This is a genomic window from Micromonospora sp. PTRAS2 (assembly GCF_054052245.1).
On record NZ_JBSWBU010000016.1, the window covers coordinates 55,404 to 107,794 of the forward strand.

32 protein-coding genes are annotated in these 52,391 nt (G+C 73.0%); 16 read left to right on the forward strand and 16 right to left on the reverse strand.

What is annotated here, in order from left to right; translation table 11 throughout:
- The first annotated feature begins 190 nt into the window (after positions 1 to 190).
- The 4 genes from ACVMYR_RS29910 (at position 191) to ACVMYR_RS29925 (ending at position 3,957) form a co-directional block, all read left to right on the forward strand.
- Positions 191 to 1,312: an acyl-CoA dehydrogenase family protein gene (locus ACVMYR_RS29910; RefSeq protein ID WP_144082645.1), complete on the forward strand. Its 1,122-nt coding sequence runs from the start codon at positions 191 to 193 to the stop codon at positions 1,310 to 1,312.
- A gap of 20 nt (positions 1,313 to 1,332) precedes the next feature.
- Positions 1,333 to 2,478 (forward strand): acyl-CoA dehydrogenase family protein, encoded by a 1,146-nt coding sequence (locus ACVMYR_RS29915; RefSeq protein ID WP_077937657.1) that lies wholly within the window; start codon positions 1,333 to 1,335, stop codon positions 2,476 to 2,478.
- A gap of 93 nt (positions 2,479 to 2,571) precedes the next feature.
- Positions 2,572 to 2,958, forward strand: coding sequence for a MerR family transcriptional regulator (locus ACVMYR_RS29920; protein WP_077937656.1), 387 nt, complete (start codon positions 2,572 to 2,574; stop codon positions 2,956 to 2,958).
- A gap of 24 nt (positions 2,959 to 2,982) precedes the next feature.
- Positions 2,983 to 3,957 (forward strand): NADPH:quinone oxidoreductase family protein, encoded by a 975-nt coding sequence (locus tag ACVMYR_RS29925; RefSeq protein WP_077937655.1) that lies wholly within the window; start codon positions 2,983 to 2,985, stop codon positions 3,955 to 3,957.
- Between the two features lie 69 nt (positions 3,958 to 4,026).
- Here ACVMYR_RS29925 and ACVMYR_RS29930 read toward each other — a convergent pair whose 3' ends face one another.
- From ACVMYR_RS29930 to araB, 9 genes are all read right to left on the reverse strand, one after another.
- Positions 4,027 to 8,832 carry a family 43 glycosylhydrolase gene (locus ACVMYR_RS29930; protein WP_457123390.1) on the reverse strand — a complete coding sequence of 1,602 codons (4,806 nt, stop codon included), beginning with the start codon at positions 8,830 to 8,832 and terminating at the stop codon, positions 4,027 to 4,029.
- Between the two features lie 232 nt (positions 8,833 to 9,064).
- Positions 9,065 to 10,093: a LacI family DNA-binding transcriptional regulator gene (locus tag ACVMYR_RS29935; protein ID WP_043963296.1), complete on the reverse strand. Its 1,029-nt coding sequence runs from the start codon at positions 10,091 to 10,093 to the stop codon at positions 9,065 to 9,067.
- Positions 10,094 to 10,234: 141 nt separating this feature from the next.
- Positions 10,235 to 11,740 carry an L-arabinose isomerase gene (gene araA / locus ACVMYR_RS29940; protein WP_077937653.1) on the reverse strand — a complete coding sequence of 502 codons (1,506 nt, stop codon included), beginning with the start codon at positions 11,738 to 11,740 and terminating at the stop codon, positions 10,235 to 10,237.
- Positions 11,741 to 11,768: 28 nt separating this feature from the next.
- Positions 11,769 to 12,761: a galactofuranose ABC transporter, permease protein YjfF gene (gene yjfF, locus ACVMYR_RS29945; protein ID WP_077937652.1), complete on the reverse strand. Its 993-nt coding sequence runs from the start codon at positions 12,759 to 12,761 to the stop codon at positions 11,769 to 11,771.
- Positions 12,758 to 13,828, reverse strand: coding sequence for an ABC transporter permease (locus ACVMYR_RS29950; RefSeq protein WP_077937651.1), 1,071 nt, complete (start codon positions 13,826 to 13,828; stop codon positions 12,758 to 12,760). Before ACVMYR_RS29950 ends, yjfF begins: the two co-directional genes overlap by 4 nt.
- Complete coding sequence (locus ACVMYR_RS29955; RefSeq protein ID WP_457123391.1) at positions 13,825 to 15,369, reverse strand: sugar ABC transporter ATP-binding protein; 1,545 nt, start codon at positions 15,367 to 15,369, stop codon at positions 13,825 to 13,827. The genes ACVMYR_RS29950 and ACVMYR_RS29955 overlap by 4 nt, the downstream gene beginning before the upstream one ends.
- Positions 15,370 to 15,441: 72 nt before the next feature.
- Complete coding sequence (locus tag ACVMYR_RS29960) at positions 15,442 to 16,452, reverse strand: ABC transporter substrate-binding protein (RefSeq protein ID WP_077937649.1); 1,011 nt, start codon at positions 16,450 to 16,452, stop codon at positions 15,442 to 15,444.
- Between the two features lie 156 nt (positions 16,453 to 16,608).
- Positions 16,609 to 17,301, reverse strand: a complete 693-nt coding sequence (locus tag ACVMYR_RS29965) for an L-ribulose-5-phosphate 4-epimerase (protein WP_198956557.1) — start codon at positions 17,299 to 17,301, stop codon at positions 16,609 to 16,611.
- Complete coding sequence (gene araB / locus ACVMYR_RS29970) at positions 17,298 to 18,995, reverse strand: ribulokinase (RefSeq protein WP_457123392.1); 1,698 nt, start codon at positions 18,993 to 18,995, stop codon at positions 17,298 to 17,300. Before araB ends, ACVMYR_RS29965 begins: the two co-directional genes overlap by 4 nt.
- A gap of 879 nt (positions 18,996 to 19,874) precedes the next feature.
- On the opposite strand from araB, the gene ACVMYR_RS29975 reads away from it, so the two are divergent.
- On the forward strand, positions 19,875 to 20,888 hold the full coding sequence (locus ACVMYR_RS29975) for a LacI family DNA-binding transcriptional regulator (RefSeq protein WP_077937647.1): 1,014 nt from the start codon (positions 19,875 to 19,877) through the stop codon (positions 20,886 to 20,888).
- Between the two features lie 159 nt (positions 20,889 to 21,047).
- Complete coding sequence (locus ACVMYR_RS29980; RefSeq protein ID WP_077937646.1) at positions 21,048 to 22,499, forward strand: cellulase family glycosylhydrolase; 1,452 nt, start codon at positions 21,048 to 21,050, stop codon at positions 22,497 to 22,499.
- Positions 22,500 to 22,551: 52 nt separating this feature from the next.
- Here ACVMYR_RS29980 and ACVMYR_RS29985 read toward each other — a convergent pair whose 3' ends face one another.
- Genes ACVMYR_RS29985 through ACVMYR_RS30005 form a run of 5 tightly spaced genes read right to left on the reverse strand, consistent with a single transcriptional unit; the run spans position 22,552 to position 28,028 of the window.
- Positions 22,552 to 23,589: an ABC transporter ATP-binding protein gene (locus ACVMYR_RS29985; protein WP_457123393.1), complete on the reverse strand. Its 1,038-nt coding sequence runs from the start codon at positions 23,587 to 23,589 to the stop codon at positions 22,552 to 22,554.
- Positions 23,586 to 24,623 (reverse strand): ABC transporter ATP-binding protein, encoded by a 1,038-nt coding sequence (locus ACVMYR_RS29990; RefSeq protein WP_457123394.1) that lies wholly within the window; start codon positions 24,621 to 24,623, stop codon positions 23,586 to 23,588. The genes ACVMYR_RS29985 and ACVMYR_RS29990 overlap by 4 nt, the downstream gene beginning before the upstream one ends.
- Positions 24,620 to 25,501, reverse strand: a complete 882-nt coding sequence (locus ACVMYR_RS29995; protein ID WP_043963285.1) for an ABC transporter permease — start codon at positions 25,499 to 25,501, stop codon at positions 24,620 to 24,622. The genes ACVMYR_RS29990 and ACVMYR_RS29995 overlap by 4 nt, the downstream gene beginning before the upstream one ends.
- A gap of 23 nt (positions 25,502 to 25,524) precedes the next feature.
- Complete coding sequence (locus ACVMYR_RS30000) at positions 25,525 to 26,469, reverse strand: ABC transporter permease (protein WP_457123395.1); 945 nt, start codon at positions 26,467 to 26,469, stop codon at positions 25,525 to 25,527.
- 17 nt (positions 26,470 to 26,486) lie between these two features.
- The gene (locus ACVMYR_RS30005; RefSeq protein WP_457123396.1) at positions 26,487 to 28,028 is read right to left on the reverse strand and encodes an ABC transporter substrate-binding protein; all 1,542 of its coding nucleotides are present in this window, start codon (positions 28,026 to 28,028) and stop codon (positions 26,487 to 26,489) included.
- A gap of 237 nt (positions 28,029 to 28,265) precedes the next feature.
- Between ACVMYR_RS30005 and ACVMYR_RS30010 the strand changes: the two genes are divergently transcribed.
- The gene (locus ACVMYR_RS30010) at positions 28,266 to 28,814 is read left to right on the forward strand and encodes an STAS domain-containing protein (protein WP_077937641.1); all 549 of its coding nucleotides are present in this window, start codon (positions 28,266 to 28,268) and stop codon (positions 28,812 to 28,814) included.
- A gap of 22 nt (positions 28,815 to 28,836) precedes the next feature.
- Here ACVMYR_RS30010 and nhaA read toward each other — a convergent pair whose 3' ends face one another.
- Positions 28,837 to 30,150: a Na+/H+ antiporter NhaA gene (gene nhaA, locus ACVMYR_RS30015; protein WP_077937640.1), complete on the reverse strand. Its 1,314-nt coding sequence runs from the start codon at positions 30,148 to 30,150 to the stop codon at positions 28,837 to 28,839.
- Positions 30,151 to 30,374: 224 nt separating this feature from the next.
- Here nhaA and ACVMYR_RS30020 point away from each other — a divergent pair, with 224 nt between their 5' ends.
- Complete coding sequence (locus tag ACVMYR_RS30020; protein WP_457123397.1) at positions 30,375 to 31,730, forward strand: extracellular catalytic domain type 1 short-chain-length polyhydroxyalkanoate depolymerase; 1,356 nt, start codon at positions 30,375 to 30,377, stop codon at positions 31,728 to 31,730.
- A gap of 178 nt (positions 31,731 to 31,908) precedes the next feature.
- On the opposite strand, the gene ACVMYR_RS30025 is transcribed toward ACVMYR_RS30020, so the two are convergent.
- Positions 31,909 to 32,832, reverse strand: coding sequence for a sulfite exporter TauE/SafE family protein (locus ACVMYR_RS30025; RefSeq protein WP_077937639.1), 924 nt, complete (start codon positions 32,830 to 32,832; stop codon positions 31,909 to 31,911).
- 846 nt (positions 32,833 to 33,678) lie between these two features.
- Here ACVMYR_RS30025 and ACVMYR_RS30030 point away from each other — a divergent pair.
- From ACVMYR_RS30030 to ACVMYR_RS30065, 8 genes are all read left to right on the forward strand, one after another.
- Complete coding sequence (locus ACVMYR_RS30030; protein ID WP_457123398.1) at positions 33,679 to 41,133, forward strand: SDR family NAD(P)-dependent oxidoreductase; 7,455 nt, start codon at positions 33,679 to 33,681, stop codon at positions 41,131 to 41,133.
- A 52-nt stretch (positions 41,134 to 41,185) separates the two neighbouring features.
- Complete coding sequence (locus tag ACVMYR_RS30035; RefSeq protein WP_457123399.1) at positions 41,186 to 46,147, forward strand: beta-ketoacyl synthase N-terminal-like domain-containing protein; 4,962 nt, start codon at positions 41,186 to 41,188, stop codon at positions 46,145 to 46,147.
- Positions 46,148 to 46,227: 80 nt separating this feature from the next.
- Complete coding sequence (locus tag ACVMYR_RS30040) at positions 46,228 to 46,533, forward strand: acyl carrier protein (RefSeq protein WP_043963276.1); 306 nt, start codon at positions 46,228 to 46,230, stop codon at positions 46,531 to 46,533.
- Positions 46,534 to 46,535: 2 nt separating this feature from the next.
- The gene (locus tag ACVMYR_RS30045) at positions 46,536 to 47,360 is read left to right on the forward strand and encodes an alpha/beta fold hydrolase (protein WP_228987118.1); all 825 of its coding nucleotides are present in this window, start codon (positions 46,536 to 46,538) and stop codon (positions 47,358 to 47,360) included.
- Positions 47,361 to 47,386: 26 nt separating this feature from the next.
- Positions 47,387 to 48,349 carry a sulfotransferase domain-containing protein gene (locus ACVMYR_RS30050; RefSeq protein WP_077937635.1) on the forward strand — a complete coding sequence of 321 codons (963 nt, stop codon included), beginning with the start codon at positions 47,387 to 47,389 and terminating at the stop codon, positions 48,347 to 48,349.
- Between the two features lie 105 nt (positions 48,350 to 48,454).
- Positions 48,455 to 50,281 (forward strand): hypothetical protein, encoded by a 1,827-nt coding sequence (locus ACVMYR_RS30055; protein WP_457123404.1) that lies wholly within the window; start codon positions 48,455 to 48,457, stop codon positions 50,279 to 50,281.
- Between the two features lie 118 nt (positions 50,282 to 50,399).
- The gene (locus ACVMYR_RS30060; RefSeq protein WP_457123400.1) at positions 50,400 to 51,467 is read left to right on the forward strand and encodes an extracellular catalytic domain type 1 short-chain-length polyhydroxyalkanoate depolymerase; all 1,068 of its coding nucleotides are present in this window, start codon (positions 50,400 to 50,402) and stop codon (positions 51,465 to 51,467) included.
- Between the two features lie 83 nt (positions 51,468 to 51,550).
- A partial coding sequence (locus ACVMYR_RS30065) for an ABC transporter ATP-binding protein (protein ID WP_457123401.1) occupies positions 51,551 to 52,391 on the forward strand: 841 nt, incomplete at its 3' end.

Consider the following 52,391-nt stretch of genomic DNA (forward strand, 5'->3'; position numbering starts at 1 on the left):
GGCACCGGGGATGCGGCAAGAGATCTCGTGTGAAGAACCGTAAAGCATTGTCGAGACCGGTGGATGCCCGTATCGAATCTTGCCGACCAGATGGCCTTGTGTCACGTATCCGAATTGCGGCCGGATCCGCGGGATACCGTTGCCGGATTCCGCACCGATCGGTGCGGAAGGCACGGAAAGGGGAGCAGTCGTGTTTCCGAAAGCCTCCGGGGAAGGCGACGACGGGGTCTCGGCGCTGACCGAGCGGGTCCGTTATCTCGCCGGTCACCTCGCCCGCCCCACCGCCACCGAGCGTGACCGTCGTCGCAGCTGGGACGACAACCTCTTCAAGGCCCTGACCGCGGTCTTCGGCGACGGGTTGACCGGCGTGCAGACCGCCGCCGCCCTCGCCGCGCTGGGCGAAGGCTCCCGAGATCCAGGTCTCGCCCTGGCCGTCACCACGCACGCCGTTCTGACCACCGTGCCGCTGCGGGCGTTCGGGACCAGCGCCCAGCACGAGCGTTACCTGCCCCGCATCGCCGCGGGCGAGTGGCTCGGTGCGTTGTCGCTGCGGCAGACCCGGGCCGGGGCCTTCGCGTCCACCGTGGCTGCCCGGCCCGCCCGTGACGGCGCGAGCGGCTGGGTGCTGTCCGGCAGCCTCGAACAGGTCGTCCTCGGCGCCCAGGCGCACCACTTCCTGGTCGTCGCCGAGCACCGCGACGGGTCACGCACCGCCTTCCTGCTCGACCGCGACACCCCCGGCCTGCGGGTCGAGCAGGCCGGCCCCGCGGCCATGTCCAGCTGCTGCTGGGGGAAGCTGGTCCTCGACGAGTGCCGCGCACCGGCGGATGCGGTCGTCGGCGCCGTCGGTGCGGCCGCCGCCCAGACCGAGCCGCTGCTCGCCGGTCTCGACTGGGTCTTCACCAGCGCCACCTGGCTCGGCATCATGCGGGCGCTGACCGACGAGTCGCTGGCCGCCGCCCGCGACCACGACCTGTTCGGCGCCCCGCTCGCGCACTCGCAGTCGGTCCGGTTCCTGCTGGCCGACATCGCCATCCAGAACGAACTCGCGGCCGGCCTGCTGCACCGTGCCGCCGAGCGGTTCGACGGCACCGCCACCCCCTCCCCGCAGGAGGCCGCCACCGTCCGGCTGTTCACCTCCTCGGCGGTCCGCACGGTGGCCGCCGGTGCCGCCCAGTTGTCCGGGGCCGGGTCAGCCGCCGACGGGTTCGTCGAGCGTGCGCACCGCGATGCCCTGTTCTTCGCCTCGACCGCCGGCGGCACGGAAGTGCTGCGTCCGGTGATCGCGGCTTCCCTGCTCGGGCTCGGCTGATCGTGAGGACCATCACCGACATGTACTTCGACGTCGACACCTTCGCTGCCATCGCCGCGCGCGCCACCCAGACCGATGCCAGCGGCACCATCCCGGCCGAGAGCTGGCAGGAACTCGTCGAGACCGGCTATCTGGGCCTGTTCCACCCCCGGCACCTGGGCGGCAGCGGCGCCGATGCCGCCACTCAGGTGCGGGCCATGGAGGCCCTCGCCCGCGCCTGCTCCGGGACCTACTGGGCCGCCACCGTCTCCTCGCTGCTGTGTGGCAATCTGCTCGCCACCTACGGCGACGAACGGCACCACGAGCTGATCCGGTCATTGGCCACCGGGAAGCGGCTTGCGGCCTTCGCCATCGTCGAGACGGCCGCCGGCAGCGACGCCGCAACGTACCGCACCCTGGTCCGGCGGGCCGGCAGCGACTACACCATCAACGGCGAGAAGTCCCGGATCACCAACGCTCCACGCGCCGACCTGGCCGTCACCCTGGCCCGCCGGGACCGGCCGGCCGGCGACGACGGCCCGGAGTGGTGCCTGGCCTTCGTCGATCTCGACCAGCCCGGGGTGCACCGCTACGACATCCCCCACATGGGCCTGCGCGGCATGCCGTGGGGCGGCATCGTCTACACCGACGCCCACGTCGACGAGGCGAACGTCGTCCCGGTCCCCTTCACCGAACTGGCCGAGGGCATGACCTGGGGCTGGCTGCTGGTCTCGGTCGCGGCCGTGGCGACGGCCGAAGCCGCGCTGAGCGCCTCGGTACGGCACGCGCGGCAACGGGTCTCCTTCGGCCGGCCGCTTGCGCACATGGAAGGGGTCCACGCGCAGGTCGCCGACGCTCACGCCAGGATCGACGCGGCCCGCCTGCTCGCCCGGCGCGGCGCCGCCCAGCGGGTCGCCGGGTACTCCGCCCGCCAGCTGATCGGGATGCTCAAGGTCTATGCCACCGAGATGGCGGTCGAGGTCACCCAGTGCGCCGTCCAGATCCACGGCGCCGCCGGCGTCACCGAGGGCCACGAGGTGGAGCGCCACTACCGCGACGCCCAGATGAACGTCGTCGGGGCCTTCGCGACCAACCGCCTGCGCGAGCAGATCGCCGAGGGGCTCGGTCTCGGACCGGCCGTCTACCGCCCCTTCGACTGGCTGACCCCCACGGGGCTCGCCGGCTGAGAGGCACCCGACCGCACGGGCCGTCGGCCGGCACCGGCCGACGGCCCGTACCTCGGCGGCGTCACCGTGAGCGACGCACCTCGTTGGTGTTCCGTGAGGATCGGCGAGCTGTCCCGGCGGACGGGCGCGAGCGTGCGCGCGCTGCGTCACTACGAGAACGAAGGTCTGCTGCGTCCCGGTCGCTGCAGCAACGGCTACCGGGTGTACGAGGACGACGCGGTGGACCTGGTCCGGCAGATCCGGACGATGATCGACAGCGGCCTGCCCATCCGGATCATCCGCGACGTGTTGCCCTACCTCGACGGGCCCACCCAACTGATGCCGCAGGTGCCGTGCGCCCACCTCATGGAGCAGGTCGCTGCACAGTTGGCCCACCTGGAGCAGAGCATCCACAGCCTGACCCGCAACCGGGACGCCATCGGCGCCTACTTGACAGCGGCACGCACGGCCGCCGCGGCCCAGCAGTTGACTCTGACGTAGGCGTCAGGGTCATAGCGTCCCCGCATGAGCATTCCCACGACCATGCGCGCCCTGCGCCAGGCGACCCTCGACGGCCCACACGACCTGCGCCTGACCGACGACGCGCCGGTGCCGGTCCCGGGCCCCGGCGAGGTGCTGATCCGGGTGGGTGCTGCCGGCGTCAACTTCGCCGACGTCATGCAGACCCACGGGACCTACCAGGGCGGGCCGCCGGCGCCCTACGTGGCCGGCTTCGAGGCCGCCGGTGCGATCGTCGCGCTCGGCACCGGCGTGACCGGCCTGGCGGTGGGCGATCGGGTGATCGGCACCGGGCCGGGTGCCTTCGCCGAATACATGGTGATGCCCGCGCACGTGGTGGCACCCGTACCGGCGGGCTGGGCCGACGAGGAGGCGCTCGGCCTGGTGCTGAACTGGGCGACCGCGCTGGCCGCGCTCAAGCCGCTGGGCCGCCTCGCCGCCGGGGAGACCGTGCTGGTGCATGCCGCCGCCGGCGGGGTCGGACAGGCCGCGGTGACGATGGCCAAGCACTTCGGGGCGTCGGTGGTCGCCACCGCCTCACCCGGCAAGCACGACACGGTACGGGCGCTGGGCGCCGACCACGTCCTCGACAACCGCACCACCGAGTTGCGACGGTTGACCGGCGGTGCCGACCTGGTCCTCGAGTCGGTCGGCGGTGCATGCTTCCACGCCAGCCTGGCCGCGGCCCGGCGGGTCACCGGGCGGGTGGTCGTCTACGGTCACGCCGGCGGCGAGGCGACCCTGACCAATCGGGACCTGGTGTTCGAACACCAGGTACAGGTGATCGGCCTGCACATCGGGGTGCTCGGTGCGACCGCGCCGCAGTTGTTCGCCGAGCTGATGGCGGACCTGGCCACACTCATCGCCGCCGGGGTGTACCGGCCCGGCCGGCCCACGGTGTGGGACCTTGCCGACGGACCGGGCGTGCTGGCGCAGATGCAGGCCGGCAGCACGGTCGGCAAGCTGGCGCTGCGCCCGTGACGACCGCCGAAGGCCACCTCCCGTCCCGGGGGAGGTGGCCTTCGGCCGTGCGCGATGGAACCCGGTTGCCTACTTGACGACCTTCGCGGTCTCCTTCGACGTGGCCGTGCCGGGCTGCAGGTCCGAACGGGTGGCCGTCACCCGCACGGAGAGCCGGTACCCGACGTCGGCGGCCTTGGGCACGTACGACTTGCCGGTGGCCCCGGCGATGACCTTGCCGCCACGCAGCCACTGGTAGGAGAAGGTGAGCTTCTTCTCGTCCCACTTGCCCGGGTCGGCGGTGAGGGTCTTGCCGACCTTGGCCGTCCCGCTGACCGACGGGAGCTTGGTGGCCTCGGCGGGGTCGCCCAGCGCGGGCACGTTGAGGGCCCGCTCACGGCTGACGTTGCCGGCCACGTCGTACGCCCGGTAGCGGATCACGTGGGCGCAGCTGTCGATCCGGGCCGGGGCCAGGTACGGCTGCCAGGCACCCTTGTCGATCCGGTACTCGATGCGGGCCACGCCGGAGTCGACGTCGCTGGCGTTGACCACGAACTTGCGCTCCACCAGGTACGCCTGCACGGTCGGGGCGGTCTCGTCCACCTTGACCTGCAGCGACCACACGTCGCTCCAGAAGAGGTTGACGCCCTGGGCCCGGTAGTCGACGCGGTGGCTGCCCGCCGGCAGGTCCACCGGCTCGCGGTACGGGAACCAGCCGCCGCCGTCGATCTGGTACTCGACCAGCTTCACCTTGTCACCGGCGGTGATGGTCAGGGCGGCGTCCGCGCCGTACCATCCGTCGGCCCCCGCGTCGGAGACCGTCGCCTTCGGCTGCCCGCCCTCGTAGCGCAGCGGGTCGACGCTGCCCAGCGTCGGGACGACCTTCCTGATGGCGCCGTCCGCGTCGAAGTACAGCCGGTCGATCGTGGTCTCCCGGTGCGTGCCGTCGCCGCCGGGGATGCCGAACCGGTGGTACGCGATGTACCAGTCGTCGGTGCCCGGCACCTGCAGGATCGAGTGGTGCCCGGTGCCGAGGATGCCCTGGCTCGGATCCTTGGTGAGGATCTCCCCCTTGGCGGTGAACGGCCCCAACGGGCTGGTGCCGGTGCCGTAGCCGACGCGGTAGTTCTCGCTGCCCGTGTCGTCGATCGACCAGGACAGGTAGTAGGTCCCGGCGCGCTTGTGCATGAACAGGCCCTCGCGGAAGTCCGTGAGGCCGGTCAGCCGCACCCGCTTGGCGACGTCGTAGGAGACCATGTCGTCGTTGAGCGGGACCACGTACGGGGTGCCGTTGCCCCAGTAGAGGTAGCTCTGCCCGTCGTCGTCGGTGAAGACCGCCGGGTCGATCTGCTGGGCGTTGTCGTAGTCGGCCTTGCTCACCAGCGGCTTGCCGATGGGGTCGACGAACGGCCCGAGCGGCGAGTCGGCGACGGCGACGCCGATGTTCTGCTGCGCCGAGAAGTAGAAGTAGTACTTGCCGTTCTTCTCGATCGCGGCGGGCGCCCACGCGTTGCTGTCGGCCCAGGTGATGTCCGGCCCGAGGTCCAGGATCGTGTCGTGGCCGGTCCAGTCGACCAGGTTGCGGCTCGACCAGACGGTGAACTTCGAGCTGCCCCAGCCGGGGAACCCGTCGGTGGTGGCGTAGATGTAGTAGGTGTCGCCGAACCGGACGATGTTCGGGTCGGCGTTGAAGCCGGGCAGCACCGGCGAGCGCATCTGCACCGCCCGCACGGTCCACTCGCGGGTCGCCCCGGCCGCGCTGGTCACGGTCAGCGTCACCGGCTGCGAGTAGTCCCGCGCGCCGCCGGGCGCGACGGTCGAGGTCGGCGCGACCACGTACGTCGGGGCGAGGGCGGTCACGTCGGTGCCCGGCTTGACCGGCAGCGTGATGGTGCTGCTGGCGGCGTCGATGATCGCGGGGACCTTGAGGCTGTCGAGTTCGACCGCCACGACGCTGGTGCCGTTGGAGCCCAGCGCGGCGACCTCGCCGTCGGTGAGCGCCCGGTTGTAGAGGGAGAAGTCGCGCACCCGGCCCTTGAGGTACTTGTCGGCGGCGTACTGGGAGCGGCCGATGTAGTTGGCCGTGGTGCGGCCGCCGCCGATGTCGCCGGGGCGGTGGGTCAGCCCGGTCTTCTCGGCGACCCGCACCCCGTCGAGGTAGATCCGGGCGGTGCCGGCCGAGTTCAGGGTGTACGTGAGGGTCTTCCACACGCCCCGGGGGACGGCGCTGCCGCCGTTGACGGTCTGCTCGCCGGTCCAGTTGCCGAGGCTGATCGAGGTCCGGTAGTTGTTGCCGGTGGTGAACAGGTAGCCGTTGCCGACGCCGTCGGAGTCGGTGTTGCCCAGGCCCCAGATGAAGTACGGGGTGGCCTGGTCGGTGGCCATCTTCACGTCCATCGACACGGTGATCTCGTCGAGGCCGGCCATGATGTTGTCGGGCAGGGCCACGTGGCCGTTGGTCCCGCCGAGGGCGAGGCTGCCGTCGCCCCAGGTCGCGTCGCCGGTCAGCTTCGCGTCGTAGCCGTTGCCGGAGTCGTCGGTGGCGGTGGTGCCGCTGGCCTGGTCGAGCGCGTAGTGGGCGACGACGCCGTCGGCGTTGGCGCGCACCGGCGGCGGCGCGTCGTTGAGCGCGTCGAGTTCGGCCTTGGTGACCGGGATGACGGTGCCGTGCCGGGGGCTGGCGGGCAGGTCGTAGGAGGCCGGCACCTTCCAGTTCGGGTTCTCCAGGTCGTCGGTGCCCAGCGGGATGTAGCCCCGGCCGCCGTACTCGTCGACGAACAGGTAGTACTTCGAGCCGGAGGTGTCGCCCGGGTTGGCCTTGAAGACCGTGGGGCCCTCGACGGCGGAGGTGCCGGCGTCGCGGCCGATGCAGGAGTCGAGCACCGTCCAGGAGGGCTTGCCGGGCAGGTCGACGGCGGTCAACGAGGGCGACTTCTCCTGGATGATGTCGGAGCAGCCGGTGCCGCCGCCGCCCTCGTCCTTGGTGAACCGGTGGTAGGTGTCGCCCTCCCGGATCACGGTGGAGTCGATGCGCGAGTCGCCCGGATCCTGCCAGATCGTCGGCTGGCTGAACGTGACGAAGTCACGGGTCGTCGCGGCGAGCATCCGGTTGTACGTGTTGCCGGTGTGGTTCGGGTCGTTCTCCGCGTAGAGCTTCGAGGCCCAGAAGACGAGGTACTCGCCCCGGGCGGCGTCCCAGTACGCCTCCGGCGCCCAGGTGTTGCCGGCGGTGGGCGGGGAGATCAGGATGTGCCGCTGCTCCGACCAGTTCACCAGGTCGGTGGACTCCCAGACCTCCAGGTACCGGCTGCCCTGGCGCTGCGCGACGTCCCAGTTGCCGTTGCGGCCGATGGACAGGTCGGTGGCGATGAGGAAGAACCGGTCCCCCTCGGGGCTGCGGATCAGGAACGGGTCCCGCAGGCCCAGGGTGCCGAACGTCGACTCCAGCTTCGGCTGGCCCCCGTTGAGCTCCGTCCACCGCAGGGCGTTGTTGCCCTGGCTGGCCGCGAAGTAGATCTTCTCCCCGGCGATGGAGTTGCCGGTGAAGTAGCTGAAGGCGTAGCCGGCGTAGGGGGCGGCCTCGGGCAGCTCGCGGACGGTCAGTTCGATGGCCCGCTCGGCGGTGGCCGTGCCGACGGTGACGGTCGCGGTCACGGTGACCTTGACGTCGCCCGCCCCGTGCGCGGGGCGCTTGACGATGCCGTCGGGGCTGACGACGTCCGGGCTGGCGGAGCGCCAGGCGACGGTCGCGCCGTTGCTCCCGGTGCTCGGCATGGTGAGGTTGCCGCGCACGTCGCCGGCGTTCACGAGCGAGAGGGCGGCGGCGGCCGCGTCGGCCCGCGTCTGGTCGGTCTCGTTGGGCACGACGGTGGCGGTGAACGCCTTGGTGTCGCTGCTGCCGCCCCGGCTGACGGTCGCGGTGAGGGTGACCGTGGCGGGCCCGTCGGCGGGGGCGGGACGGGTCACCTCGCCGGTCGCGCTGATGGTGCCGGGGGCGCTGGAGGACCAGGCGATCGCCGACCCGTACGTGCCGGTGGTGGGCAGGGTGAGCTTCCCGGTCACGGCCGAGAGGTCGCCCAGGTCGAGGGCGGCGGTGTCGCCGGCGACGCGGGTGGCGTCGGGCAGCGCGATGGCGGCCACCTCGTCGGCGGGCAGCGCGCGGTCGTAGATGCGGAAGTTGGCCACCCGGCCCTTGAGGTAGCGGTCCGCGGCGTAGTTGGACCGGCCGAGGTTGTTGTTGGTCGTCGTGCCGTTGCCGACGGCGCTGGGCAGCACGGTGACGCCGGTGTTCTGCGCGACCTGCACGCCGTCCTCGTAGAGGGTGCCGGTGGTGCCGGTCTGCGTGTAGGTGACGGACTTCCACACGCCCCGGGTGAGGTTCGCGCCCTTGCCGGTCACCTTCTCGCCGGACCAGTTGGTGGTGGTGATGGCGGTGCGGAAGGCGTCGCCGCTGGTGAACAGGTAGCCGGTGCCGGAGTTCGAGGTCGCCGGGTTGCCGAGGCCCCAGATGAAGTACGGGGTCTGCTGCGTGGGGTCGACGAGCACGTCGACGGCGACGGTGATCGACGACAGCCCGGCCATGATGTTGTCGGGCAGCTTGACGTGGTCGTCGACGCCGTCGAGGACGAGACCGCCCTGGCCGGTCCAGGTGCCGCCGCCGGTGAGCGTGCCGTCGTTGCCCCGGCCGGAGCTGTCGGTGACGGTCGTGCCGGTGGTCTGCGTCAGGTCGTAGCGCACCAGCAGGCCGTCGGTCACGTCGGCGGCGGCGGCCGGCGCGGCGGTGGCGGGCAGCAGACCGGCGACCAGGGCGAGGAGCGTCCCGGCGACGAGGGGCCGGGCCCGGCGCCGGGTGCGGGACGGGAAGGAGGATCGCGGTTCCGGGGGAGCTTCGCGCATGGGGTTCCCTCGTGGTGGCGGGGGTGTGAGCGTTAACAAGCCCGAATTCTCGGCGCTACAAAACCCCGGAGTCAAGGGTCCTACCAGGCACAACGCTGGGTATGTGCGCGCTAACAGGGATCACTACGACCCGGGCCGGGGCAGCAACGGCCGCAGCGGGCGGACCCTCACGGTCGGCCGGCACGGCGAAGACCGGCGCGGCCCTCGCGGCGCACCGGAACCCGACGTGCGGTCAGCCCTTCCGGCCGCCGCTGCTCGCGCGCACGACGAGCTGCGGCTCGACCTGCGGATGCGGGAAGCGCCCCGCCGGGCCGTCGGCGTCGAACAGCTCCAGCAGGGCCGCCACGCACCGGCGGCCCACCTCGTCGAAGTCCTGCCGCACCGTGGTCAGCGGCGGCGAGAGGTATTCGGCCTCGGGGATGTCGTCGAACCCGACCACGCTGACGTCCTCCGGAACCCGCACGCCGCGCTGGTGCAGCGCCCGCAGCAGGCCGAGCGCCTGGTGGTCGTTGGCGCAGAACACGGCCGTCACGTCGGGGCGGTCGACCAGCGACTGCCCGATCTCGTAGCCCGCGCGGGGGCTCCAGTCGCCGACGAGGACCGGCGGGACGGACCGCCCGGCCTGCTCCAGCGCCAACCGCCACCCGTCGACGCGGTCGCGGGCCTCCAGCCAGTCCCGGGGGCCGGCGATGTGCCACACCGTCTCGTGCCCGAGGGACAGCAGGTGCTCCACGGCCAGCCGGGCCCCGGCGACCTGGTCGACGGAGATGCTCGGCAGCTCCCGGGCGCCGCCGCTCGACTCGACCACCACGGCGGGCACGCCGGTGGGCAGGCCGTGCACGGCCACCGCCGCCGTCATCATCGGGGCGATGACGACCACCCCCGCCACCGACTGCTCGGTGAGGGCGTCGATCGCCGACCGCATCCCGGCCCGGTCGAGCTGTTCCAGGGTGACGATGCTGATGCCGTACCCCGCCGCGCGGGCGGCGCGCTCGATGCCGAGCAGGGTCGCCGCCGGGCCGTAGAGGATGGTGTCGAAGCTGACCACGCCGATGACCCGGGAGCGCCGCCCGGCCAGCCCCCGGGCCAGGGCGTTGGGCCGGTAGTTGAGCTGGTGCACCGCGCGCATCACCCGCTCGCGGGTCTCCTGCCGGACGCTCGGGTGGTTGTTGAGCACCCGCGACACCGTCTGGTGCGAGACACCGGCGAGCCGGGCGACGTCGTTCATCACCGCCGCGCGTGCGGCCGGCTGCTGACCCATGGCAACTCCCCTCGTGGCCATCGTAGCCCGTCGTGATCAACAAGACGGACGGTCAGGCTCGCTGCGCGGACGGTGTGTCCGGCGTGCTCCCGCCTCGGGACCACGCCGGACACCCCGGTCGTACGGTCGACCGGTCGAGCCTCAGAAGCCCCTGGCCAACCGGTAGTAGGCCTGGTTCCACCGCAACTCGTTCGTCAGCCCACGGGTGGTCGTCTCCGCGTCGATGACGACCAGCTCGGTGGCGACCATCTCGGCCAGGTCGTGCAGTTCCTCGACCCCGACGGCCTGCGACAGCACCGTGTGGTGCGGCGCGCCGGCCGTGAGCCACGCCTCCGCCGAGCCGGCCAGGTCCGGCCGGGGCCGCCACACCGCGCGGGCCACCGGCAGCTTCGGCAGCGGCTGCGGCGGGACGATCACGTCGATCTCGTTGGCGACCAGCCGGAACCGCTCCCCCATGTCGGCCAGCCCCAGCACCACGGCGGGCCCCGCCTGGGCGTCGAACACCAGGCGCACCGGGTCCTCGCGGCCCCCGATACCCAGCGGGTGGATCTCCACCGCGGGCGTGTCGGCGGCGATGGTCGGGCAGACCTCCAGCATGTGCGCGCCGAGGACCACCTCCTGCCCCGGCGTGAGGTCGTAGGTGTAGTCCTCCATGAAGGACGTGCCGCCCGTGGTGCCCACCGACATCGCCTTGAGCGTGCGCACCAGCACCGAGGTCTTCCAGTCGCCCTCGCCGCCGAAGCCGTAGCCGTCGGCCATCAGCCGCTGCACCGCGATCCCCGGCAGCTGCCGCAGCCCGCCGAGGTCCTCGAAGTTCGTGGTGAACGCGCGGAACCCGCCCGCGTCGAGGAAGTCGCGCAGGCCCGCCTCGATCCGCGCGGCGTAGCGCAGCGAGTCGTGCCGCTCGCCGCCGGCCCGCAGCTCGGCGACGAGCCGGTAGCTGTCGTCGTACTCCTTGACCAGCTCGTCGATGCGCGAGTCCGCCACCGCGTCCACGGCCGCCACCAGGTCGTTCACGCCGTACGTGTTGACCGAGACGCCGAAGCGCAGCTCCGCCTCGACCTTGTCGCCCTCGGTCACCGCCACGTTGCGCATGTTGTCGCCGAAGCGCGCCAGCCGCAGCGACCGCATCTCCGCGTGCCCGATCGCCGCCCGGGTCCACGCCCCGATGCGGGCGGTGACGCTCGGGTTGCTCACGTGCCCCGCGACGGTCTTGCGGGCCACCCCCAGCCGGGTCTGGACGAACCCGAACTCCCGGTCGCCGTGGGCGGCCTGGTTGAGGTTCATGAAGTCCATGTCGATGTCGGACCAGGGCAGCGCCACGTTGGCCTGCGTGTGCAGGTGCAGCAGCGGGGTGCGCAGCGCGTCCAGGCCGGAGATCCACATCTTGGCCGGGGAGAAGGTGTGCATCCAGGCGATCACCCCGACCGCGCCCTGGACGGCCGCGTCACGGCAGACGGCCAGGATGTCGGCGCTGGAGGTGAGCACCGGCTTCCAGACCACCCGGGCGGGGATGGCCGGGTCGGCGTCGAGCTGCGCCGCGATCTGCCGGGACTGGTCGGCCACCTGACGCAGGGTCTCCGGGCCGTACAGGCCCTGGCTGCCGGTGAGGAACCAGACCTCGGCGGCCGGGGATGGGTTGGTCATGGGGTTGCCTTCCGGTGTACTGGGGTGGTCACTTCTTGCGGATGCCGACGAGGCGCTGGAGGAGGATGAACGCGAACAGCAGGCCACCGATCACGATCTTGGTCCACCAGGAGCTGAGGCTGCCGTCGAAGGTGATCAGCGTCTGGATCACCCCCAGCACGAGGACGCCCAGCAGGGTGCCGAACACGTAGCCGGAGCCGCCCGTGAGCAGGGTCCCGCCGATGACGACGGCGGCGATCGTGTCCAGCTCCATGCCGACGGCGATCAGCGGGGCGCCGGACAGCGTGTAGAACGACAGCAGGATGCCGCCGATGGCCGAGCAGAGCCCGCTGATCGTGTAGACGGCGATCTTCGTACGCCCCACGGGCAGGCCCATGAGCAGCGCCGACTGCTGGTTGCCGCCGATGGCGTACACGTTGCGGCCCAGCCGGGTGTACGCCAGCGTGTACGCCGCGACCGCCACCACGGCGAGGGCGACCAGGACGCTCACGGTCACGAAGTTCTCGCCGATGCGGATGCGCTCCTGCGCCGCCGAGGTCCAGAACCCGTCGGTGATCGGGATGGACGTCGAGCTGATCCAGGTGCACATGCCCCGGGCGAAGAACATGCCGGCGAGGGTGACGATGAACGGCTGGATGTCGAAGAAGTGGATGACGCAGCCCATCGCGAACCCGAGGGTGGGGCCGATGAGCAGCGCGATCAGGAGCACCAGCGCGGGGTGCACGCCGTCGCCGAGCAGCGACGCCGACACCATCGCGGTCATCGCCACCACCGAGCCGACCGACAGGTCGATGCCGCCGGTCAGGATGACGAAGGTCATGCCGACCGCGACGACGAGCAGGAAGCCGTTGTCGATGAAGATGTTGAAGACGACCTGGATGTTGGAGAAGGCGCGGTACTGCGAGACGCCGATGCCGTACATCACCAGCAGCAGGGCCAGGGTGGCCAGCACCGGCACCTGCCGCTGCGGCACCCGCCACCAGGCCCGTGGGCCTCGCGCGGCCAGGGGGGTCGTGGTCATGCCGGAACCTGCTCCTTCTGCTTCTCGACGGGCGCCGCCGGGGGCACCCCCGGTGCCTGCCGGCGCCGGAACCGGGCGCGGAACGCCGGCGCCTGGATGAGGCAGACCGCGATCACCACGACCGCCTTGAACAGCAGGGCCGTCTGCGGGTCGATGTTCATGGCGTACACCGAGGTGGTCAGGGTCTGGATGATCAGCGCGCCGACGATGGTGCCGCTGAGGTAGAACCGGCCACCGACCAGCGACGTGCCGCCGATGACCACGGCGAGGATCGCGTCGAGTTCGACCCAGAGGCCGACGGCGTTGCCGTCAGCGCTGGAGACGTTCGCCGTCATCATGAACCCGGCGACGGCGGCGCAGGCGGCGCTCACCACGTACACCAGGAAGGTGATCCGCCGCGAGCGCACGCCCGCCAGCCGGCTGGCCTCGGCGTTGCCGCCGACCGCCTCGATGATCATGCCGAGGGCGGTGCGGCGGGTCAGCAGCGCCACGACCAGGGTCACCGCGAGGGCGATGATGATCGCGAACGGCAGCGTGAGCAGGTGCCCGACCCCGATCGTCTTGTACGGCTCACTGTTGATCGTGATGATCTGCCCGGAGGTGACCAACTGGGCCAAGCCCCGGCCGGCGACCATCAGGATCAGCGTGGCGATGATCGGTTGGATGCCTATCCCGGCGACCAGAATCCCGTTCCACGCGCCGAGCAGCAGGGCGATGCCGAACGCGATCGCCACCGCGGTGAGCACCCCGCCGAGGCTGTTCTGGTCGGGCTGCTCGCTGATGTAGAGGCAGGCTATCGCGCCGCACACGGCGGCCACGGAGCCCACGGACAGGTCGATGCCGCCGGTGGCGATCACCAGGGACATGCCCAGCGCGACCAGGATGAGCGGGGCGCTGAGCCGGAGGATGTCGATGAGGCTGCCGTAGAGGTGGCCGTTCTTCAGCTCGACCGACAGGAAGCTCGGCCGGTAGACGGTGTTCGCCGCCAGCAGCACCACCAGCACGACCAGGGGCCAGAACAGCCGGTGGCCGGTGACGCCCGCGAGGCGGGTACGCGCAGTGCTCATACCTTCTCCAGCCCTTCCTGCTCCGCGCCGCTGGCGATGGCCCGCATCACGCGGTCGGCGTCGAGGGTGTCGTCGTTGTCGAGCTGGGCGACCAGCCGCCGGTCGCGCATCACGACGACCTTGTGGCTGAGCCGCAGCACCTCCTCCAGCTCGGCGGAGATGAACAACACCGCCATTCCGCCGTCGGAGAGCTGCGCCACGAGGCGCTGGATCTCGGTCTTCGCGCCGATGTCGATGCCCCGGGTCGGCTCGTCCAGGATCAGCAGCCGCGGCTCGGTGATCAGCCACCGGGCGAGCAGCACCTTCTGCTGGTTGCCGCCGGAGAGGTTGCGCACCGGCATGTCGGGGTTGGCCGGGCGGATGCTCAGCGCCTTGATGTAGCGCTCGACCAGCTCGTCCTGCTTGCGCCGGGGCACGGGCCGCAGCCAGCCGCGGGCGGCCTGCATGGCCAGGATGATGTTCTCCCGCACCGACAGCTCGCCCACCAGGCCCTCGGTGCGGCGGTTCTCGGAGCAGAAGGCGACGCCCCGGTCGATCGCGGCCACCGGGTTGCGGATCGTGGCGGGCGCGCCGTCGACCGCGAGCCGGCCCTGGTCGGCGCGGTCCGCGCCGAAGAACAGGCGGGCGACCTCGGTACGCCCCGACCCGAGCAGTCCGGCCAGCCCGACGACCTCGCCGGCGTGGATGGTGAGGCTGAACGGCGCGACCGAGCCGGTGCGGCCCAGCCCGTCCGCCGCCACGAAGGGCTCCCCCGCGGCGATCGCCGCGCGGTCCCGGTCGGTCTCGGAGTCGAGGCGCTCCAGCGCGTCGAGCTCATGGCCGATCATCTTCTCCACGAGGGCGATCTGCGGCAGCTCGGCCGTCGGGTACTCGCCGACGAGGCGGCCGTTGCGCAGCACAGTGATCCGGTCGGCGATGCCGTACACCTGGTCGAGGAAGTGGGTGACGAAGACGATCGCGATGCCGTCGTCGCGCAGCTGGCGCATGATCCGCATCAGCTGGGCCACCTCGTCGGCATCGAGGCTGGAGGTGGGCTCGTCGAGGATCAGCACTCGGGCGTTCACGTCGACGGCGCGGGCGATGGCCACCATCTGCTGGACCGCGAGGGAGTAGCTGCCGAGCAGCTCGGTGACGTCGATGTGCAGGTCGATGCGGGCCAGCAGCTCCTTGGCCCGACGGCGCATCTCGCGCCAGTTGACGGACCCGAGCCGGCGCGGCTCGCGGCCGATGAAGATGTTCTCCGCCACCGACAGGTTCGGCAGGAGGTTGACCTCCTGGTAGACGGTGCTCACCCCGGCCGCGGTGGCCTGCATCGGCCCGGCGAAGGAGACCTGCTGACCGTCGAGGGTGATCGTGCCGGCGTCCGTGCTGTAGACACCCGTCAGCACCTTGATGAGGGTGGACTTGCCGGCGCCGTTCTCGCCCATCAGGGCATGGACCTCACCGGGGAAGAGGCGGAAGTCGACACCGTTGAGGGCGCGTACTCCCGGGAAGATCTTGCTGATCGCGGTCATCGTCAGGACCGGATGCCTCTGCGACATCTGACCAGGCCTTTCGTGTGTCGCGGAAGCGAGCGGCGGGGCCGCCGCGCGTGGCGCGGCGGCCCCCTCCGGTCAGTACTTCCGGGTCGGCAGAGCGGCCTTGGCCTGCTCCTGGGTGAAGGTGGTCTCCTGGGTCTCGACCCGGGCCGGGACCTCCTCGCCGGCCTTGACCTTCTTGACCAGGTCCATCAGCTGGTCGCCGAGCAGCGGGCTGCACTCGGCGATGAAGTTGAACTTGCCGTCGGCCAGGGCCTGCATGCCGTCCTTGACCGCGTCGATGGTGATGATGGTGATGTCCTTGCCCGGCACCTTGCCGGCCGCGGTGATCGCCTCCAGCGCGCCGAGGCCCATGTCGTCGTTGTGGGCGAACAGCACGTCGATCTTCGGGTTGGCCTTGAGGAACTGCTCCATGACCTGCTTGCCGCCGGCCCGGGTGAAGTCACCGCTCTGCGACGCGACGACCTTCAGGTTGGGGTTGGCGGCGATCGCCTCCGCGAAGCCCTTCTTGCGGTCGTTGGCCGGCGCCGAACCGGTGGTGCCCTGCAGCTCGACGATGTTCACCGGGCCGGTGGCCGCCTTCTTCTGCTCGACCAGCCACTCGCCGGCGAGCCGGCCCTCCTTGACGAAGTCCGAGCCGATGAAGGTCTTGTAGAGGCTCTTGTCGGCCGAGTCGACGGCGCGGTCGGTCAGGATGACCGGGATCTTGGCGTCCTTGGCCTCCTTGAGCACGGTGTCCCAGCCCGACTCCACCACCGGCGAGAAGGCGATCACGTCGACCTTCTGCTGGATGAAGTTGCGGATCGCCTTGATCTGGTTCTCCTGCTTCTGCTGCGCGTCGTCGAACTGCAGCTTGATCCCGGCCTTCTCGGCGGACTCCTTGATGGAGTTGGTGTTCGCCGTCCGCCAGCCGCTCTCCGCGCCGACCTGCGAGAAGCCGAGGACGATCTGGCCGTCGCCCTTGCTGTCGCCGGCCTCCGAGCCGGTGTCGCTGTTGCCGCACGCGGCCAGGCTGGTGGCCATCAGGCCGGCGGCCAGGATCGCGCCGAACCCACGGCGGGTGATGGTCGTGCCGGTCTTGCGCATGTGATGACTCCTTGCGGGGGTGGGTGGGGTACCTACATGGGCCGGGGCCGCCTCGGCGTGCCGGGACGGCACGGCCAACCGGTGGTGCTGTGGTGAGGTGCGGTGGAACGGGCCGGGTCTCGGGGTGCGGACCGGCCGGGACGGGGCGGGCGGCGGTCAGGGGGTCGCGGACGGGACCCCGGGCTGCCCGTAGACGTTCTGGTAGCGGTCGTAGAGGGAGTCGATGTCCTCGCGGGCCATCGGCACCGGCCGGCCGAGCGTGCGGGCCAGGTGGGCGGTGCGGGCGACGTCCTCGCACATCACCGCCGCCTTGACCGCCGCGCGGGCGTCCTTGCCGATGGTGAAGACGCCGTGGTTGCGCATGAGCACCGCCGGCGAGCGGTGCCCGGACAGGGTGGCCACGATGCCCTTGCCGATGTCGTCGCCGCCGATGAGCGCGAACGGGCCGACCGGGATCTCGCCGCCGAACTCGTCGGCCTGGGCGGTGAGGTGGCACGGGATCGACTCGCCGCAGGCCGCCCAGGCGGTGGCGTAGGAGCTGTGCGTGTGCACCACTCCCCCGACCTCCGGCATCGCCCGGTAGACGTAGGCGTGCGCGGCGGTGTCGCTCGACGGCGACAGGTCGCCCTCCACGACGGCCCCGTCGAGGTCGCAGACGATCATGTTGTCGGGTCGCAGGTCGTCGTAGGAGACGCCGCTGGGCTTGATGACCATCAGGTCCGCGCCCGGCACCCGGGCGGAGACGTTGCCGGCCGTCCAGGCCACCAGGTTGTAGCGGACCAGCTCGCCGTGCAGGGTCGCGACCTGCTCACGCAGGCGCGTCACCTCGGCGCCCAGGTCGGGGCTCATGCCAACACCTCCAGGGGGACTGCGGCCTCGCCGGCCGGGGAGTGGTCGGCCGCCCGGCGGGCGGCGTTGCGGATGGTGCGCAGCCGCAGCAGGACGTCGTCGCCGCCCCGGCCGAAGTGGTCGTGCAGGCGCCGGTACTCCGCGTAGAGCGCGTCGTAGGCGAGCGCCCGCTGCAGGTCGGGCCGGTAGACGTCGCGGTCGACCCGGCCCATCACCGCCGAGGCGGCCGGCACGTCGGGGTACGCGCCCGCGGCGACCGCCGCGTGGATCGCCGAGCCGAGCGCCGGGCCCTGCGTCGAGCCGATGATGCCCAGCGGGCGCTGCGTGACGTCGGCGTAGATCTGCATGAGCAGCGCGTTGTTGGTCAGCCCGCCCGCGACGATGATCTCGTCGACCGGCACCCCGGCGTCGGCGAACGCCTCGATGATCATGCGGGTGCCGAACGCGGTGGACTCCAGCAGCGCGCGGTAGACGTCCGGCGGCCGGGTGGCCAGGGTCAGCCCGACGATCACCCCGCTGAGGTCGTGGTTGACCAGCAGGGAGCGGTTGCCGTTCCACCAGTCAAGCGCCACCAGGCCGTGCGCGCCGACCGGCTGGGCGGCGGCCGCGGCCGTGAGGGCCTCGTGCGAGGCGTAGCCGGCGGGGGCGGCGTGCTGGACGTACCAGCCGAAGATGTCGCCGACGCCGCTCTGGCCCGCCTCGTAGCCCCAGTGCCCGGAGCTGATCCCGCCGTCCACGACGCCGCACATGCCGGCCACCTCGGCCAGCTCGGTGCCGTTGACGACGTGGCAGGTGGAGGTGCCCATGATGGCGACCAGCCGGCCCGGCTCGAGGGCCTGGGCGGCGGCGGAGGTGACGTGGGCGTCGACGTTGCCGACCGCCACCGCGATCCCCTCCGGCAGGCCGGTCCAGGCTGCGGCCTCGGCGGTCAGCCCGCCGGCCCGGGCGCCCAGCGGCGCGAGCGGTCCGTCGATCTTGGCGACGAAGTCAGCGAAGCCCGGGTTAAGCGCGGCCAGGTACTCCCGCGACGGGTACCGCCCGTCCTGGCGGATGCCCTTGTAGCCGGCGGTGCACACGTTACGGGTCTCGACGCCGCAGAGCTGCCAGACGATCCAGTCGGCGGCCTCGATCCACCGCTCGGCCCGGTCGTAGACCTCCGGGTCCTCCTCCAGCAGCTGCAGGCCCTTGGCGTACTGCCACTCGGCGGAGATCTTGCCGCCGTAGCGGCCGATCCACGGCTCGTTGCGGGCGTGGGCCAGCTCGTTGATCCGGTCCGCCTGGGGCTGGGCCGCGTGGTGCTTCCACAGCTTCACCCAGGCGTGCGGCCGGGTACGCAGGTCGGGCAGTTCGCACAGGGGGGTGCCGTCGGCGAGGGTGGGCAGCACGGTGCAGGCGGTGAAGTCGATGCCGATGCCGACGACCTGCTGCGGGTCGACGCCGCTGGCGGCCAGGGCCGCCGGCACCGCCTGCCGCAGCACCTCGCGGTAGTCGTCCGGGTCCTGCAGGGCCCAGTCGGCGGGTAGCGCCTGGCCGTCGACGGCGAGTACCGTGTCCATCACGGCGTGTCGGTACTCGTGCACCGCCGTGCCCAGTTCGGCACCGTCACCGACCCGTACCACCAGCGCTCGACCCGACAACGTGCCGTAGTCGACGCCGACAACGTACCGGTCGCCCGGCCCTGCCGAAACGCTCATGACATCCTCCGCTCACTTGCTGGCAACAGTGTTAGCGCTCACATGTAGTGGCGTCAAGATGCTTCCCGCCAAGATCTTTCAGTCCGGTCCCCGACACGGCCCGCTGCCTGGAATCTCTCCAGATGACGACGTCGGCAACGATCCGGTCACGGGGCGCGACCCACGACGGAGACGGCCCCGGATCGGGGATGTGTGCGTTCACAAGGAGGCGGGCGCTTCGGCCGCGTGACGCAGGGCGCGCGCCGCCGCCGCGCGCCGGCCGCGGCCGGCGCGCCCGCCCGCCGCCCGGCCGTGACGGGGAGTGATTCTTCCCGACCCCCCGGCGCACCGTCCCGCTCACCCGCTTTGCTCTGCACCCACGGACGCAACGCTCACGCTCCGCTGCCGCACACGAACCTTCGCGAGTCCCGGCGATGCCACGTATCCGCAGCTCCACCGGGATGCTGCGCCCGTGGGTGCAGAGCAAAGCGCGCGACAGGGCCGAAGCGGACCCCGAAGGAGGGCGACGCGGAGTAAGAACGATCGGCCCGATGGGTCAGCTCCCCTTCGTCACGGAGCGCGACGGCACCACCCGGGCCTGCGGCCCCGCCGAAACCGCACCCCCGGCCCGCGATCCCGGCTCGGCGCCCCGTGTCGGGCAACCGGGTCGACGCCGCCCCGTCCGGCGGCGCCGACCCGGCCGACAGCGGACGCGGAGGCAGGGACGCGCCCGAAAGTTTCGAGCTTGTTTCGGACGCGAGCAGACTAAGCGCCCGCGCGATGACGCGTCAAGCGTCACCTGTCGATGCGTCGAGGTCGACCCCGGTTTTCGCCCGCCCCGCCCCCAAGCGTCGAAAGTTTCGGGATATGCTGCGGCGGGCCGGGAACGAGGGAGATGCCATGGAACAACAGCGGGCGACGCTGGCGGAGATCGCACAGGCGGCCGGGGTGTCCATCCCCACCGTCTCGAAGGTCCTCAACGGCCGGCCGGACGTCGCACCCGCGACCCGGCACCGGGTGCAGACACTGCTCGACGCACGGGGGTACACGGCCCGGGGCACGGCCCGCCCGGCAAACCGGGCGGGCCTGATCGACCTGGTGCTGCGGGACCTGGGCAGCCCGTGGGCCATGCAGATCATCGATGGCGTGGAGGAGCTGGCCTACCAGGCCGGCTTCGGCGTCGTCGTATCCGCCGTCCACGGCCGGCACCGCACCCGCCCCGACCGGCGCTGGACCGAGCAGCTGGCCGCCCGACGCTGCAACGGGGTGCTGCTCGTCCTCTCCGACCTCTCGCCCGCCCAGCGCGGCCACCTGGAGGAGCTGGGCATCCCGGCGGTGATCATCGATCCGGCCGGGCAGCCCCCCGCGGACATCCCCTCCGTCGGGGCGACCAACTGGGCCGGCGGGCGGGCGGCCACCGAGCATCTGCTCGGCCTCGGCCACCACCGCATCGCCGTCATCGGCGGTCCCCCCACCGTGCCGTGCAGCCGCGCCCGTGTCGACGGCTACCGGGCCGCCATGGACGCCGCTGGCCAGCGGGTCCCCACCGGCCACGTCCGCACCGGCGACTTCCTGGCCCCCTCGGGCTATCGGGAGACGCACGCCCTGCTCGACCTGGCCCGGCCGCCGACGGCGCTCTTCGCCTGCTCCGACGAGATGGCCCTGGGCGCCTACGAGGCGCTCTACGAGCGGGGACTGCGGGTGCCGGACGACATGAGCGTCGTCGGTTTCGACGATCTGGACGCCGCCCGGTGGGCCGTGCCGCCGCTGACCACCGTCCGGCAGCCGCTGACGGAGATGGCCGCGATGGCCACCCGCATGCTGCTCAGCCTGGTCAACGGCGAGGAGCTGGCCAGTGACCGCATCGAACTGGCCACCCCGCTGGTCGTACGGCACAGCACCCGGCCCTGCTGACCGCCCCGCCGGCCCGCGGTGCGGCATCGGGCGGCGCGGCAGACTTCGACGCATCGACATGTTGCGGAGGTGTTACGCACGCCCCTAAGCTGCCGTGGGAGCGCTCCCGGGCCCCCGACCGCGCGCCACCCCACCACCCCCGACGGAATGAGACAGCCGATGAAGAGAGCTCCCCGCCCGTCCCGACGCCAGCTGGTCGTGGCCGGCGCCGTCGGCGCGCTGACCCTCGGTGCGACGGCGATCCTACCGGCCACCAACGCCATGGCCGCCACCGGTTGTGCCGTCACCTACACGACCAACAGCTGGTCCGGGGGGTTCACCGCGTCGATCAGCGTCAAGAACCTCGGTGACCCGATCAACGGTTGGACCCTCGGCTTCACCTTCCCGGACCAGGGGCAGAAGCTCACCCAGGGGTGGTCGGCGACGTACCAGCAGAGCGGCAGCGCCGTCACGGCGCAGAGCCTGAGCTACAACGGCTCGCTGGCCACGGGCGCGGCGACGAGCATCGGCTTCAACGGCACCTTCACCGGCGGCAACCCGACGCCGACGTCGTTCACGCTCAACGGCACGGTGTGCACCGGCGGCACGACGCCGACCACGTCGACCCCGACGACGACGCCCACCACGCCGCCGCCGACCACTCCCCCGCCCACCACGCCTCCGCCGACCGGCACGACGCCGGTGGCCATCAACGGTCAGCTGCGGGTGTGCGGGGTCAACCTGTGCAACCGGTACGGCAAGCCGATCCAGCTGCGCGGCATGAGCACCCACGGCCTGCAGTGGTTCGCCCAGTGCTACAACGACGCGTCCCTCGACGCGCTGTCCAAGGACTGGCTGGCCGACCTGCTCCGCGTCTCCATGTACGTGCAGGAGGACGGCTACGAGACCGACCCGGCCGGCTTCACCAACCGGGTCAACACCCTCGTGGACGAGGCCACCGAGCGCGGCATGTACGCGTTGATCGACTTCCACACCCTGACGCCGGGCGACCCGATGTTCAACCTGGAGCGGGCCAAGACGTTCTTCGCCGCCGTGTCCGCCCGGCACGCCAACAAGAACAACGTGATCTACGAGGTCACCAACGAGCCCAACGGGGTGAGCTGGTCGACGATCAAGAACTACGCCGAGCAGGTCATCCCGATCATCCGCGCCAACGACCCGGACGCGATCGTCATCGTCGGCACCCGCGGCTGGTCCTCGCTCGGCGTCTCCGAGGGCGGCAACTCCACCGAGGTCATCAACAACCCGGTGAACGCCAGCAACATCATGTACGCGTTCCACTTCTACGCCGCGTCCCACAAGGACAACTACCGGGCCGAGCTGGAGCGCGCCGCCGCCCGGATCCCCATGTTCGTCACCGAGTTCGGCACGGTCACCTACACCGGCGGCGGCGCCGTGGACGTGGCCAGCAGCAACACCTGGATGGACCTGCTCGACCGGCTCAAGATCAGCTATGCCAACTGGACGTTCTCGGACGCCGACGAGGGCAGCGCCGCGTTCCGCCCCGGCACCTGCTACGGCGGCACGTACACCGGCACGTCGGTGCTGACCGACTCGGGCAACTACATGCGCAACCGCATCCGCACCCCGGACAACTTCCCCACGAGCTGACCGCTCGCACCGCCCGGCGTCGCCCCGTCCATCGTGGACGGGGCGACGCCGGTCAGGCCGGCCCGCCGCGCATGGCGCGTACCGCCTCGCCCGCGTACAGGCAGGCGGCCCGCTGGCCGGCGGCCACCTCCACCAGCACCGGGTCGACCTCGGCGCAGTCCGGTCGGGCCTGCGGACAGCGGGTCCGGAACCGGCAGCCGCCGGGCGGGTCCACCGGGCTCGGCACGTCGCCGCGCAGGATGATCCGCCGCCGGTGCCGCTCCACCTTCGGATCGGCCACCGGGACGGCCGACAGCAGCGCGGCGGTGTACGGGTGCGCCGGCTGCCGGTAGAGCTGCGCCGGGGTGCCGGTCTCCACGATCCGGCCCAGGTACATCACGGCGATCCGGTCGCTCATGTGCTCGACGGCCGCCAGGTCGTGCGCGATGAACAGGTACGTCAGCCCGAGGTCCCGTTGCAGCGCCCGCAGCAGGTTCATGATCTGCGCCTGCACGCTCAGGTCGAGCGAGGCGATGGGCTCGTCGAGGACGATCAGGTCGGGCTCCCCGGCCAGCGCGCGGGCGATGCCGACCCGCTGGCGTTGCCCGCCGGAGAGCTCGTGCGGGTGCCGGCCGGCGAGGTCGGCGCGCAGGCCGACCAGCTCCAGCAGCTCGGCGACCCGGCGGCCACGGGCCTGGGCGGAGTCGACGAGGCGATGCACCACCAGCGGCTCGGCGACGCTGGCCCCGATCGTGCGCCGGGGGTCCAGCGACGCCTGCGGGTCCTGGAACACCATGGCCACCCGTCGGCGCAGGCCCCGCAGCCGACGGCGGGACCATCGGGTCACGTCCCGGCCGCCGACCCGCACGTGGCCGGAGGTCGGATCGACCAGGCGCAGCAGCGCCAGGCCGGTGGTGGACTTCCCGCTGCCCGACTCGCCGACCAGCCCGAGGGTCTCGCCCCGCCGGACGGTCAGCGACACTCCGTCGACGGCCCGCACCTGCGCGCCGCCCCCGGCCGGGAACCACACCCGCAGGTCGTCGAGCTCGGCGAGGGGCTCCGGCGGCCCGGCGTCCGGCGTCGGTGCGGTCGGGGCGGTGTCGGTGCTCATGCGTCCTCCCCGCCGGGATAGAAGGTGCGTACCTCGTGGCCGGGGGCCACCGGGACCAGCGGCGGAAGCTCGTGTTCGCACCGGGTGTCGCCGCGCACCGGGCAGCGGGGCCAGAACGCGCAGCCGGGCGGCAGGTCCAGGGGGCTCGGCGGCGCGCCGGCGATCGCCGGGAGGTCGCCGCCTGCGCGCTGCGGGTCCGGGCGGGCCGCCAGCAGGGCCCGGGTGTACGGGTGCGCGGGCGCGTCGAACACGGCGTCGACGTCGCCCCGCTCGACGATCCGGCCGCCGTACATGACGGCCACCGTGTCGGCGACCCCGGCGACCACGCCGAGGTCGTGGGTGATCCAGACGACGGCGGTGCCGAGCCGGCGGCGCAGGTCGGCGACCAGCTCGACGATCTGCGCCTGGGTGGTGACGTCGAGAGCGGTGGTCGGCTCGTCGGCGATGAGCAGGGCCGGCTCGCAGGCCAGGGCCATCGCGATGACGACCCGTTGGCGCATCCCGCCGGAGAACTGGTGCGGGTACTCCTCGACGCGCCGGCCCGGCGACGGGATGCCGACCAGGTCGAGCAGTTCGACGGCCCGGTCCCGGGCCTGTCGGCGGGTCATGCCCAGGTGCTCCTCGCAGGCCTCGGACACCTGCCGGCCCACGGTGAGCACCGGGTTGAGCGAGGTCATCGGGTCCTGGAAGACGAAGCCGACGTGCCGGCCGCGCAACTGCCGGCGGCGCGGCTCGGGCAGCGCGGTCAGCTCCTCGCCGAGCAGCCGGACCCGTCCGGTGACCCGGGCCGCCCGGGGGGCCAGGCCGGTGGCGGCGAGCACGGTCATGCTCTTGCCGCTGCCGGACTCGCCGACCAGGGCGAGGGTCTGCCCGGCCCGCACCGACCAGTCGACGCCGGCGACGGCGCGGGCCGGGCCACGGCGGGTGCCGATCGTCACGGTCAGGTCCTCGATGGCCAGCACCGGTGCGTCGGCGTCGCCCGCGGCGGGGCCCGTCCCGGCCGCGCCGGCGGCGGGTGGTGGTGTGCTGCTCATGCCCTGCTCCTGTTCGCCTCGCTGACGGTGAGCTGACGCGGATCCAGCACGTCGCGCAGCGCGTCGCCGACGAGGTTGAAGGCGAGCACGGTGAGGAAGATCGCGGCGCCGGGGAAGACGCCGAGCCACCACGCCTCGGTGACGAAGCCACGCCCGTCGTAGAGCATCCGGCCCCAGGCGGGGTCCGGCGGCTGCACGCCGAGGCCCAGGAAGGACAGGGCCGCCTCGGAGAGGATGGCGAACGCCAGCGACAGGGACGTCTGCACGATCAGCGGGGCCGCGATGTTGGGCAGCACGTGGCGGCGGATGATCCGCGCGTCCGACGCGCCGATGGACACGGCCGCGCGCACGAAGACCTGCTCGCGTACGGAGAGCACGCCCGCGCGGGTGACCCGGGCGAAGATCGGCGTGTAGACGACCCCGATCGCGACCATCGCGGTGACCAGGCCCGGCCCGAGCACCGCCACGATCGCGACGGCCAGCAGCAGCACCGGGAACGCGAACAGCACGTCCATGCCGCGCATGAGGACGTTGTCCACCCAGCCCCGGTACCAGCCGGCGAGCAGGCCGACGGTGACCCCGACCAGCAGCGCGATGCCGACGCTGACCAGGCCCACCTCCAGGGAGACCCGGGCGGCGACGAGGACGCGGCTGAGCACGTCGCGGCCCAGTTCGTCGGTGCCGAACGGGTGGTCGAGGCTGGGCGGGCGCAGCATCTGATCGACGTCGACGTCGTTGACCCCGGCCGGCGCCAGCCACCGGCCGGCCACCCCGACGACGAGCAGCAGGAGCAGCACGACGGTGCCGGCGACGGCCGGCGGGTCGTGGCGCAGCGCGGACAGGGTGCGGCGCAGCGTGCCGTCGGATCCGCCGCTCACCGCAGCCCGGTCCTCTCCGCCGCTCACCGCAGCCCGATCCGCGGGTCGAGGCGGGCGTAGAGGACGTCCACCAGCAGGTTCATCAGCAGGAACAGGGCGGCGACGAAGAGCACCGCGCCCTGCAGCACCGGGTAGTCGCGGGCCTGGACGGCGTCGTAGGTGAGCCGGCCGACCCCCGGCCAGGCGAACAGCACCTCGATCACGATCACCCCGCCGACGAGGCTGGCCAACTGCACCGCCACGACGGTGACCACGGGGATCAGCGCGTTGCGCAGCACGTGCCGGACGACCACGACCCGGGCGCGCAGGCCCTTGGCCTCGGCGGTGCGCACGTAGTCCTCGGAGAGCACCTCCAGCACGGAGGAGCGGATGAACCGGGTGAGGATCGAGGCGGTGACCAGCCCCACGGCCGTCGCCGGCAGGATCACGTGCGACGCCCACCGCGCCGGGTCCTCGGTGAGGGCCACGTAGCCCGACGGCGGCAGCCAGCCGAGCACCCCGGCGAAGAGCAGGATGCCCATGATGCCCATCCAGAAGTCGGGCACCGACACGCCGAACTGGCTGAACACCCGGGCGGCGTGGTCGAGGGCCGAGCCGCTGCGCACGGCGGAGAGCACGCCCAGCGGGAACGCCACGAGCAGGGCGAGCAGCACGGCGGTCACCGCCAGCGACAGCGTCGCCGGCAACCGCTCCAGCACGATCGTGGTGACCGGCTGGCCGCTGCGGAAGCTCACCCCGAGGTCACCGGTGAGCGCGTGGCTGACGTAGCTGACGTACTGCGCGACCAGCGGCCGGTCGAGGCCGGAACGTTCCCGCAGCGCGTCGTAGGTCTGCTGGTCGAAGCGGGTGCCGAGGGCGACCCGGACGGGGTCGCCGGGGACGAGCTGGAGCAGCAGGAAGACGACAAGCGTCACCCCGAGCAGGACGACGGCCGACTGGAGCAGCCGGCGCAGGACGAAGCGTGTCATGGCGGGCCCCCGTCAGCTCACCTGTCGAGGCCGACGTCGCGGAACCGGATGGCCCGGTCGGAGCGGACCTGGTATCCGGTCACCTGCTTCGACCAGCCCTGCACCACGTCGGGGTTGTAGAGGTAGACGTAGCTGGCGTCGTCGACGATCTGCTTCGCCGCCTGGTCGTACGTCCGCTTGCGGGCCGCCGGGTCGGTCTCGGTGCGGCCGGCGTCGAGGAGCTTGTCGACGGTGGGGTTGCTGTACTTGTGGAAGTTGAACGTCGCGCCGGTGCGGTGCTGGGCGTAGTAGAACTCGTCCGGGTCGATGTTGCCGAGCCAGCCGAGCAGGAACGCGTCGAAGGCGCCCTTGCCCTGCTCGTCGAGCCACTGGGCGAAGTCGAGGGTGCGGATCTTCACGGTGATCCCGACGTCGGAGAGCTGGGCGGCGATGACCTGGGCCGCGCTGACCGTCTCGGGGTACTCGGTGGTCACCATCAGGTCGAGGGTCAGCCCGCTGACGCCGGCCTGGCCGAGCAGTTGCCGGGCCTGCGCGGGGTCGTGCCGGTACGGCGCGTACTCGAAGTGCCAGGAGCTGCCCTTCGGGATCGCGGTCTGGTTGACCGTGGCCTGGCCGAACTTGGCCGCCTTCGCGATCGCGTCCCGGTCCAGGGCGAACGCGATCGCGCGGCGCACGTTCACGTCGTCGTACGGCTTGCGGCCCTCGTTGAGGGCGAGGTACCAGTAGTCGGTCGACGACCGCGACTCGACGGTCACGTCGCCGCCGTTCTCCTTCAGCGCCGCGACCTGCTGGGGCGGCAGGTTGTCGGTCCACTGGACCTCGCCGCCGCGCAGGTTCTGCAGGGCGACCGTGGGGTCCTTGACGAAGGTGAACCGGACCCCGTCGAGCTTCGGCTTCGCGCCCCAGTAGTTGTCGTTGCGGGTGAGCTGGATGCTGTCGCCGGAGGTGTAGCCGGCGACGGCGAACGGCCCGCTGCCCACCGGCTTGGTCTTGATCGCCCCGGACTCCACGTTGGCCTTGTCGACGATCGCGACGCCCTTGAACCCGCCGAGGCTGGCCAGCAGGTTCGGGGTGGGCTTGGTGAGCGCGACGACCACGGTGGTCGGGTCGGGGGCGGTCACGGACTTCACGGTCTCGAACCGGTACGACTGGTTCAGCTTCTCGGAGATGATCCGCTCGTAGGAGTAGACGACGTCCTCGGAGGTCAGCGGCGACCCGTCGGAGAAGCGCACGCCCTCGCGGAGGGTGAAGGTCCAGGTGAGCTGGTCGGCGCTGGTGGTCCACTTCGTCGCCAGCGAGGGGCCCATCCGCAGGTCGGGGCCCGGCTCGACGAGGGTGTCGTAGACGTTCTCCAGCACCTGGAAGCTGTAGTAGGCGGAGGTCCGGTGGGGGTCGAGCTGGTCCGGTTCCCCGCCGATGGCGGCGTTCAGCGTGCCGCCGGAGCCCTTGCCGCCGGTGTCGCCGGCCCCGTCCACGTCGACGCTGTCGCCGGCGCCGCAGCCGGCGGCGCCGGCGAGCGCGATCGCGAGCACGGCACCGACCATCCTGGATCTGGTCATGGACCCGGTCCCCCTCCGTCACCGAAGCGCGGGAGTGATCCCGCCTCCTGCCCTCCTTGCCCGCAGCGTCCCGAAGGCGAAACCTCCGCCGCCGTCCCGGCCCGCCGCCGGGCGCGGCCACGACGGCACCGGTCCAGGTGAGAGCGGTTTCGTCACACAACCGTCATGGAACCGGGAGGTGCCCTCCAAACCCGCGTACCAGGGTGGGGGCTGCCGCCGCCGAGGAGAGGAGGCCGGATGACGGTCGTACCGGACGATCGCCTGATGACGCTGATCTGCGACGACTGCGGCGACACGACCACCGGCAACGCGTGCGTGCTGCCCGACGCCGAGGTCGTCTGGACGCTGGTGTCCGAGCACGGCTGGAGCGGCTCGCCGTTCGCCGTCGGCCCCCACCGGTGCCCGCCGTGCAGCATCGCCGGACCGGCGCCGGGTCAACTCCTCGGGCTCGACCAGGTCGACGGTTGCGACGAGGCGCCCGGCCACGGCGAGGACCGGCTGCGCGCCGCCCTGCGCGACGCGGTCGAGTTCGACGGGCGGGCCGTGGTGGACCTGCACGGCGTGGACCAGATCGACCCGGCCGGGCTGGGGCTGCTGGTGCGGGCCCACCAGGAGGCCCGGCAGCGGGGCGTCGTCCTGTGTCTCGCCGCCCCGTCCCGCTTCGTCCGCACCGTCCTGCACACCATGCGGCTCGACGGGCTCTTCCCGACCTTCGCCGACCAGCAGGAGGCTCTGGCGGCGGCCGGCGCCGCCCTGACGGCGGCCGAACCCGCGCCGGCCCGGTGACGGGGCGCGGAGCGGGGTCGGCTCAGGCCGACCGGTCGGGCTGCGCCTGGTAGACGTCGGGCACCCCGTCGCGGTCGCGGTCGACGGTCTCGGCCGCGTGCACCCGTCGGTAGGCCCGGCTGCGGGCGCGCAGGATGACGCTGGCCAGGCCGGCGGCGAGCACGGACCCGGTGAGCACGGCGACCTTGACGTGGTCGTCGCGCTCGCTGCCCAGGCCGAAGGCGAGTTCGCCGATGAGCAGGGAGACGGTGAACCCGATGCCGCCCAGCAGCGCCAGGCCGAACACGTCGAGCCAGTTCAGCCCCTCGTCGAGGTCGGCGCGGGTGAACCGGGACACCAGCCAGGTCGCCGCCATGATGCCGATCGGCTTGCCGAGCACCAGGCCGACGACGATCCCGACGGCGACCCGGTCGGTCAGGGCGGTGGCGAGGCCGGTGAGGCCGCCGACGGTGACACCGGCGGACAGGAACGCGAAGACCGGCACCGCGACCCCGGCGGAGACGGGCCGGAACCGGTGCTCGAAGTGCTCGGCCAGGCCGGGCCCGGCGTCCGGGCCGCCCGCGGCCCGGCTGCGGACCACCGGGACGGTGAACGCCAGCAGCACGCCGGCGACGGTGGCGTGCACCCCGGAGGCATGCATCAGCACCCAGGTCACGACGGCCAGCGGCAGCAGCAGCCACCAGGACCGGACCCGGCGCTGCACCAGCAGCCCGAAGACCGCCAGCGGGACCAGCGCGCCCAGCAGCGGCCCGACGGCCAGGTCGGAGGTGTAGAAGACGGCGATGATCACGATGGCGAGCAGGTCGTCGACCACCGCGAGGGTGAGCAGGAAGGTGCGCAGCGCGGAGGGCAGGAAGCGGCCGACGACGGCGAGCACGGCCAGGGCGAAGGCGATGTCGGTCGCGGTGGGGATCGCCCAGCCCTGCGCGGCGTCACCGCCGGCGATGAGGACGTAGAGGAGGGCGGGCACGAGCACGCCGCCCACGGCGGCGGCCACCGGCACCGCCGCGCGGCGCGGGTCCCGCAGGTCCCCGGCGACGAATTCGCGCTTGAGCTCCAGCCCGGCGACGAAGAAGAAGATCGCCAGCAGGCCGTCGGCGGCCCAGGTGGCCAGGCTGAGGTCCAGGTGCAGCGCCGCCGGGCCCACCCGGAGATCCCGCAGCGCCTGGTATCCGTCGGCCCAGGGGGAGTTGGACCAGATCAGGGCCAGCACCGCGCCGACCAGCAGGAGCGCCCCGCCCACGGTCTCCTTGCGCAGGATGCCGAAGATGCGGCTGGTCTCGCCCCAGGAGCGTCGGGCGAACAGGCTGGCGCGGCGCCGGGGGGCGTCGGTCACGGGGAACTCCTCGTCGGCAGGGCAGCATCGTCTCGTCGCCGACCAGACTTCCCGGCACACCGAAGCCCTACCCTAGCCGCTTGCGGCCCTCGAAACTTCCGCTGGTTGCCACCCTCACGACATCTATACATACTGATGGACGTTCCTGAGCCGGACATGATCGGGCGCCGGGCAGCCCCGATCGGAACCTCGCCCCATCGGCACTCTCCGGAGGAACCTGCCCCATGAGATCAAGGATGAAGCTGCTGGGCGCCGCCCTGGTGGCCGCCGCGGTGGCCGCGCTGGCGGCCGTCACGATGCCCGCGCCCGCCTCGGCGGCGGCGCTGACCGAGGTCACCAACTTCGGCGCGAACCCCAGCAACCTGCGCATGTACCTGTACGTGCCGGACCGGGTCGCGCCCCGGCCGGGCCTGCTGGTCGCCGTCCACTACTGCACCGGCACCGGCCCGGCGTTCTTCAACGGCGCCCAGTTCGACGAGTTGGCCAACCAGTACGGCTACATCGTCATCTACCCGTCGGTGACCCGCAGCAGCCAGTGCTTCGACGTCTCCTCCCCGCAGGCGCTGCGCCGTGACGGCGGCAGCGACCCGGTGGGCATCAAGTCGATGATCGACTACGTCCGGGCGCGGTACCCCGTCGACGCCGACCGGATCTTCGCCACCGGCGTCTCCTCCGGCGCGATGATGACCAACGTCCTGCTCGGGCTCTACCCCGACGTGTTCGCCGCAGGTGCGGCCTTCGCCGGGGTCCCGTTCGGCTGCTTCGCCACCACGAACGGCTCGGAGTGGAACAGCGAGTGCGCCAACGGGCAGATCACCAAGACGGCCCAGCAGTGGGGCGACCTGGTCCGCAACGCCTACCCGGGCTACACGGGCAAGCGGCCCCGGATGCAGCTGTGGCACGGCACGAACGACGAGACCCTCCGCTACCCGAACTTCGGCGAAGAGGTCAAGCAGTGGACGAACGTGCACGGGCTGAGCCAGACCCCGACCTACACCGACACTCCGCAGTCCGGCTACACCCGCACCCGCTACGGCGGCAGCGGCACCATGGCGCCGGTCGAGGCGATCAGCATGGCCGGGGTCTCGCACAACCTGCCCGTCGACGCCGCCCAGGCCATCCGGTTCTTCGGCCTGGACAGCGCCACCCCGCCCACCACGCCGCCGCCCACCACGGCCCCGCCGACGACGCCGCCGCCCACCACCCCGCCGCCGACCACCCCGCCGCCCACGACTCCGCCGCCGACCACCCCGCCGGCCGGCGGGGGCTGCGCCGTCGGGTACGCCGTCAACGCCTGGAACACCGGCCTGACCGCCGCCGTCACGATCACCAACACCAGCGGCGCGACGGTCAACGGCTGGAGCCTGGCGTTCACGCTGCCGGGCGGGCAGACCATCACCAGCGGCTGGAACGCCACCTACTCCCCCACCAGCGGCGCGGTGACCGCCCGTAACGTCTCGTACAACGGCGCGATCGCGCCGAACACGTCGGTCAGCATCGGCTTCCAGGCCAACCACACCGGCAACACCGCCAAGCCGGCCTCGTTCACCCTCAACGGGGTGGCCTGCTCGGTCTCCTGATCTCACCCGGTGGCGGGCACTGCGCCACCACCGCCTGCGAGGGCGCGCGCCGCTGCCGGTGCGCGCCCTCGTCACGATCCCGCAACGCCGGTCGCCGGCACGGGGGTCCGGGTACGACTCCCCGTGCCGGCGACCCACACCGGCCCGCCCCGCCGGCTGCGGCAGGCCCGGTGGGTGGTCAGCTCGTCGCGGTGGCGGGCTCCCCGGGGCCGTCCCCGGCCACGACCGGCTCGACGGTCCGGTCCGCCAGGTGCTGGCGCACCGACCAGGCCACCGCCGCCGCCCAGGCGGCCACGATGACGAGATAGCTGGCGTACCGGACGCCGGTGGGGGCGTCGATCCAGTCGCTGAGCAGCAGGGTCCGGACGTTGGTGAGGATGATGACACCGCCGACGGCGGAGCCGAGGACCCGCGGTGGCACCATCCGCACCAGCCAGGCGGCGATCGGCGCGGCGATCATGCCACCGAGCAGCAGCGCGCCCACCCAGCCGAAGTTGATGTTCTCCGAGCCGATCCCGACCAGAAACCCGGCGCTGGCGGCGATCGCCACCAGGAACTCGCTGGTGTCGATGGAACCGATCACACGGCGCGGCTCCATCCGTCCGCTGGCCAGGATGGCGGGGGTCCCGACCGGGCCCCAACCGCCGCCGCCGGTGGCGTCGACGAAGCCGGCCACGAGGCCCAGCGGGCCGAGGAAGCGCTTGCGCAGGGGCAGCCCGACCCGGTCGCGGGGCAGCCCGGAGACGGTGAACCGGACCAGCACGTACACCCCGAGGGTGAGCAGGATCAGCGACATGATCGGGGCCGCGGTCGCGGTGGAGAGGCTGGACAGGAACGTGGCGCCGGCGAAGGCGCCGAGGGCCCCCGGCACGCCGACCCTGCGGACCACCGTCCAGTCGACGTTGCCGAAGCGCCAGTGCGCGGCGCCGGAGACGAGGGTGGTGCCGATCTCGGCCAGGTGAACAGTTGCGGAAGCGCTCGCGGCGCTGGTGTTGATGGCGAGGAGCAGTGTTGTCGACGTCACGCCGTAGGCCATGCCGAGGCTGCCGTCTACCAGTTGCGCACCGAGTCCCACAAGGGCGAGGAGAAGGAGTTTACGCACAATAACCGCCGATCCGAAAGACAAAAGGGGGTCTGGCAGTGCCGGGCGGTGACGACGGTCGAGGCGGACCGCACCGTCCCGGCGAGCCGAGTCTGTGCAGGTACAGGGATTGTCGTAGGCGACGGCGGCTGCCCCATTGACGGGCAACTCCGCGCTAATCATTCCGACAGATTGGGTAAAACGCTCGTTAAGCGGAGCTGTGGTGCCGCCGCCCGGTCGCGGTATCGGCTCGTCCAGCGCGACCGCCGGCAAGGCCGTCGCTGAACTCGCCTCCTGTGGCCGACCACACTCGATGCGGTCCGCGTCGGTTACCGCAGTCAGGGTGACGCGGGTCACAACAGGTCACCCACCAGGGCGTTCGCTGATCGCCCGGCGAAGCTCACCTCACTTTCGGTGAATGTCGAACTTAATCGATGGGTAATAGCGATGACGACATTGACAGGGATCGTTGAGGCAGCGCGCAACCCCTGGCAAGACCCGTTCCACATCGTGAGACAGAACGACTAAAATCACCCACAGCCAGGGAATGCTCGGAGCACGTAAAACAATTTCGTAATGAACTCGACAATCGCCGCACGGCGGCGGGAGGCACCGTTCGCGCCCCCCGCCGCCCCGCCTCGCGGCCATTTTGCCTGGCCACCTCGGCGGCAAATCCCGCCGCCTTAGTAGGAAATCTTCACCTCCCCGATCAGGTTGGTCAGATTTAACCGGGCCGTAACTGGGCGACGCTACGTTATGACCGAGCGCGACATTGACTGCTGCAAATTAGGGCCCGAGCGCCGGTGGTACGGCCGGCCGGTCCAGCCCGTCGCCCCGCGATCTTCTCGCGACCGAAGTGGGAGCCTGATGAGTACTGCACCGCACACGCGCGACCTGATCATGGTTGTCAACCCTGCCGGCGCACTGGAGCCCGGCCCACGGATCACCGCCGCCGCCTGCGCCGGCGGCGGGCTGGGCGTGCTCGACCTGGCCGGCGGCGACGACTGGTCGCTGCGCGCGCTGACCCAGGCCGCCTCCTGGTCCCCCGGGCCGATCGGCGTCCGGGTGCCGGCCGGCTGCCTGGCCACACCGGACGAGGTCGACCACGCCGCACGCGGGCGGGTCGACCTGGTGGTGGTCACCTCCGACAGCCCCTGGTCCCTGGCCGAGATCACCCCGAGGTACCGGGTGATCGTGGAGGTCACGAGCCGGGAGGAGGCCCGCGCCGCCGCGGCGGGCGGGGCACACGGGCTGATCGCCCGGGGCCTGGAGGGCGGGGGCCGGGTCAGCGACCTCAGCTCCTTCGTCCTGCTTCAGCGGCTCGTCGCCGACGACACCGTCGACCTGCCGGTCTGGGTGGCCGGCGGCATCGGGCCGCGCACCGCCGGGGCCTGCCTCGTCGGCGGGGCCGCCGGCATCGTCCTGGACACCCAGCTCGCCCTGATGCCCGAGTCCGAACTGCCGGCCGACGTCAAGGCCGCGATCCGGCGCATGGACGGCTCGGAGACGGTGCTCGCCGACGGGGCCCGGGGGATGCGCCGGGGCGGCCAGCACGACGTGCGGTCGGAGCTGCTGCCCATCGGTCAGGACGGCTGGCTCGCCGCCGTCTTCGCCGACCGCTGGGCCGACACCGCCAGCGCGGTGCGGGCCATGCGGGCCATCATGCTCGACGCCGCCGACGACCCCGAGGCGGGCACGCTGCTGCTGCCCGGCGCCCCGCTGGCCGAGGCGCTCGGGGTGCGGGTGCCCGTCGCCCAGGGCCCGATGACCCGGGTCAGCGACGAGGCGGGCTTCGCCGCCGCGGTCGCCGACGGCGGCGCCCTGCCCTTCATCGCGCTCGCCCTGAACTCCGCGGAGCAGTGCCGCCGGATGCTCACCGAGACCGCCGCGCGGCTCGGCGACCGACCCTGGGGGGTCGGCGTGCTCGGCTTCGCCCCCGAGGAGTTGCGCGCCGCGCAGCTGGCGGTCATCCAGGAGATCCGCCCCGGCTTCGCGATCATCGCGGGCGGGCGGCCGCCGCAGGCCAAGGCGCTGGAGGAGCAGGGGATCAGCACGTTCCTGCACGTGCCCTCCCCCGGCCTGCTGCGGCAGTTCCTGCGCTCCGGGGCGAGGAAGTTCATCTTCGAGGGCGCCGAGTGCGGCGGGCACATCGGCCCCCGGTTCAGCTTCCCGCTGTGGGAGGCGCAGCTGCTGGTGCTCGAGGAGTACCTCGACGGCGAACCGGGTGCCGCCGCGCAGCTCCAGGTCCTCTTCGCCGGTGGCGTCCACGACGCCCGCTCGGCGGCGATGGTCGCCGCGATGGCCGCGCCGCTGGCGCGCCGGGGGGCCCGCATCGGCGTGCTCATGGGCACCGCGTACCTGTTCACCGCCGAGGCGGTGGAGCACGGCGCGGTCCAGCCGCTGTTCCAGCGGGAGGCGCTCACCGCCGAGCGGACCGCCCTGCTGGAGACCGCGCCGGGCCACGTCACGCGCTGCCTGCACACCCCGTTCGTCGACGACTTCCACGCGCTGCGCGCCCAGCTGGAGCAGGCCGGCGCGGAGAACCGCGAGGTGTGGGAGCAGCTCGAACTGCTCAACGTCGGCCGGCTGCGGATCGCCAGCAAGGGCCTCAAGCGCAACGGCGAGACCATCGAGACGGTGGACGAGGGCGTCCAGGCCGCCGAGGGGCTGTTCATGGCCGGGCAGGTCGCCGTGCTGCGCGACGCCGCCACCACCGTGGCGGGCCTGCACGACGCCGTCAGCTCCGAGGCCCGCGACCTGCACGCCGCCCGGCTCGACGCGCTGCGCGCCCGGTTCGCCCCGCCCGCCGAGATCGAGGAGCGCCCCGCGCCGCTGGACATCGCCATCGTCGGGATGGCCTGCATGCTGCCCGGCTCCCCCGACCTGGACAGCTTCTGGCGCACCGTGCTCACCGGCGCCGACGCGGTCACCGAGGTCCCCGCCGAGCGCTGGGACACCGACCTCTACTACGCCCCGGAGGTCGGGCCGGGCCAGACCGGCCGGATCAGCGTCTCCAAGTGGGGCGGTTTCATCGAGCCGGTGCCCTTCGACGCCATCGGCTACGGCATCCCCCCGACGGCGCTGGGCAGCATCGACCCGACCCAGCTGCTCGCCCTGGAGGTCTCGCACCGGGCCCTGCTCGACGCCGGCTACCCGCACGACGCCGCCGGGGTCGACCACTCCCGCACCGGCGTCGTCTTCGGCGCGGAGGCCGGCAGCGACATGGGCCACGCGCAGACCCTGCGCACCATGCTGCCGGCGTACCTCGGCGAGGTGCCCGACGAGATGCAGGACCTGCTGCCCACGGTCACCGAGGACAGCTTCCCCGGCGTGCTGGCCAACGTCATCGCCGGTCGGGTCGCCAACCGCCTCGACCTGGGCGGGCCGAACTACACCATCGACGCCGCCTGCGCCTCCTCGCTGGCCGCCATGGACGCTGCCTGCAAGGAACTGGTCAGCGGCGACAGCGACATGATGATCTGCGGCGGCGCCGACCTGCACAACGGCGTCAACGACTACCTGATGTTCACCTCGGCGCACGCGCTGTCCCCGACCGGCCGGTCGCGGCCCTTCGACAGCACCGGCGACGGCATCGCCCTCGGCGAGGGCGTGGCCTGCGTCGTCCTCAAGCGGCTGGCCGACGCCGAGCGCGACGGCGACCGGATCTACGGCGTGATCAAGGGACTCGGCGGGGCCAGCGACGGCCGTGCCCTCGGCCTGACCGCCCCCCGCCCCGACGGCCAGCGGCGGGCGCTGGACCGCGCGTACCGCCGCAGCGGCGTCTCCCCGCGCGACGTCGGCCTGGTGGAGGCGCACGGCACCGGCACCGTCGTCGGCGACCGCACCGAGCTGGAGACCCTCACCCGGATGTTCGTCGATGCCGGCGCGGAGCCGGGCGGCTGCGCGCTCGGGTCGGTGAAGTCGCAGATCGGGCACACCAAGTGCGCCGCCGGGCTGGCCGGCGTGATCAAGGCGGCCCTGTCGCTGTACCACGGCGTCCGGCCGCCGACGATCCACCTGAAGCGTCCCAACCCGGCCTGGCACCCGCAGCAGAGCCCGTTCGCCTTCTACACCGAGGCCCGCCCCTGGCCGGCCCCCGCCGAGGAGCGGATCGCCGGGGTGAGCGCCTTCGGCTTCGGCGGCACCAACTTCCACGTCGTGCTCAGCGCCCACGCCGGAGCCCCGGAGCCCCGGCACGGCCGACGGATCTGGCCGGCGGAGCTGTTCTGCTTCCGGGGCCTCGACCGGGCCGCGGCCCACCAGTCGGTCCGGCAGCTGCTCGACGGCCTCGCCGGCGATGCCGGGCGGGACCGCCCGGGACGCCTCGCCGAGCTGGCCGCCTCGGTGGCCGCGAAGTCCGCCGGCCGCTCCGGCCCCACCCGGGTGGCGATCGTCGCCCGGGACCTGACCGAGCTGGAGACGCTGCTGCACCGGGCGCTGGCCGGCGAGCACGACCCGGCGCGGGGCCTGGTGCAGCCGGACGAGGTCGAGCCGGTCGGGCCGGGCCAGGTCGCGTTCCTCTTCCCCGGGCAGGGCAGCCAGCGCCCCGGCGCCCTCGCGGAGATCTTCGTCGCCTTCCCGGAGCTGCGGCACTATCTCGAACTCGACCGCGACGCGGCCGAGCTGCTCTTCCCCGCCGCCGCCTTCGACCAGTCGTCGCGGCGCGAGCAGGAGGAGCGGGTCCGCGACACCCGGGTCGCCCAGCCCGTGCTGGGCATCGGCGGGCTCGCCGTCGACCACCTGCTGCGCCGCCTCGGCGTACGCCCGGACATGACCGCCGGCCACAGCTACGGCGAGCTGGTCGGGCTCTGCGTGGCCGGCGCCTTCGACGCGCCCACGCTCATGGCGCTGAGCCGGGAACGGGCAGCGTCGATCCTGGGCGCCGCCGGGGAGGACCCGGGCACCATGGCGGCCGTCAACGCCTCCGCCGACGACGTCGCCGGTGTCCTCGCCAGCGCCGGGCTGACCAGCGAGGTCGTGCTGGCCAACCGCAACTCCCCGACGCAGGTGGTGGTCTCCGGGCCGACCGCGAAGGTGCAGTCGGCGGTGGTCGCGCTCAAGGAGGCCGGGCTGTCGGCCAAGGCCCTCTCGGTCGCCTGCGCCTTCCACAGCCCGGTGGTGGCCGGCGCGGTGGAGACCTTCGCCGACGTGCTCGCCGCCCACCGGATCGCCGAGCCGCGCATCCCGGTCTGGTCCAACCTGACCGCCGCGCGCTACTCCGGCGACGCCGACCAGGTGCGCCACCACCTCGCCGAGCAGATCGGCGCCCCGGTCCGCTTCGTCGAGCAGGTCGAGGCGATGTACGCCGCCGGCGCCCGCGTGTTCGTCGAGGTGGGCCCCGGCCAGGTGCTCACCCGCCTGGTCAAGGCCGTGCTCGGCGACCGGCCGCACCGGGCGGTCGCCTGCGAGCGCGGGCCCGAGGAGGGGCTGCGCGGCTTCCTGATCTCGGTCGGGGAGCTCGCCTGCGCCGGCGTGCCGGTGCGCCCCGACTGGCTCTTCCACGGCCGGGTCGCCGCCGACGCGCCCGCCACCGCACCGACCCGTCGTCCGATCTGGACGGTCGACGGGCTGCTCGTCCGGGACCAGCACGGCAACTGTCTTCCCGGTGGCATGACCCCTCCCCGACGGATCAAGGAGTTGTCGATGACCCCAGCGAACGGTGCCGTCACCGGTACCCCCACCGGCACCGGCCCCGACGCCGGCGGCCAGGACATCCGTGGCGAGCTGCTCAACGAGTACCTGCGCGCCACCCGGGACATGATCGCCTCCCAGCGCGACGTGATGCTCGCCTTCCTCGGCGACCCCGGCAGCGGCGGCTCGGGCAGCGGCGGCCGGCTCGTCTGGCAGCCCGCCGAGGCGTACCGGGTCGAGGGCCACACGCCGGCCGCGCTGCCGCAGGCGTCGGCGGCGCCCGCCGTCGCCCCGCCGGCCGCGACCCCCGTGCCCGCCGCCCCGCGGCCCCCGGCGACCGCGCCCACGGCGGCCCCCGTGCCGACCGTGGCGCTGGCGACCAACGGCGGGTCGGCCCTGGCCACGACCATCGCGCCGGCGCGACCGGTGGCCCCGGCCGTCGTCCCGGTCTCGCCCGCCGTCGGGCCCATCATCCCCGCGCCGGCCCCCGCTCCCGCTCCGGTTCCGGCCGCGGTGCCGGTGGCCACCGGGCCGAGCGTCGCCGACTTCCAGAACGCCATCCTCGCGGTGATCAGCGAGCGCACCGGCTACCCCGTCGACCTCATCGAACTCGACCTCGACCTCGAAGCCGACCTCTCCATCGACTCCATCAAGCGCGCCGAGGTCGCCGGCGAAGTCGCCCAACGCCTCGAACTCGCCGTCGAAGGCGACGAGAGCGAGCTGGAGGACCTCGTCAAGGCCCGCACCGTCCGCGCCATGGTCACCTGGCTCGACGACAAGATGGGCTCCGCGCCCGCCGCCGCCCCGATGGCCGCGCCGGTCGTCGTCCCGCCCGCCGGCACGCCGGTCGGCGTCACCACGGCCGACTTCCAGCAGGCGATCCTGAGCGTCATCAGCGAGCGCACCGGCTACCCCGTCGACCTCATCGAACTCGACCTCGACCTCGAAGCCGACCTCTCCATCGACTCCATCAAGCGCGCCGAGGTCGCCGGCGAAGTCGCCCAACGCCTCGAACTCGCCGTCGAAGGCGACGAGAGCGAGCTGGAAGACCTCGTCAAGGCCCGCACCGTCCGCGCCATGGTCACCTGGCTCGACGAGAAGCTCAACGGCGCGGTCACCGCGACGGCGACCCTGACCGCCACCGCGAGCATCGCCGCCCCGCCCGCCCCCGTCCAGGCCGCCCCCGCCGTGGCCCCGGCCGCGCCGGAGCCGGCCGACGCCGGGGTCGGCGTCGGGATCGCCCCGAAGCGGCTGGTGGCGCAGGAGAGCGTCCGCACCGAGCCGGTCGGCGACCCGGCCACCGTGCTCGCCGGCACCCGGTTCCTGATCACCGGCGGCGGCGCGATCGCGGCGTACCTGGCGGAGCTGCTCGGCGAGTACGGCGCCAGCGGCCAGCTCGGCGTGCTCGACAGCCAGCAGGCCGGCGAGGGCTTCGACGGGGTGCTCGTCCTCGACGGGCTCACCAACCTCGACGAGCCGCTGCTGCCCGACGTGTTCCCGCTGCTGCAGCGGGCGCTCGCGACCGGCCCGCGCTGGCTGCTGGCCGCCGGGGCCCGCGACGCCGCCGGGGCCGCCGACGGCATGCCCGGCCTGTTCCGCACCATCGCCCGCGAGTACCCGCAGCTGACCGCCCGCTTCGTCGAGGTGGACCCGGCCGCCGCGGCGGACGTGCTCGCCCGGCAGCTGCTCAACGAGGTGCTCACCAGCAGCGAAGCACCGGTGGTATACCTCCGGGGCGACGACCGCTACGTCGCCGACCTGGTGCCGGTGGAGCTGGGCGCGCTGGCCGCCGGCGGGGCCGGCCCGGCCGGCGACGGGGTGGCCGAGGCCGCCGCGATCGGCCTGGAGCCGGACTCGGTGATCGTCCTGATCGGCGGGGCGCGCGGCATCACCCCGTGGTTCGCCCGGACGCTCGCCTCGGCCAGCCGGTGCCGCATCGAGCTGGTCGGCCGTACCCCGCTGCCGCAGGGCCCGGAGGACCCGGCGCTGGCCGCGGCCGGCGACAAGCAGGCCCTGGTCGCGGCGCTGGCCCGGCAGGGTCTGCGCAACCCCGCCGAGATCGACCGCACCGCCCAGCGCATCCTGGCCGCCCGGGAGGTCAACGCGACCATCGCCGAGCTGACCGAGCTCGGCGGCGAGGTCCGCTACCACACCCTCGACGTCCGCGACACGGCGGCGACCCGGCACCTGCTGGGCCGCATCCACGCCGAGCACGGCCGCCTCGACGGCCTGGTGTACGCCGCCGGGATCATCGAGGACAAGCTGATCGCCGAGAAGGACCCGGCGTCGTTCACCCGGGTCTTCGACACGAAGGTCGACGGGGCGCGCGGGCTGCTGACCGCCCTGGACGAGCTGCCCGCCAAGCCGCGCTTCGTGGTCTTCTTCGGCAGCATCGCCGCCGCCTACGGCAACCGGGGACAGTCCGACTACGCGGCCGCCAACGACGCCCTGGACACGATCGGCACCCGCTACGCGGCCCGGACCGGGGTGCGCACCGTGACCGTCCACTGGGGCCCGTGGGCGCCCGGCGCCGGCCACGGCGGCATGGTCACCGCCGAGCTGAGCCGGGAGTACGCCCGGCGCGGCATCGGCCTGATCGACCCGGAGGAGGGCGCGCTGGCCCTGCTGCGCGAGCTGGCCTGGGCCGACGCGGCGGTCACCTCGGTCGTCTACACCGCCTCGGGCTGGTGAGCGCGCCGATGCCCCGCAACGCCCCCGCCCACACCGCACGACGGAGGAACCGATGAGCAACGGCGCACCCGCGCCCGGCCAGATCGCGATCGTCGGGATGGCCGCCCTGATGCCCTCCGCCGGTGACCTGGAGAGCTACTGGCGCAACCTGATCAACGGGGTCGACGCGATCACCGACGTGCCGCCACACCGGTGGGACGAGGAGTTCTACGACCCGGAGCAGGCGCACCGGCCGGACCGGATGTACTGCAAGCGCGGCGGCTTCGTCGACGAGTACGCCACGTTCGAGCCGCTGCGGTTCGGGGTGATGCCCGCCTCCATCGGCGACATCGAGCCGGACCAGCTGATCACGCTGGAGGTGGCCGCCGCCGCGATCGACGACGCGGGCGGCACCGACAAGCTGCCCGACGGCGAGCGCGTCGGCGTCATCCTGGGCCGGGGCGGCATCCTCAGCCCCGCCCAGGCCCGCTACGCCCAGCGGGTACGGATGTCCAGCCAGGTCATCGGGATCCTGCGGGAGCTGATCCCGGACGTCGACCCGGCCCGGCTGGAGCTGCTGCGCAAGAAGTTCGACGAGCGGCTCGGCCCGTACCAGCCGGAGGGGACCATCGGCCTGGTGCCGAACCTGGCCGCCTCCCGGGTGGCCAACCGGCTCAACCTGCGCGGCCCCGCGTACACCATCGACGCGGCCTGCGCCTCCTCGCTGATCGCCGTGGACCAGGGCATCACGGAGCTGCTCAACGGCCGGCTCGACGCGGTGCTCGCCGGCGGCGTGCACCACGTGCACGACATCAGCTTCTGGTCGGTGTTCAACCAGCTCCGGGCGTTGTCGCGGCAGGGCGAGATCCGGCCGTTCGACGCCGCCGCCGACGGGCTGCTGATCGGCGAGGGCACCGGCGTGGTGGTGCTCAAGCGGTACGCCGACGCGGTCCGCGACGGCGACCGGATCTACGCGGTGATCCGGGGCAGCGGGGTCTCCAGCGACGGCAAGTCCGCCAGCATGTTCAACCCGGCGGTCTCCGGGCAGGTGCTGGCCATCAGGCGGGCCTGGGAGGCCGCCGGGCTCGACCCGACCGCCCCGGACGCGCTGGGGCTGCTGGAGGCGCACGGCACCGGCACCCCGACCGGGGACGCCGCCGAGCTGACCACCGTGGCCCAGGTGTTCGGCCCGTACGCCGGCGGCCCCCGCCCGGTCATCGGGTCGGTCAAGTCGATGATCGGGCACACCATGCCGGCCGCCGGCGTCGCCGGCCTGATCAAGGCCGCGATGGCGGTGCACCGGGGCGTGCTGCCGCCCACCCTGCACTGCGAGTCCCCCCGGGCGGAGATGGCGGCGACCCGGTTCGCCCCGATCGCCACCGCCCAGCCGTGGGAGAGCGACGGGCCGCGCCGGGCCGGGGTCAACGCGTTCGGCTTCGGCGGGATCAACGCCCACCTGGTCATCGAGCAGGCGCCCGCGTCGGCCGGCGAGCCGCTGGTCGGGTTCACCGCGCCGGCCGCCGGCTCCGGGGCGGTCACCGTCGACGAGGCCGACCAGGTGCTGTGGCTGGCCGCGGCGAGCCCGGCCGGGCTCGCCGAGCTGCTGGACCGCGACGACGAGACGGTACGCCGCCTCGGCGCCGACCTGGCCGCGCGCTCGGGCGGCGACGCGCCGGGGCGGGCCCGCCTCGGCATCGTCAACCCCACCGACAAGCTGCTCGCCGTGGCCCGCAAGACGGTGGCCCGGGGGCAGGCGTGGCGGGGCGGGCGGGACATCTGGTTCAGCCCGCAGCCGCTGCTGGCCGACGGGGCGGGCAAGCTCGCGTTCGTCTTCCCCGGCCTGGAGGCGGATTTCTCGCCGCGCACCACCGACCTGGCCGCCCACTTCGGGCTGCCCGACCGGGAGTGGTCCGCCGCCGACCTGGGCCGGCACGGCGCCGGCCTGATCGAGGTCGGCAAGCTGTTCAACGAGGCGCTGGAGCGCATCAACGTGCGCCCCGACGCCGTCTCCGGGCACAGCATCGGCGAGTGGACCGCCGCCGCCGTCAGCGGCCAGATCAGCACCGCCGCGATGGACGAGTTCCTGGAGCTGTTCAACGCCGACTCGGTGGAGGTCTCCGGGTACGTCTTCGCGGCAGTCGGCGCGGGCGCCGACAAGGTCACCCCGCTGCTCGGTGACTTCCCCGGGGTGGTGCTCTCGCACGACAACGCACCGGCCCAGTCGGTGGTGAACGGGCCGGAGACCCAGGTGGACCGCCTGGTGGAGGCGCTGCGGGGCCGCAACATCCTGTGCCAGAAGCTGCCGTTCCGCTCGGCGTTCCACACCCCCGCGTTCGCCGAGGGGCTGACCTCGATCGGCGCGGCGCTGGGCCGGTGGGAGGTCCACCCGACCCGGATGCCGGTGTGGTCGGCGACCCTGCACGCGCCGTTCCCCGCCGACGAGGACCAGGTCAACCACATCTTCGTCCGGCACATGATGGAGCCGGTCTGGTTCCGGCAGACCGTCGAGGCCATGTACGCCGACGGGTTCCGCGTCTTCCTCCAGGTCGGCGCGGGGCAGCTCGCCTCGCTCATCGGCGACAACCTGCGCGGGCGCGACCACCTCGCGATGCCGGTGAACACGGCGCACCGCACCGGGCTGAACCAGCTCCGCCGCGTCGCCACCGCGCTGTGGGTGGAGGGGGCCGCCCCGGACCTGCGGGCCCTGACGACCCCGGCGCGTCCCGCGCCGGCCGCCCCGGCGAGCACCACGCCGGCGAAGCCCGCCAGCAGCACCACCGGCCGGCGTGGTCCCCGGATGAAGCTCGACCTCGGCGGTCCCCTGGTCCGCCTCGGCGCGGACGCGGCCGGCCTGCTCGGGCTGGACGCCATGCCGGGCGCCACCGCCGCGCCGGCACCGGTGCGGCCCGCCGGCAACGGGGCGTCCGCCGCCCGGCCGACGGTGGGCAACGGCACGGGCCCACGCCCGGCCGCCGGCAACGGCACGCCGGCAGGCCCGGTCGCCGCGCCGGCCCGCGCCGCCGGCACCGGTGCCCCGGCGGCACCGGTCGCCCGTCCCGCAACGGGCAGCGGCGCACCGGCGGCCACGCCCGCCCGCGCCGCCGCCCCGGCGGCACCGCAGCCGGTCGTACCCCAGGCCGGCGCCGCGCAGCAGGCCAGCGCCGCGCTGTCCAAGGAGGCCAGCGCCGCGATGACCGCGGTGAACCGGCTCGCCGGGCAGTCGAGCGCGGCGGCCGAGTTCGCGGCCCTGCTCCAGGACACCGCGCAGAGCGCGGCCAGCGTGCTGGCCGCCACCGGCGGCACCCTGGCCCCGGCCCGCCCGGCACCGGCCGGCGGACCGGTCCGGTCCCAGCCGCCGCGACCCGCCGTCGCGCCGGCCACCACGCCGGCCGCGCCCCGCACGCCCGCCTTCAAGGCCCCGACCCCGGTCGCGCGCCCCGGCGTCAATCCGGGCGAGATCGGCCGGATCACCCTGCGGGTCTCCCTGGAGACCATGCCGTACCTGCTGGACCACTGCTTCTTCGTGCAGCCGGACGACTGGCCGAACCCGGAGGACCGGTGGCCGGTGGTGCCGGCGACGGCGCTGGTCGCGCACATGATGGACGCGGTGGAGCAGCTGGTGCCCGGCACCCGGGTGGTCCAGGTGCACGACGCCAAGTTCAACAGGTGGCTGATCGCCGAGCCGGCCACGGACGTCGAGATCGTGGTGAAGACCGCCGGACCGAACCTCTACTCGGTCGTCTTCGCCGGCTACGCCCGGGCCACGATCGAGGTCGGCACCGCGTACCCGGCCCCGCCGGAGGTCTGGACGCACGACCCGGCCACCGAGCGCCCGCCCACCCTCGGCGCCGCCGAGATGTACGCGGAGCGCCTGATGTTCCACGGCCCGCAGTTCCAGGGCGTGACCGAGGTGCACGCGCTCGGCGACATGCACGTGCGGGGCATCGTCACCGCCCCGGTGCCGCCCGGCGCCCTGCTGGACAACGCGTTGCAGCTCATCGGCAACTGGCTGATCACCACGCAGCCGTTCCGGACGGTGGCCCTGCCGGTGGGGCTGGGCCGGGTGCGGTTCTTCGGGCCGCCCCCGCCGGCCGGCCGGGCGTTCGTCTGCGTCGCCCGGGTGCAGACCATCGACGACGGGAAGCTCGTCGCCGACACCCAGCTCAGCTACCAGGGGCGGGTGTGGGCGCAGATCGAGGGGGCGGTGGACCGGCGGTTCGACAGCCACCCGCAGGCCCGCGTCGCGGAGCGCTTCCCCGAGCGGTACCCGATGTCGCACTTCCAGCCGGAGGGCTGGACGATGGCCTTCGACTGCTGGACCGACCTGGTCACCCTGGGCATGGCGGCCCGGGGCATCCTCGGCGGCGCGGCCAACGCCGAGTACGAGCGGCAGCCGGCCAAGACCCGCAAGCAGTGGCTGCTCGGCCGGATCGCGGCCAAGGACGCGGTGCGCTCCCGGCTGTGGGAGCAGGGCCACACCGACATCTACCCGATCGAGCTGACCGTCGGCAACGACCCCGACGGGCGGCCGTGGGTGCGCGGTCGGCCCGGCCGCGGCCTCGACGACTGCGACGTCTCGCTCGCGCACTGCGGCGACATCGGGGTGGCGATGGCCCGGTTGCGTCCCGCCGGGTCGCCGGCCACGACGCCGGGCGTCGGCATCGACGTCGCCGAGGTCACCGACCACCCGGACAGCACGTTCGGCTTCGCCCTCACCGGCGGCGAGGCGGCGCTGCTGGCGTCGCTGGCCGGCGGGGACGCCGCCGCGCGCCGGCTGTGGTTCACCCGGTTCTGGGCGGCGAAGGAGGCCGTCGGCAAGGCGGAGGGCACGGGGCTGGACGGCAAGCCGCGCATGTTCCAGGTGCGCGAGGCCGCCGACGCCGTGCTGACCGTCGAGGTCGCCGGGCGCGCCTACCGGGTGGGTTACCGGGAGGTCGACAACCCCGAGGACCTGCCGCCCCGGCGCTACGTCGTCGCCTGGACCTGGGGCCCGGAGCCGGCCCCCGCCACCCCGCCCGGGGTGTCCCGACCGTGAACGACCTACCGGGCCGGCCGACCGGCCGGCCCACCCCGACAGCAGGTCACCCCACCGGAACAGTAGAAGGAGCAACCATCATGGCCGCGGCCCAGGACAGCATCCTCGCCGACCTCACCGAGATGATCAACGCCGTACTGGGCGACTTCGCGACCGACCAGGTCATCACCATGGACACCACGTTCCGCGACGACCTGGGCATGGAGAGCATCGACGTCGTCTCGCTCGCCGGCCGGCTGCAGGCCCGCTACGGCGACACCGTCAACTTCGCCCACTTCGTGGCGAAGCTCGACCTGGAGACGGTGGGCGAGCTGCGGGTCGGTCAGCTCGTCGACCACATCGCCACCTCCCTGGAGGGCGACGGGGTCCCGGCGGGCAGCCGGTGACGATGGTCAAGGCGAACGGGATCACGCTGCACGTGCAGCGGCTCGATCCCGCCGGTCCGGCCCCCGCGGGCCGGACCGGGCCGACGCCGACGGCGGTGCTGATCCACGGCATGGCCTCGGACACCATGGCGAGCTGGTACTTCACCATGGCCGAGCCGCTGACCCGGGCCGGCTTCCCGACCGTCCTGTACGACCTGCGCGGCCACGGCCGCAGCGACCGCCCGGCCACCGGGTACGCCCTCGACGACTTCGTCGACGACCTGGCGGCGCTGCTGGTCGAGCTGGACGTCACGGGGCCGCTGCTGCTGTTCGGCAACTCCTTCGGCGGGACGATCGCCTTCGGCTACGCCGCGCGCCACCCGGACCGGGTGGCCGGCATCGTGGCCGTGGAGTCGTCCCCGCCGACGCCGGAGTGGATGGGCCGGGTGCGGATGCGGCTGGAGCGGGTCGCCGCCCGGCTGCCCCGCGAGGGGGCGCTGGCCGAGATCGGCGCGGCCCGGGGGCGCATCGCCGCCCGCCGGGCCGCCGACACCGGCCGGATGCTCGCCGAGACCACCATGACGGCGGAGCTGCCGGCCAGCCGGCTGCCGGCAGGAGACGCGCTCGCCGCGATCGCCTGCCCGGTGCTGTGCCTCTACGGCGGCGACTCGGCGGTGGGCGAGCTGGCCCCGGCCGTACAGGGGCTGCTGCCGCAGACCCGCGTCGTCGTCCTGCCCGACGAGAAGCACTCCGTCCTGATCGACCGGCCCGACTCGGTACGCCGGCACGTCCTCGCCTGGCTGGGCGAGGAGTGCGGGCTCGACGTGGCCCCACCCGTCACCACATGACAGCGCGACTTCCAGGAGGAATCCCGATGGACACCCCGATCACGGGTCGGTCGATCATCATCAGCAACGGACGCTGCGGCTCGACGCTGCTGTCCGACCTGATCCACGAGGAGCCCGACACGCTGTCGGCCCAGGAGTTCTTCATGTCGGTGACGCCGTGGGCGCGCAGCGCCGAGGTGATCACCGGCGCGGAGTACTGGGCGGTGCTGGCCAGTCCCAAGCCGGAGCTGGCCACGCTGTTCCGGATCGGGCTGCCGCCCAAGGAGGTCCGGTACCCGGCCACGGGCCGCTGGGCCGACCGGATGACGGAGCTGCCCCGGATCCTGGCGATCACCCTGTCGAAGCTCACCGACGACCCGGACGCCCTGTTCGACCAGCTCGCCGAGCGGGTCCCGAGCTTCGGCACCCAGTCGGTGGCCCGCCACCACAGCGACTTCCTGGACCTGGTGGCCACGCTCACCGGCAAGACCCGCTGGGTGGAGCGCTCCGGCGGCTCCAGCCACCTGGCGCCGCACCTGCTCAAGGGCTTCCCGGACTGCAAGATCGTCTATCTGACCCGGAACCGGGAGGACACGGCGAAGTCGATGAGCCGGCACTCGTCGTTCCAGCTCATCCAGCTCCGGGTGGAGTTCCTGGGCCGCTGCGGCCTGGACCCGTTCCGGGTCACCGACGCCGACGACGTGCCGGCGGACCTCCAGCCGTTCCTGCCGCACCGGCTGACCGCCGAGGCGCTGCGCGAGCGCGGCGAGGACATGCGCCGCTACCTCGGGTTGTGCGCGTTCATGACCAGCCAGGCCGACCAGGCGCTGGCCGACGTGCCGCCGGAGCACCTGCTGCGGATGCGCTACGAGGACCTGGTCGCCGACCCGGTCGGCGAGCTGACGCAGCTCGGCGAGTACCTGGAGTTCCCCGAGGCCGCGCAGTGGGCCGAGCGGGTCGCCGGGCGGGTCGTCGCCCCGGCCCGCAAGCCCGCGCCCGCCGCCGCCTGACCCGCCCCACCCCACACCGCACCCCGTTCTCCTGCGCGCCGCGGCCCGGACCGCCGGGCCCGGCCGCCGGTGTCCCACCCTTTTTGCTGGAAAGAGAGGCAGTTGGTGAATCCACTCCGGATCTCCACTCGGCGGCTGTTAGCCGCCGTTGCCGTGCTCGGGCTCGGGCCCGTGCTGGCGGTTCCCTCGGCGGCGCTCGCCGCGCCGCTCGACGCCGCCGGGGCGGCCGGCGGCCAGCCGCCGACCACGCAGCTCCTCGCGAAGGCCCCGCCGGACGAGTGCTTCGCCGGGATCGGGCAGCCGTACCCGGCGGGCCCGCCCTGCGAGACGGGGCAGGCGAAGGTCAACCAGGCGTACCTGTGGGGGATGACCCGCGCCGGCCGGACGCTGTTCTTCGGCACCGGAGCGAACGTCAACTGCCTCACCAGCGGTCGGACGCTGGAGAACACCGTGCCCACGCAGAACGCCGACTGGGTCTGCGAGTACGGCGAGAGCCAGATCGCCAAGCGCAACCCCCAGTTGCCGGTCAAGCTGGGCGACCACCGCATCCCGCGGCTGTACACGTACGACACCAAGTCGAACCAGCTCACCGAGAAGACCGAGTTGGTGAAGGCCGCCTCGCCCGACGACGCGACCCGGCTGCAGAACACGGTCGGCATCCGGGCCGCCGGCAACTACGGCGGCGTGGCCCTGCTGGGCGGACCGGCGCTGGGCGAGAGCATCAACCTCTTCGCCTTCGACACCGACACCGGTGCGTACCTGGGCTCGCACAACTTCACCTCGTACGGCAACATCCGGCACTTCACCGTGGCCGACGGCGCGCTGTACGCGGGCGTGGGCGTGGGCAACAACGGCGGCAACCGCGGCCACGTGCTGCGGTGGATGGGCAGCAAGACCGACCCGTTCAACTTCGCCCAGGTGGCGACCCTGCCGGCGCAGGCCGCCGACCTGACCGTCCACGAGGGCCGGATCTTCGTCACCACCTGGCCGGGCTCGGACAACGAGTTCTCCGGCGGCGAGGCCGCGCCGGCCCCGGTGCCGGCGAGCATCGCCTCGGTGTGGATGAGCCCGAAGCTCTCCGACGGCGCGCCGGGGCTCACCCCGGACGACGACGCCGCCTGGCAGCAGGTGTGGAACGTGGCCAGCTACGAGCCGGACGCGGTGGTCGCCCGCAGCTACGGCCTGGGCGGCCTGGCCTCCTACGGCGGCTACCTGTACTGGGGCACCATGCACGTGCCGATGAAGGCCACCAGCCTGCACCTGAGCATCTACCCGCCGGTGGACGAGGCCGGGCTCACCGCGACGGCCCAGAACACCCAGCGGGCGGTCAGCATCTACCGGGGCAAGGGCTTCGGCTCGTCGAAGCAGAAGGTGGACCTGCTCTACGGCTCGACCGAGCTGCCCGCGTTCGACCCGGAGGCCAACGGCGGGGTCGGGGCGTGGACGACGAAGTCGACCAACTACACCCCGAAGTACGGCCCCGCCGGCTTCGGCAACCCGTACAACAACTACACCTGGAAGATGGCGGTCGCCGGCGGCAAGCTCTACGTCGGCACCATGGACTGGAGCTACCTGGCCAAGGAGTTCGGCCAGCAGACCGCCACCGCGCTCGGTCTGTCGCCGCAGATGGGTGACGTGCTGGCCAAGGCCCCGGCCGTGGCGGCGGCGCCGGCCGGCGCGCGGGCCACCGCCGAGATCCCCGAGGCGGTGTACGGCGGTGACCTGTACGCGTTCCCGTCGACGAAGAAGCCGGCGACGACGATCAGCGACACCGGGGTGGGCAACTACCTGAACTACGGGGTGCGCAACATGGTCGTCGACGGTTCGACCATCTACCTGGGTATGGCGAACCCGATGAACCTGCGTACCGACCCGAACGACGACGTTCCCGAGGGCGGTTGGGAGCTGATCAAGCTCAAGGCCGGCTGCTGATCTCCGTGCCGCCGGCCCGGCGTCCCCTCCTGCGCCGGGCCGGCGGCCGGCAGCCCTTGCCGAACCCTGGCCCGTTCCTGACATTCCTCGAACATTCGCGGGCGAAAGTGTTCATATGATGACTTTTTCCGATTTTCGCCCTACCGTCGGGGCTCCCGGCGGTCGGTCACGCCGGTCGCCCTCCCCCGCCACCCGACTCGCCGGGGCGCTCGCGCTCCTCGTCGGGCTGACCCTGCTCGCCGGCTGCACCCGGGGCGGCGGCGGGGCCGACGACGGCGGGCCGGGCGCCGGCCGGGCCTCCGACGGCGCGTCGGCGGCGGACGTGCCCGTCGGCTCCTCCCAGCGCACCCTGACCGTCGACGGGCGGGACCGCACCTACCGGCTCTACCGGCCCGCCTCGGCGAAGCTGACCGACCCGGTCCCGCTCGTGGTCATGCTGCACGGCGCGGCCGGCACCGGCGAACAGGCCGAGGAGGCGTACGGCTGGACGGAGGAGGCCGACCGCAAGGGCTTCGTGGTCGTCTTCCCCGACGGCATCAACCGCGCCTGGGCGGTCGGGCCCGAGTGCTGCGGCGCGCCCGCCCGCGAGGGCGTCGACGACGTCAAGTTCATCACGGAGCTGGTCCGCACCGTCGGCGAGACGGTCCCGGTCGACCCCGCCCGCACGTACGTCTCCGGGATCTCCAACGGTGGGCTGCTCGCGTTCCGGCTGGTCTGCGACACCACGGTGTTCGCCGCCGTCGGCGCGGTGGCGACCACGCTCACCGGGCAGTGCGCCGACCCGAAGCCGGTGTCGGTGCTGCACATCCAGGGCAAGCTCGACAAGACCATGCCCTACGGCGGCGGTCCCGGCCGGCGCGACAACGGCGGCACCGGCCGCAACCCGGTGAAGATCGACGGCCCGCCCGCCCCCGAGCTGGCCGCCCGGTGGCGCGCCGTCGACGACTGCGGAGAGCCGAAGGAAACCACCGACGGCCCGGTCGTGCGCACCGCCGCGACCTGCCCCGAGGGGCGCGGCGTCGAGCTGATCACCATCACCGACGCCGGCCACCAGTGGCCCGGCGGCAAGCCCAACCCGCCCCGCGCGCAGCGGCTGCTCAACCTCGACCCGCCCTCCACCGCGCTGAACGCCACCGAGACCATCTGGCAGTTCTTCAGCGCCCACCCCAAGCCCGCCGGCGGCTGACCGCCGCACCGCGCCGTCCGCCGCCGGCACCCCTCGTGCCGGCGGCGGACGGCGGCACCCCGCACCCCCAGACAGGAGAGCAGATGCCCAGCAGAGACGGGCCGGCCGTGGTCGAGGTCGCCGACCTCGTCAAGCGCTACCCCCGCAGCGACACCAACGCCGTGGACGGGCTGTCGTTCACCGTCGCGCCGGGCGAGATCTTCGGGCTGTTCGGGCCCAACGGCGCCGGCAAGTCCACCACCGTCGGCATCCTCACCACCCGGCTGCGGGCCACCGGCGGCCGGGCCCTGGTCGGCGGGGTCGACGTCGGGCGCGATCCGGCGGCCGCCCGCGCCCAGCTGGCCGTGGTGCCCCAGCACAACAACCTGGACCGCGCCCTGACCCCCCGGCAGAACCTGGTCTACCACGCGACCTACCACGGGCTACCCCGGCGGGAGGCCGAGAGCCGGGCCGGGGAGCTGCTGGAACGCTTCGGTCTCACCGAGCGGGCCGACCGGCGCATCGAGGCGTACTCCGGCGGGATGGCCCAGCGGCTGATGATCGCCCGGGCGCTCACCCACGACCCGATGGTGCTCTTCCTCGACGAGCCGACCAACGCCCTCGACCCGCAGACCCGGCTGCTGATCTGGGGCCAGATCCGCCAACTGCGCGAGCGCGGCGTCGCGATCGTGCTCACCACCCACGCGATGAACGAGGCGGCCCGGACCGTCGACCGGGTCGGCATCGTCGACCACGGCCGGCTGCTCACCCTCGACACCCCGGACAACCTGGTCCGGGGCCTGGCCGGCGACGCGCTGCTCGACCTCACGCTCACCCCGGCCCCCGCCGACGACCCGGAGGCGCTGTGCGCCGCGCTGGGCGAGCTGGACGGCGTACGCAAGGCGGAGCGGCTCGCGTCGCCCGCCGTGCCGGCCGGTCTGCGGC

Excerpts from the sequence above, each read along its gene's own strand:
- ACVMYR_RS29925 (WP_077937655.1), top strand. The coding sequence starts at position 2,983 with ATGAGCATTCCCACGACCATGCGCGCCCTGCGCCAGGCGACCCTCGAC.
- ACVMYR_RS29935 (WP_043963296.1), bottom strand. The coding sequence starts at position 10,093 with ATGGGTCAGCAGCCGGCCGCACGCGCGGCGGTGATGAACGACGTCGCC.
- ACVMYR_RS30035 (WP_457123399.1), top strand. The coding sequence starts at position 41,186 with ATGAGCAACGGCGCACCCGCGCCCGGCCAGATCGCGATCGTCGGGATG.
- ACVMYR_RS29915 (WP_077937657.1), top strand. The coding sequence starts at position 1,333 with ATGTACTTCGACGTCGACACCTTCGCTGCCATCGCCGCGCGCGCCACC.
- ACVMYR_RS30010 (WP_077937641.1), top strand. The coding sequence starts at position 28,266 with ATGACGGTCGTACCGGACGATCGCCTGATGACGCTGATCTGCGACGAC.
- ACVMYR_RS29985 (WP_457123393.1), bottom strand. The coding sequence starts at position 23,589 with ATGAGCACCGACACCGCCCCGACCGCACCGACGCCGGACGCCGGGCCG.
- ACVMYR_RS30060 (WP_457123400.1), top strand. The coding sequence starts at position 50,400 with ATGACTTTTTCCGATTTTCGCCCTACCGTCGGGGCTCCCGGCGGTCGG.
- ACVMYR_RS30030 (WP_457123398.1), top strand. The coding sequence starts at position 33,679 with ATGAGTACTGCACCGCACACGCGCGACCTGATCATGGTTGTCAACCCT.
- ACVMYR_RS29990 (WP_457123394.1), bottom strand. The coding sequence starts at position 24,623 with ATGAGCAGCACACCACCACCCGCCGCCGGCGCGGCCGGGACGGGCCCC.
- ACVMYR_RS29960 (WP_077937649.1), bottom strand. The coding sequence starts at position 16,452 with ATGCGCAAGACCGGCACGACCATCACCCGCCGTGGGTTCGGCGCGATC.
- ACVMYR_RS30020 (WP_457123397.1), top strand. The coding sequence starts at position 30,375 with ATGAGATCAAGGATGAAGCTGCTGGGCGCCGCCCTGGTGGCCGCCGCG.
- araA (WP_077937653.1), bottom strand. The coding sequence starts at position 11,740 with ATGACCAACCCATCCCCGGCCGCCGAGGTCTGGTTCCTCACCGGCAGC.
- ACVMYR_RS30000 (WP_457123395.1), bottom strand. The coding sequence starts at position 26,469 with ATGACACGCTTCGTCCTGCGCCGGCTGCTCCAGTCGGCCGTCGTCCTG.
- ACVMYR_RS29930 (WP_457123390.1), bottom strand. The coding sequence starts at position 8,832 with ATGCGCGAAGCTCCCCCGGAACCGCGATCCTCCTTCCCGTCCCGCACC.
- ACVMYR_RS29980 (WP_077937646.1), top strand. The coding sequence starts at position 21,048 with ATGAAGAGAGCTCCCCGCCCGTCCCGACGCCAGCTGGTCGTGGCCGGC.
- yjfF (WP_077937652.1), bottom strand. The coding sequence starts at position 12,761 with ATGACCACGACCCCCCTGGCCGCGCGAGGCCCACGGGCCTGGTGGCGG.
- ACVMYR_RS30005 (WP_457123396.1), bottom strand. The coding sequence starts at position 28,028 with ATGACCAGATCCAGGATGGTCGGTGCCGTGCTCGCGATCGCGCTCGCC.
- ACVMYR_RS29950 (WP_077937651.1), bottom strand. The coding sequence starts at position 13,828 with ATGAGCACTGCGCGTACCCGCCTCGCGGGCGTCACCGGCCACCGGCTG.
- ACVMYR_RS29975 (WP_077937647.1), top strand. The coding sequence starts at position 19,875 with ATGGAACAACAGCGGGCGACGCTGGCGGAGATCGCACAGGCGGCCGGG.
- araB (WP_457123392.1), bottom strand. The coding sequence starts at position 18,995 with ATGAGCGTTTCGGCAGGGCCGGGCGACCGGTACGTTGTCGGCGTCGAC.
- ACVMYR_RS29965 (WP_198956557.1), bottom strand. The coding sequence starts at position 17,301 with ATGAGCCCCGACCTGGGCGCCGAGGTGACGCGCCTGCGTGAGCAGGTC.
- ACVMYR_RS30040 (WP_043963276.1), top strand. The coding sequence starts at position 46,228 with ATGGCCGCGGCCCAGGACAGCATCCTCGCCGACCTCACCGAGATGATC.
- ACVMYR_RS30050 (WP_077937635.1), top strand. The coding sequence starts at position 47,387 with ATGGACACCCCGATCACGGGTCGGTCGATCATCATCAGCAACGGACGC.
- ACVMYR_RS30045 (WP_228987118.1), top strand. The coding sequence starts at position 46,536 with ATGGTCAAGGCGAACGGGATCACGCTGCACGTGCAGCGGCTCGATCCC.
- ACVMYR_RS29955 (WP_457123391.1), bottom strand. The coding sequence starts at position 15,369 with ATGTCGCAGAGGCATCCGGTCCTGACGATGACCGCGATCAGCAAGATC.